Source organism: Rhodococcus sp. SB1D (assembly GCF_048573875.1).
GTDB classification, from domain to species: Bacteria; Actinomycetota; Actinomycetes; order Mycobacteriales; family Mycobacteriaceae; genus Rhodococcus_F; species Rhodococcus_F qingshengii.
This window is the reverse complement of sequence record NZ_JBMAIQ010000003.1, coordinates 395,007-451,814: the sequence shown is the minus strand read 5'-3', so window position 1 is coordinate 451,814 and position 56,808 is coordinate 395,007. Positions and strand designations below refer to the sequence as shown.

Below are 56,808 nucleotides of genomic sequence, written 5' to 3'. Positions count from 1 at the left end.
GTTGGCGTTGGCGTGGCTGGTCACCGTGTGGGCGAGCACCCTGCTGGCCGGACGACGAGTGTGGGACGGCGCTCTCATCGCGTGCTCCCCTTTGGTGATCGTGCACGTGTTCACGAACTTCGATCCTCTGGCGACGGCGTTCGCGGCGGGTGGGTTGTTGGCGTGGGCACGCAAGCGGCCCGTGCTCGCGGGAATCCTGCTCGGCCTGGGCGGCGCCGCAAAGCTCTACCCGCTGCTCCTACTGGGACCGCTCTTGGTCTTGTGTCTGCGCGCGGGCAAGACGAGGGACTGGCTGGTGACCGCTCTCAGCGCGGTCGCGGCATGGCTTGCGATGAACCTGCCCATTGCCGCGCTGTACCCCCATGGTTGGTACGAATTCTTCCGGCTCAACTCCGAACGCGGGGCCGATCCGGATTCGCTCTACAACGTGATCGCGTCGTTCACGTCGTGGAAGGGCCTCGACGGTCCTCTCGCACAGGGTGAGTCGCCGTCGAATCTCAACGCCGTCTCTCTGCTTTTGTTCGTGGCCGTCTGCATCGGTGTCGGATACGTCGCCCTGACGGCGCAGCGTCGTCCGCGAGTTGCGCAGCTGTGCTTCCTGTTGGTGGCGGGCTTCCTGCTCACGAACAAGGTGTGGAGCCCGCAGTATTCTCTGTGGCTGGTGCCGCTGGCCGTGTTGGCCTTGCCGCACCGCAGACTCCTGCTCGCGTGGATGACCATCGACGCCCTGGTCTGGGTTCCACGAATGATGTATTACCTCGGTGTGTCCAACAAGGGGCTGCCCGAGCAGTGGTTCACCGGAACCGTCGTGATCCGGGACATCGCGGTACTCGTTCTATGCGCGCTGGTGCTCCGGCAGATCTACCGGCCGTCGGAGGATCTCGTGCGGTACGGGTTCATCGACGATCCGGCGGGCGGTGTTCTCGATCAAGCACCGGACAAACAACCTGCCTGGCTACCCGGTTGGCTGAAGCCGTCCAAGGCGAAGGAACCGGAACCCGTCACGGTCTGAGGTCACCACTCGTCGAGGGTGGTGTACCCGTCCTGGACCGCGCGGGCAAACAATGCTGCCTTCGTGGGAGCCGGCCGCCCGACGTCGCTGTACTTCGTGCGGATCCGAGTGATGTGTGTGTTGACGGTGCAGACGCGTAGGCCGAGTGTCTCGGCGACCTCGGACTTGGAATCCGAACGTAGCCAGGCAAGAAGTACTTCGATCTCGCGGACGCTCAGCTTCGGCTTGTGCTTGCCGTGCTTGGGGTTGCCGACTCGGGACACGTTTGCCTCGATCTTCGGAGAAATGCCGATTGAAGACATGCGAGTAGCGCCTTTCGACGGAGGGGATGGGCGTCGACTGCCGTATTTGCAGAAGGGCTGCTGGCTCAGGGTGCGACTGAGACGAGTATTTCGATCGAGGTGTCTCAGTGGAACGGGTGCAACTCTCTCGATACAGAGTCCATACAACGGACAAATCCCCTACCTGCTCCGATAGAGTGCGTCGCTATGAACTCGAAGGCAGAAGCCGCTACGCACAATCAGGTCGATCCCGCCCGGATCGAGTCGCGTGGGCAGTTTGCTGAGACGCTCACTGCACTGCGGAACGCAGCCGGACTGACGGTCCGCGAAGCCGTCGAGCGTTCGGGTGGTTTGCACGGAACCGTCAGCGGATGGTTTGCCGGCCAACACCTGCCGACGCCGGCGAGTACCCCGATGTTTTTCGCGCTCCTCGAGGCCTGCGGCGTCGATTCCGAGGATGAGCGGCAGCGCTGGATCAGTGCGGTGCAACGAGTGAGACAGCTGACGGCCAGACGACGCGGCGACGCCACCGTTCCGTATCGAGGTCTCGAGTCGTTCCGGCAAGAGGACGCCGAGTGGTTCTTCGGTCGAGACGAACTCACTGCCAACTTGGTTGAGCGGGTGGCGTCGGCGATACGAGGTGATGGTCGCCGTCAGTTCATGGTGATCGGTGCTTCAGGATCGGGTAAGTCGTCGTTGCTGCGGGCCGGGCTCGCCCCCAAGATCGCCGGGGACGATCCACGGTTCGACGGTTGGCGGGTGGAAACCCTGCAGCCGGGTACGGGAGGAATTCCGTCGTCGATTTCCGACGAACCAACGGTCTTGATCCTCGACCAGTTCGAGGAACTGTGGACGCAGTGCGATGGTGATCGGCGCGAGGAAATACTGCAGACACTCGCGGAACTCGGTGAGAACACCATCGCCGTCATCGGAATGCGCGCCGACTTCTACGGGCTCGCGGCGGAGGAACCGCTTTTGGTGCCGCTGCTCGACGATTCGCCGATGGTGGTCGGGCCGCTGACCGACGAACAATTGCGCGAGGTGATCGTCGAGCCGGCGGTCAAGGCCGGGATGACCGTGCAGAGCGAATTGGTTCAGGTTCTGGTCTCCGAGCTGACACCACGCGGCTCGCGTACGGCGAGCGACCCCGGAGCTTTGCCCTTGCTGTCACACGCACTGTTGGGGACCTGGCAACGGTCGACGCGTAAAACTCTGACCGTCTCCGATTACTACGCCACCGACGGGATTGCCGGAGCCGTCCAGCAAAGCGCGGAGGAAGTGTACGGCGAGCTCACAGAGCGGCAGCAGCAGTTGGCGCGCAGGATCTTCCTCCGGTTGGTCAACGTCGACGAAGTGACGCAGACGCGTCGGCGGGCACCGCGCACCGAACTCTTCCTCGGTGACGACGTCGACGACGTGAATACCGTCATCGACCGGTTCGCCTTACGCCGCCTTCTCACCGTCGACGAGGAGACCGTCGAGGTTTCGCACGAGGTCTTGCTGTCCGCGTGGAGTCGGCTTCGCGATTGGATCGACTCGGACCGCGCCGGTCTGGCGGTGCATCGCCGGTTCACCTACGCGGCGCAGGTGTGGGAAGACAGTGGACGCGACCCCGGCGCGCTGCTCGGACCCGCACGTCTTCATCTGACGGAAGAATGGCTGCGTTCGGGCGAACTCGGGCTCCCACTGGAACCGAGTCGGACCCGCGCCGCCGACCTCAATGCCACCGAGCGGGAGTACCTCGCCGCGAGCATCGAGCATCGTGATCAGCAGGAATTTGCCGATCGCCGACGTACACGCGTGCTACGACGGCTCGTGACTGCGCTGGCAGCCGCGTCGGTGATCGCTCTGGTGTTGGCGGTGGTTGCCACCGTCGCCGGTATCGGCGCCAATCGTCAACGTGTCCAAGCAGATACTGCGCGCGACGAGGCGATGTCGCGTCAGGTGGCCACCGAGTCGATCAGGATGCGTGAGCGGGATCCGTCGCTGGCGTCGCAGCTTGCTCTGGCGGCATTTGCGGTCAACGAAACGACCGAAGCCCGCTCGGCATTGCTGGATGCGTCGGGCGTTCATTCGGCTACTCGCATCATCGGACCGCCCGGCGCGATGAAGGCCCGGATCAACCCAGCTGGAACTGTTGTGGCGGTGGGTGGTTCGGACGGGAAGGTCAGGCTTTATCCGATGGTGGACGGTGTTGCCTCAGCCGTTCCGCAGGCGGAGTTCCTCGGAGTCTCGGAGGGCACGGCCCTCTTTGCCGTCGCCTACAGCCCGGACGGACGGCTCCTTGCGACCGGTGGTGCCGGCGGCGCTGCACTCTGGGATGTGTCGGACCCGAAGAATCCGGTCCGTGGAACACTTCCCGTCGACGGTGAACGCGTAGTGCAGGACATGGAGTTCAGCCCAGACGGAACCAAGCTGGTCGCCGGTACCTCGACGCCCGACGTCCTGCGATGGAACATCGACACCTCCACGAATGCCGTTGCTTTGCCTGCTCTTCCGCATCCAGCTGACGGCATTGTCACCGCTACGTTCAGCCCCGACGGACGTTTCCTCGTGGCGGGCGGGCGTCAAGCGACTCTGCGCGTGTGGGACGTCGCGAAGTGGGGTGAGGAATCGGCGCCGATCTTCGCGACCGAGCCCAACGGCACCACCGTCCACTACCTCGGCGTTGCCTTCAGCCCGGACGGACGTGAGCTCGCGGCGGGAACCACTGGCAGGGAGGTGGTTCGGTGGGACATGAGCGATCCGGCGCGCCCCACTCCCCTGCAGGCACTGACGGGATTTTCCAGCTACGTCAACGAACTCAACTACGGTAAAGATGGAACACGCCTTGCTGCAGGGAGTTCCGACAACTCCGTGCGCGTGTGGGACCCCCGAACCGGGGCATTGATCGAGACACTTCCGGACAGTGGGGCGGTGACCACAGTCGACTACAGCGATGACGGCCGCAATCTGGTCACCGGGGGACTCAACGGTGTGACTCGCGTGTGGGCTCTTCCGGGTCCGGTCTGGGCGGGAGCTCGGGACACGATCTTCACCAGTCCCTTTGCCGCGGACGGCTCGCGTCTGGTGGCCGGCGTCGGTGCCAGGGGTGGCGCGATGTTGGCGTGGAACACCGAGGATCTCGATCGCCCCGCGGTGATGCCGGAGTTGAAACCGCAAGGGGACGACTCTTTCAGCGGTGCGTCGGCGGTGTCGGCAGACGGGAACCTGGCTGTGAGCGGCACCGGCGGCGGCGGTGCATATCTTTGGGACCTGAGTGATCCGGCGTCGCCACGTATCTACGGCGAGCCTGCGGTATATGTGAAGGGCATCGTGGCGGTTGTCGCGCTGAATCCCGCCGGAGATCTGCTGGCGGTGTCCTCGCAGGACGACAACAGTATTGCGTTGGTCGACGTTTCCGACCCGTCGGCTCCGAAACTGTTGTCGTCGACCGATGTCGGCTCCTACCCGCAGATGATGGCCTTTCAGCCAGGTACCGACATCTTGGCGATCGCGAACGCCAAGAACGAAGTGGATCTGTGGGACGTGTCGAACGCAGCGTCGCCCCGGGTGGCGGCGACGGTGGGTGGATTCGAAAGCTACGCATTAGCAGTGTCTTTCAGCGCCGACGGAACGCTGTTGGCCGCTGGAAGTGCGGATCACGGTGTCGCCGTGTGGGACGTACGCACACCGTCGGCACCCGAGGAACTCGCTCGTCTCGTCGGCCCCGAGGGCGCAATCTATTCGATCTCGTTCAACCGCGCCGGTGATCGGCTCGCTGCCGGTGTCGGCGACGGAACCGTCTGGCTCTGGGACATCGAGACTCCCTCGCGGTCAACACGATTTGCGACGCTGTCCGCCTACCCGGGTCGCGTCAACGACGCTCAGTTCGCGGGCGAGAGTGACATGATCGCGGGCAGTGGGTCGGACAAGACCGTTCGCTTGTGGGGAATCGACCCCGACGGCGTCGTTGATCGATTGTGCCGCACCGCAGGATCTCCCATCACGGAAGCCGAATGGGAGCGGTACCTGCCCGGTGTTCCCTATCAGGATCCGTGCGCCGGCTGACGTGGGTCAGTTCATCCAGAACTCGAGCGCCGGTTCCCGACCAAGCTCGCCTCCGCTGCCGGCGATCACCAGTCCGGCGGAGGTGAGCTTGTACGTCACGTCCTTGTTGGTGACGGTGAATCCGTTGCCGGTGGGCGTCGGATCGTCGAGTTCGATGGTGGCGCCGTCGCTCAGCCGTTGACCCTTGTAGTAGTAACGCCCGACTCCGGTTTCGCAGATGACGATTCGTGATCCGGTCGTGACGGCGATGGCGACGGCGGGATTGGTGGAGTTGCAACTGGGGCCGCCGGAGATGAAGCCCTGACGGTTGGTGCCCGAGACGGTCGGCGCTGGTCCGATCGAGGTTGTGACGCGTGGGGGCGTCGTCGTTTTCGGCGCTGTGGTGGGTGCACTCGGCGCCCGAGTCGTGGTCGTGGAGTACGAGTACGGCGTCGTATAGGTGAGACTCCGCGAACTCGCTTCATTGGCGGCGTTGCCGAAAGCGGCGGCGAGCAGCCCGAAGAACGCGATCCACACGATCACGGCCAGGATGCCGAGTGCGGTGAAGATGTAGCCGATGATCAGTCCGGCAAGGGCGAGTCCGTCGCCTTCTTCGCCGGTCCGTTTGATCTGGCCGCGAGCGATGTGCCCGAAGACGATCCCCAACGGCGCGATGAGGAACGCGAAGACGAGGGCGAGTACCGCGAGTGTGTTCGTCGGCCGCCTGCCGTACGGATCGGGCTGCCCGTACGGAGCCGGTTGCCAATTCTGATTGCCCTGGTACCCGTACCCACCCTGATCGCTCATGAGGTGAATCTTGGCATGGACTTCGTCGAAGAGTGCAGGTGATGGCTAGTTTCGGGTACGTGTCTCGAGCTGAGGTGCGATGGTCGGCCAATCGTCGTCGGTCATCGCGAACAGCGCTGTTGTACGCCAACTGCCGTCGACACGGCGTCGGTGCTTGCGCAGCAGGCCCTCGAACTGAGCGCCGAGCTTTGCGATCGCGGCCCTGGATTGATCGTTGAACTCGTCCGTGTGCCACTCGACGCGTACGGCTTCGAGCTGGTCGAAGGCGTGACGAAGCAGGAGCAGCTTCGATTCGGGATTGATCCCGGTTCCCTGAACCGATCGCGACAACCACGTGTATCCGATTGCAAGACTGCGGTTTACCGGGTCGATCTGGTACATGGACGTGGTGCCGACCACGGCGTTCGTCACGATGTTCACCTGCGCAAAGGCGATCCGATTAGGGTCGTCGGTTGCTGCAGCGATGTACTTCTGTGCCTGTTCCCGATCGGTGATGGGCGATGCGGTCCAACGAAAGATCGCCGGGTCGTCGGCAGCAGCGAGCAGAGCGTCGGTGTGCGCGACGCCCAGGGGTTCGAGTCGGACACGATCACCGGTCAGCGTCGGTGATTCGAACCATGATGCAGTCATCAGGCGTGCTCCCGTGAGTGAGTCGGAAGGTTGTTGTCGGAGTTGGCAATCTGATCGGTCCCACCGGCAAGCGGATACCGCAACGGGACTCGCAGGAACAAGAAGAAGAACACGGCGAGCAGGATGACGTGGCCCCACACGCTCGCCTGGACGACGGCCTCGTACTTGCTCGGATCGAGATTCATGTCCAGTTGGTAGAAGTACCGGAAGATGCCGATACCCAACGCTGCGTCGGCGATCAGATAGGCGACGATCCAGAACCACCGGATCTTGAACAGTACGAGGAAAGGCAGGATCCACAGTGTGTACTGCGGTGAATTGACCTTGTGCAGCAACACGAATCCGCACAGCATCGCGGCACTGACTGCAATCCACGGAAAGTAGCCGTCGCGGACGTAGCGGCGCCAACCCAGATACATCGCGAGCGCGAACGACAACAGGATCATCACCGGAGACAGGATGCTCACCAGTGCGTCGTAGTCGGCGTTGAGTTCGCGAACTCCGAAACCGTAGAAGGGGCGCAAACCCCAGAACCACACCGAGTTGGTGGTGATGTCCGCGCTTCGCTTCTCCTGGAAGCTGAACGACGCGCGCCAGCCTTCGTAGGAAATGAGGGCGAACGGCAGGTTGACGAGGACGACGGTGACGATCGCCGCGCCCGCCGTCATCAGCGCTCCACGAACGTCGTAGCGCTTGCCTTCGGTGCCGCGTAGAAGCACGTAGGCCATGAGCGGCAGCACGAACATTCCCGGGTACAGCTTCAAACAGAAACCGATCGCCAGGATGACGGCCGCCAGAACCGCGCGAGTTCGCAGCGGGATCCGCTCGAACGTCATCAGGAAGATCGCGCCGACGCTGGTGGCCACCACCGGGAGCTCCCAGTTGTGGAATGCGTACAGAACCAGGGGCGGAGTCGCCGACCACACGAGCGCGTACGCGCCGCTCATCTTGCCGAGCATCCACGCCGTGAGCAGTCCGAAAGGAGCCAGGATCAGGGCCGAGTGCAGAAGGAAATCGGTGTCGGTGTGTGAGCCGATACCGCCCAGCCACATCAGAATTCCGCTGAGCACCGGGTATTCGACGGTTCCGCCGGTCAGGAATCCTTCGGGCGTTATCCCTCCGGTGACGAAGGGGAACAGATGCTGATCGATACCTCGTCCGAGCCAGAGCAACTGAATGTCGGAGTAGCAGACGTCGATGTTCTTGTTGACGTCGAAGTTCAGGCTTCGTCCGTCGGGCGCGAACGGTGCACCGCCGCATCTGGCCTTGTTGAAATAGCCCAGCGCCATCGTCAGCCCGCACAATCCGACGACCAACGCCAGGATCGACGCCGGGGTCTTGCGGTCTGTTCGCATGATTCTCACCCTAGGGGGCGCAGTGGCTCGCGGGGTGATGCGTCTGCACCACGCGTCGCGCATCGACCCGGTGGTCTTCCCGGAGGGCCGGGACGATTTCCCTGGTCAAGGCCCCTCGTGTAACCTACGAGGGTTGCTGACGCAACGACCCTCCTGCCACGGATAGTCCGTGGCCGTTTTCACTTAGTCCACAGGAGGTGATGAGGTCTTATGCGTCATTACGAATTGATGGTCATCCTTGACCCCAGCCTGGACGAGCGCACTGTCGCTCCTTCACTGGATACGTTCCTCAATGTTGTGCGCCAGCACGGCGGCACGATCGACAAGGTCGATGTCTGGGGTAAGCGTCGTCTCGCCTACGAGATCCTGAAGCATGCTGAAGGTATCTACGCGGTGATCGACATCAACGCCACTCCCGCCACCGTCGCTGAGCTCGATCGTCAGCTCGGTCTGAACGAGTCGGTTCTGCGCACGAAGGTTCTGCGCCACAACAAGTAATTACTGTCGGTAGCGAGCTCTACTCTCGCGCCCAACGGTCTTACATCAATGCAGGAGGAACCACATGGCTGGCGACACCATCATCACCGTCATCGGAAACCTGACGGCTGATCCTGAACTTCGTTTCACCCCGGCGGGTGCCGCGGTTGCAAACTTCACGGTTGCTTCCACGCCCCGCACCTTCGACCGTAATTCCAATGAATGGAAAGACGGCGATGCGCTGTTCATGCGTTGCAACATCTGGCGCGAAGCAGCCGAGAACGTCGCGGAGAGCTTGACCCGTGGTTCACGAGTAATCGTGAGCGGCCGGCTCAAGCAGCGTTCGTACGAAACTCGCGAGGGCGAAAAGCGAACTGTCGTCGAGCTCGAAGTCGATGAAATCGGTCCTTCACTGAAGTACGCCACGGCAAAGGTCAACAAGGCCAACCGTGGTGGCGGCGGTGGAGGCGGCAACTTCGGCGGTTCCTCCGGCGGATCGGGTGGCGGACGTCCGAGCGCTGCACCTTCGGGTGGAGACGATCCTTGGGGCAGTGCGCCTCAGGCTTCGGGCTCCTTCGGTGGTGCGGGCAGCGACGAACCGCCCTTCTGATCCGTACCTGATCAGGAACATCCAGAAAAGAGCAAAGACATGCCGAAGCCGCCCTTGCGCGACAAGGTTATGAAGAAGAAGGTCTGCACCTTCTGCAAAGAGAAGAACACGCAGATCAACTACAAGGACACGACGTTGCTTCGTAAGTACGTCAGCGATCGCGGAAAGATCCGTGCTCGCCGTGTCACCGGCAATTGCGTCCAGCACCAGCGCGACGTTGCCATTGCCGTCAAGAACTCACGTGAGGTAGCACTGCTGCCTTACGCCACCGTGGCTCGCTAAGGAAAGGGAGGAAAGAACATGAAGCTCATCCTCACCGCTGACGTGGACAACCTCGGTGCGCCTGGCGACACCGTGGAGGTCAAGGACGGCTACGGCCGTAACTACCTGCTCCCCCGCGGACTGGCAATCGTCGCCACCCGTGGCGCCGAGAAGCAGGTCGAGGGCATCCGTCGTGCACAGGAAGCGCGCGCTGTGCGCGGCCTGGATCACGCCAAGGAGCTCAAGGCAGCTATCGAGGGCCTCGAGTCCGTAACGCTGACGGTCAAGACCGCCGGTGGCTCGGGCAAGCTCTTCGGTTCGGTTACCGTCGCTGACGTCGCTGCTGCGATCAAGGCTGCCGGTGGACCGGTTGTCGACAAGCGCTCCATCGTGTTGCCGAAGGCTCACATCAAGAACACGGGCAAGCACGCCGTGGTCGTGAACCTGCACCCCGATGTGGTTGCCAAGTTCAACCTGAACGTCGTCGGCGCATAGTCGACTGTTCGTCTCGCCGGGCCCCGCACACTTCGGTGTGCGGGGCCCGACGTTTTGTTTCGGGGTGCGGTGTGCCGCCTGACAGCGTCCCGAATCGGACCTGGGGATAACTCTCACACTGTGATGTTCGACTTGGTGATCAGTGACGAATCGGGCGAGGCAACACGCCCGACACGCCGACGCGCCGACTGTGGAAAAACTATTTTCATCAACAGGCCTGTGAAATTGTGGATAGCCATCTACCTGGTCTTTTGTAGTTACTGAGCAAAGTAGTCCCCAAATGCTCCACAGGCGGTGCACACCGTGGGGCGGGAGTTTCCACAAAGCATCCACAGGTTTATCCACAGTCCGGTTTGTATGCGGACCTACTAGTCCCTAACGTCATCTCGGCGTCTATCTACAGCCCGGCCGAATGCGGCTAGGGGATGTCGGTGGGGGCAGGTACAAATGATGAGGGCGCTGCGGTTTCTGGCAGTGTCGTCGAGTGTTTTACGGGAAGGTCTCGCTTGTGGCTGTTGTAGATGATCGAGGACCTTCCGACTTCTCAGGGCCGGACTACCCGGGCCCTCCCGAGGCCGAGCCCGACCAGGAGTTCGGACGCCAGCCACCTCAGGACATGACTGCCGAGCAGTCGGTGCTCGGCGGCATGCTGCTGAGCAAGGACGCCATCGCTGACGTCCTCGAGGTACTGCGTCCGGGTGACTTCTACCGGCCCGCCCACCAGTCCGTCTACGACGTGATCCTGGACCTCTACAGCCGTGGCGAGCCCGCCGACCCGGTGACGGTCTCCGCCGAGCTCGACCGTCGAGGTGAGCTCCGCCGTATCGGTGGTGCTGCCTACCTGGTGACGCTGACCCAGACAGTGCCCACTGCCGCCAACGCTGCCTTCTATGCCGAGATCGTCGCCGAGAAGTCCGTGCTGCGTCGTCTCGTCGACGCCGGTACTCGCATCGTCCAGTACGGCTACGCCGGCACCGAGGGCCAGGACGTGGCCGAGGTTGTCGACCGCGCGCAGGCCGAGATCTTCGAGGTCACCGAGCGTCGAACCACCGAGGACTTCGTACCCCTCACCGAGCTCCTCCAGCCCACGATGGACGAGATCGACTCCATCGCCAGCCGCGGCGGAATCTCCCTCGGTGTGCCCACCGGATTCAAGGATCTCGACGAGATCACCAACGGCCTTCACGCTGGTCAGATGATTATCGTCGCGGCCCGTCCTGGTGTGGGCAAGGCGCTTGCCCTCGATACTCCCCTCGCGACGCCCAGTGGCTGGACCACGATGGGTGACGTTGCTGTCGGCGATCTGTTGATCGACAACCACGGCAAGCCGACGCGGGTTGTTGCCGCTACCGACGTGATGGTTGACCGTCCTTGCTACGAGGTCGAGTTTTCCGATGGAACAGTGTTGGTGGCCGACGAGCAGCATCAGTGGTTGACGGAGACGCGTGCTTCGCGCCGTTCAGCGCAGAACGCCAAGACAGGTTACAACCGCTATAAGAATCAAAAGACATTCGCCGAGGTCCGAACCACGGCGGAGATCGCATCGACGGTGCGATGCGCAACGGCGGATGGCCGCGTTAATCACTCTGTCGTGAATGCCAAGCCGCTCGACCTACCAACGCAGGATCTCCTTGTCCCGCCCTACACACTTGGCGCTTGGCTAGGTGACGGTTCTACTGCCTGCGCACAATTCACCACTGCTGATCCCGAGATCATCATGTTGATCGAGGCCGAAGGCCTGGTTGCAGTTCCGTCCAAGTCGGCGCATTTGCGCTACAGCCTTAAATTAGCCCCGGAAGATCCCGTCGCTCCGCGCGATTGCGTTGTGTGCGGAAAGAGCTTCGTGCCGTTCACCAGTCAGGTGCGAACGTGCGGTCAATCATGCGGCGGCAAAGCACGTTTCATGTCTGACCCTGTACCTGCGCCAACCTGTTCACACTGTGGTGGACCTTCGATCGGGCTGCGACTGTGCCAGAAGTGCCGCAATGAGTACGGCACGGTTCAAGGACGCCTACGTACGGTCGGTGTTCTGGGCAACAAGCACATCCCTGTCCAGTATCTCCGTGGGTCCGAGGCACAGCGTCGTGCGGTTCTTGCCGGGCTTCTCGACACTGATGGAACTGTGACTGCCGGTGGCTCCGTTCAGTTTTCGGTAACCAACGAGCGCCTCGTCCGCGACGCCCAGGAATTAGTGGTCAGTCTTGGCTATCGCTGCCAAATGAGCACAAAGCGAGTCAACGGTCGCACCGAGGCTTCGTCGACTGCATTCACCTTGACCTTCTCGACTGATGACGAAGTGTTCGGTCTTACGCGGAAAGCGATGCTGCACAAGGAGCGTCGAGCGAGTAAAAGCACTGCGCGCAGCGGATCGCGCTACATTGTCGATGTTCGACCAATTGCGAGTGTTCCGGTTCGCTGCGTCGAGGTCGACAACGCCGACCACATGTACCTGGCCGGTCATTCGATGGTCCCGACGCACAATTCCACGCTCGGAATGGATTTCCTGCGTTCCTGCTCCATCACGCACGGCATGGCCAGCGTCATGTTCTCGTTGGAAATGAGCAAAACCGAGATCGTCATGCGTCTGCTGTCCGCAGAGGCAAAGATCAAGCTCGGCGACATGCGCTCCGGAAAGATGACCGACGACGACTGGACCAAGCTCGCGCGTCGTATGAGTGAGATCAGCGAGGCGCCGCTCTTCATCGACGACTCCCCCAACCTCACCATGATGGAAATCCGCGCAAAAGCGCGACGGCTCAAGCAGAAACACGACATTCGCCTGATCGTCATCGACTACCTCCAGCTGATGAGCTCGGGTAAAAAGGTCGAGTCCCGTCAGCAGGAAGTCTCCGAATTCTCCCGTAGCCTAAAGCTTTTGGCGAAGGAGCTCGAAGTTCCGGTTGTCGCGATCTGTCAGCTCAACCGTGGTCCCGAGCAGCGAACCGACAAGCGTCCCCAGGTCGCCGACCTTCGTGAGTCCGGTTCACTCGAGCAGGACGCCGACATGGTGATTCTGCTGTACCGCCCCGACGCGACCGAGCGAGACGATCCCCGTGGCGGTGAAGCCGACCTGATTCTGGGTAAGCACCGTAACGGCCCGACCGCGACAATCACTGTGGCGCACCAGCTTCACCTGTCCAAGTTTGTGGACATGGCCCGGGGATAGTGGCTGCCGCCATCGCCTGAAGGTGGGACGGATTTCAGATCTTGTGAGATCCTGCTACAAGCACCAATTCGATTCCACTAGTGCAAAATTCGGTTTTTCTACAGGTGGGGTAGTGCTGCAGTGAGGAAGACGGCGCCGAAGGCGATTCCGGCGATGCCGGTGAGGATCCCGACCACGCCGGCGGTGTTGTCGCCCAGATCGCGTCCGGGGGTGTCGGGTCGGCGCGCTGCCAGGGCGGTTCCGATGGCGGCGGCACCGAGGAGGATGCCGAGGCCGAACATCCAGAACGTCAGTATCGAGAGTGCACCGAGCATCAACGCCATGTCGCTGTATTCATCGCTGGTGATAGGACGGTGGTGATCCCACCAATCGGGTGGAGTGTGCGCGCGGGATTCGGTGTTGTCGGTGTTGTCGGATTGTTCGTGCGGGGGGATAGTGGATGCAGTCATGGCAGCTAAAGGGTTCTCGCGCTGATTCTTTCGTGTGGTGGATGTACCGGTGTGCGCCACGGGTGTGCAGTGGGAGATCGAAACGATGGTGGGTGAGGCCCGAGAACCCATCGCGTGTCCTCGGGAGTCACCCCACCATCAAGCGGTGTTCGGGCCAGGCGGATCAGGCTTCGATCTGCACCTGTGTTGTCGATCCGGCGTTATCGGTTCGGGAGGGTGGTCCGGAGGAGACCTCGATCCTCCGCGGTTTCGCCTTCTCTGCGATCGGCAACGTCACCGTCAACACGCCGTTGTCGTACGAGGCCTCGATCTGTTCGGCGTCGATGTCGTCGCTGATGGACAGCTGCCGTTTGTATGTTCCAGCGAAACGCTCACTCGCCAGCCAGCTCACACCCTCTTCGGAGAGGGCGGTGCGGTGCGCGGTCAACGTCAGGGTCGAGCCGTCGATGCGGACGTCCACTGATCCTGGGTCGACGCCCGGAAGATCGGCGTGCAGGACGTATTGGTCCTCGACCTTGTAGAGGTCCATCGGCATGAACCGTGGACTGCGTCCGTTGCCGGTTCCCGCGGCGAGTACGGACTTGGTGATCGCGTCGATGTCGGTGAAAGGATCGAAACGAAGCACAGCAACACACCTCCCATGTCGTGAAAAGAAAGGTCACCGCCACTGTGGCGGTTGACCGAACTTACTGTGCGAGAACATGATAACCACAAGAATTAGCACTCTGCAACCGAGAGTGCCAGAAGCTTTGGGGAAGTGTTCCGGTCCCTGAAGATCGCTGCTTTGCCTGGTCCCGACAAAAGCGGTGGCCGCCTTCGGCCTCGATTCGAAGCGGGCGGCGCGGTACGGCACTTCGTCAGTAGCGGCGGTGCGGCAACGGATCCGCCGGAGCCCCGACTCTGCGTGTGCGAGTCGGGGCGTATGACCGACGTCGGCATTGAGCACACAACACCGATGACCCACTATCCGTGCGAAGTCGACGTTCATGTCGTCCGCACATCTTCAACCATAAACAGTGCGATCGGTATAAATCATGTTCAGTCGCCTTCGATGCCAAGAAGTGACATGGCCGTTTGCATGGCAAGGTGAACATCTTGGTCGTCACGCTAGCGGCGCAGTAGCCGCGGTGCCTGGAAAGGTGGCCCGTGCCTGGTATTTGGTTTGCAGACGTCCGTTCCGAATGCTTTTGCAAAATAGGTCTTTTCCCGATGTTTGCGGGTGGATCGGGCATCGAACATCGCGGGTGCTCGTTCGTCGGAGTCGCTGCGAACGATGTCGGTGTTCGTGCACACACCGAAGTTCGTGCACACACCGAACCGGCTGTAAGGGAGAACACTTCGGCTACCGTCAAAGCTTGCTCATCACAATGGAACTGGGACTTTCGACCCTGTCGTCTACAAGCAGTGCGCAATAACCTTCGTCGGGTCGGGGGCACCCGTTCCGTTCGAGGGGGCAAACAATCGGGCGGGTGTTCGTCAAGGCAAGGCCATATCACCCTCACTGGTCTCCTTGCCGGGCCTTGAGCTGTGCGCGCCCAGAAGTGCTCAGGGCCCGCCCGATGCGGGGATCGAGAAAGTGAAGACGAAAGGTTCTCAGATGAGCCGAAGGAGCGATCGGCGATCGACAAGTTCTGCTCGCCGCCTGGTCACGCGGACTACCGGTGTCAGAGGTTCGGCGTGTAAGCCGAACTCGCTCACGGCAGAAGATCTGAGGGCTGTAATCGAGTCCCTCACTGGAGTTCTCGCTGCTCGAGAATCGAGCGCGGAAACCGCACCTCTCGCCGGAAATCCTCCGTCGTCGACGCCAACTGACAGGCAGTTCTGAATCGCACCGGTATTTTCGCAGCCGGACAGCATATTCGAACTCAGACGCGCTGTCAGCCGGGACGGGTGGTAATCACAGAAGTAGGTGGAAGATGTCGAAGGCGACTGTCCATTGGGCTGTGCCGGGGTTCTTGCGGTCCGGTTCGACCGTGGCGAAAGTTTGCGCCAGCGCTACGCTCAACCCTCCTGCGATCAGCGGCAGTCGTTGCTCTGTCTCCTCTGAGAGGGCCACGTCCAAGGGCGGGCGGGCCGTGAGCTGATCGAGCAGCGGTTGAAGTTCGATCTCCTCGTCGAGTTTTTCGAACCGGTGGATGCTCTCCTGTAATCCCTTGGTGATCGGCAGGTCCCACGGTTCGATCACGTCGCGCAAGTTTGCTTTCGCGGAGGCTTTCCCGATCAGGATCACGTCGTAGATCTTGTCGTCGATGAAATCGGTATAGCGCTTGAGATCGTTCCGGTCGACCTGCAGCCCGGCCGCTGCCCTGAAGAACCGCTGGAATTTCACGGTGCCCATTACTGGCATGTCGTCAGCTCCTTTCGAAGTATTCATGGATTTGGCGTACGGCCATCGCTCCTTCACCGACGGCGGATGCGACTCGTTTCACCGAACCGCGGCGGATGTCGCCCGCCGCGAACAGGCCGGGCAGGCTGGTTTCGAGCGTCCTGGACAGGCCGCCGTTGATTGGCAGGCTGCCGTCCGCTCGTGCGTGGATCGCGTCCACACCGGTGAGGACGAAGCCGTGGTCGTCGAGTGCGATCGCGTCGGCAAGCCACCCTGTGTGCGGTACCGCCCCGATGAAGACGAACAGGGCGCGCACCCGAATCGTGTCCTGGTCGCCGGTGCGATTGTCCTCGACTGCAATTGCTTCGAGGTATTTCTCGCCGTAGACCGCACGAATCTCGGTGTGCCGGTGCACGGTGACCCGCGGATGGTGTTCGATCTGGTCGACCAGGTATCGGGACATGCTCTTCCCGAGGTCATCGCCGCGGATGAGCAGGTGCACCTGTGAGACGTGCTCGGCGAGGAAGACGGCGGCCTGGCCGGCGGAGTTGCCGCCACCGACGATGGCTATCGGGTCGGTGCCGCATATCCGTGCTTCCTGATGCGTTGCGGCGTAGTACACGCTTGTTCCTTCCAGCGCCTCGATCCCCTGAACGGCCAACTTGCGGTACCGCGCCCCGGCGGCGAGCACAACGGCCCGGGCGTGCACCGACCCGCCGTCCGCCAGTCGGAGCACATGGTTCCCGGCCTCGGATCCCAAACCGGTCACTTCTGCCGACACCAGGATGCGGGCGCCGAACTTCCCGGCCTGGAGCACGGCTCGCTCGGCCAATTCGGAGCCGGAGACCCCGGCGGGGAATCCCAGATAATTCTCGATCCGGGATGAGGTACTGGCTTGGCCGCCCGCAGCGATCCGCTCCAACGTCACCGTGTTCAACCCGTCCGAGGCGCCGTACACCGATGCGGCCAGGCCGGCCGGTCCGGCACCCACGACGACGAGGTTGTAGACGTCCTTGGCTGCGTCCGCGACGGGTGCCGGGACAGGAAGCCCGACGACGCGTGCGAGTTCCGCATTCGTCGGATTGCGCAGCACCTTCTCGCCGTGCCAGATCACGACGGGTGTGTCCTCGGGTGCGACGTTCAGGCTGCGTAGCAGCTGCTCCACTCGTTCGTCCTGTTCCAAGTCGAACCACTTGTGGGGCAGACGGTTTCGCATCGCGAACTCACGAAGTCGCAACGTATCCGGGGAGAAGCAGGAGCCGATGATCCGGAATCCGGAGCCGAGCCCGATCAGCAAGTGCCGACGCACAAGGTAGGCGCGCAGGATCAAATCGCTGAGCACGGGATCGTGGGCAATCAGCTCGCGTACCTGCTCGGCCGGGACGACGAGTATCTCGCCGTCCTCGATCGCTTCGGCGGTGAAGAACGCCACCTGACCTTCCAGGAGTCCGAGCTCGCCCAGGAAACGCCCAGGACCGTGCACGCGCAGTATCCGGCGCTCGCCGTCCGCGTCGCCTTCGTCGACGACTGCGATCTTTCCGGAAAGGACGACGACGAAATCGTTGTCAGGCGCGCCTTCTCGGATCAGCACCTCGCCGGCGTGAACCGGTCGACGCGAGCCACCGACCTCGAGCTTCGCGACCTGGTCGTCCGTCAGCCGCGGGAAGGCGCCCTCCTCGTCCGGGGTCTCGTCGTCGACCGGCGGGCTGTACCCGATGGGTGAGGCGCCCTCAGACGAAGTTCTGGTCGACATAACACCACCGCCAATCCTCGCCGGGCTCCATCGACTGGACGATCGGATGCCCGATGGCGTGAGCGTGAGCACTCGCGTGCCTGCCCGGCGAAGAGTCGCAGCAACCGACGTGTCCGCACGTCAGGCACAGCCTCAGATGCACCCACGGGGTGCCGAGGCGAAGACATTCCTCGCAGCCCTGCGGGGTACGGGGCACCACGGCCCGGATCGCGGTTACATGTGGGTCCGCATGGACAGGACTCATGACTTCGCCTCCTCGCCGGCATTTTCCGAGAGCGCCTGATCGAGCCACGTGCGCAGCTGGGGGACCGGAGCTGCGCCCGACTGGCGAGCGAGAACCTCACCCCGGTCCATCACCAGCAGAGTCGGCACGGCGCGGACGGTGAATCGTTCAGCCGTCCGGGGTGCAGCATCGACGTCGACCTTGACCAGCTTGATCTGGCCGACGTGTTCTCTGGCGAGCTGCTCGAGCGCGGGGCTGACCATGCGACACGGGCCGCACCACGTCGCCCACAGATCCACGAGCACAGGCACCGAGGATTTTTCGACGATCTCCGCGAAGTCACCGTCTCCCGCCGCGGCGATCCAGGGCAGCGGCTCGTGGCAGTTGCCGCAGCGAGGTTTTCCTTCCCCTGCTGCCGGGATGTTGTTGGTCTTACCGCAGTTCGGGCACTTCACCTTTTCGGATCCCATGACCAGTTACCTCTTCTCAGGCCGCCGCGAAGGCGGGTTCGGCATACGCGACGGCAAGCTCGCCGCCGTCCACCGTGACGCTGATGGTGCCGTCCGGTTTGATCTCGCCGCGCAACAGTGCACGGCCGATCTTGGTTTCGACCTCGTGTGCGATGTATCGGCGCAGCGGCCGCGCACCGTAGACAGGGTCGAACCCGTGTTCGGCGATCAGTCGGCGTGCCTCCGGCGTGATTTCCAGGTGTATCTGTCTCTCCGACAACCTGTTTCGAAGGTCGGTGAGTTGCAGTTCCACTATGTACTCGATCTGGGGCAGGGTGAGTGGGGAGAACAGCACGATGTCGTCGACCCGGTTGAGGAATTCGGGGCGGAAATGCCCGCGCAGTTCTGCCATCACCCGTTCCCTGGCGTCCGGCTTGATTTCGCCGTCGGCTGTGACCCCGTCGAGGAGATGCTGGGATCCGATGTTGGAGGTCATGATGATCACCGTGTTCCGGAAATCGACTTGCCTCCCTTGAGAATCGGTGATCCGGCCGTCGTCGAGCACCTGCAGCAGGGTATTGAAGACGTCGGCGTGGGCCTTCTCGATCTCGTCGAAGAGCACCACGGAGTACGGCTTACGCCGCACCGCTTCGGTGAGCTGGCCACCTTCGTCGTACCCGACGTATCCGGGAGGTGCACCGATGAGCCGACTCACCGTGTGCCGTTCCTGGTACTCGCTCATATCGAGGCGCACCATGTTGTCTTCACTGTCGAATAGGGCGCTGGCCAATGTCTTTGCAAGCTCGGTCTTTCCGACGCCCGTCGGGCCCAGGAAAATGAACGAACCGATCGGTCGACGAGGATCACGGATACCGGACCTCGCCCGGATCACAGCGTCCGCGACCAGTTGCACCGCCTCGTCCTGACCGACGACCCGCTCGTGCAGGATCTCGTCGAGCTTCAACAACTTCTCCCGCTCACCTTCTTGCAGCCGGGCGACCGGGATACCCGTCCATGCGGCCACGATCTCTGCGATCTCGTCTTCGGTGACCACTTCACGCAGCAACGGATTTCGGCCTTGTCTGGTGGCCAGTTGCTCCTCCGCCGCCTCGAGCCGGCGTTCGAGCTCGGTGATCTCGCCGTATCGCAACTCGGCTGCCCGATTGAGGTCGTAGTTGCGTTCGGCGGCCTCGGCCTCGACGCGCAACCGTTCCAAATCTCCTCGCAGTTCTTGCACCCGCCGGATCGCCTGCCGCTCCGCCTCCCATTGAGCGTGCCGGGCGTCTGCCTCGGCCCGCAGGTCGGCCAGCTCCTTGCGCAATTCTTCGAGGCGCGCTTTGCTGGCCGCGTCCGTTTCCTTGGACAGTGCGGCCTCTTCGATCTCCAGACGGGTCACCTTCCGGGTGAGCTCGTCGAGTTCGGCAGGCATCGAATCGATTTCGGTGCGGAGCCGAGCGCATGCCTCGTCTACGAGATCGATCGCCTTGTCCGGAAGGAAGCGGTCGGTGATATACCGGTGCGAGAGGGTCACGGCGGCCACCAATGCACCGTCTTGAATTTTCACGCCATGGAACACCTCGAGGCGTTCTCGAAGTCCGCGCAGAATCGAGATCGCATCCTCGGCACTGGGCTCGTCGACGAGAACGGTCTGGAATCGACGCTCCAGTGCCGCATCGGATTCGATGTGCTTGCGATACTCGTCGAGAGTGGTGGCACCGATCATGTGCAGTTCGCCGCGTGCGAGCATCGGTTTGAGCATGTTGCCGGCGTCGAGAGACCCCTCGCCGCCGACCGAGCCCGCTCCGACCACGGTATGCAACTCGTCGACGAACAACAGGATGCGCCCCTCGGCAGCCTTCACCTCGGACAGCACGGCCTGCAGTCGCTCCTCGAACTCGCCGCGGTACTTCGCACCGGCCACCAGAGAACCCATGTCGAGCGAGAAGATCGTCTTGTCGCGTAGGCCCTCGGGCACGTCGCCGCGGACGATCCGCTGGGCGAGACCCTCGACAATCGCAGTCTTACCTACACCGGGGTCGCCGATCAGCACCGGGTTGTTCTTCGTTTTCCGGCTCAAGATCTGAGTTACCCTGCGTATCTCGGCATCCCGGCCGATGACCGGATCGAGTTTGCCTGCCCGTCCCTCGGAGACGAGGTCGCGCCCGTACTTCTCCAATGCCTCGTACGCACCCTCCGGGGTTGCCGACGTGACACGCTGATTGCCGCGCACCTTCGTCAGCGCTGTGAGGAAGGCGTCCCGTGTGACCCCGTGACTGGCGAGGACCCGCCCGGCCGCGCTGGCCGATCCTTCCTCGGAGAGGGCCATCACAAGATGCTCCACCGACACGTAGGAATCCTTGAGTCTCTTCGCCTCCCGCTCTGCGGCATCGAGCAGCTTGGCCAGACGCTGGGTGATCATCACCTGACCGGGGGTCGCGCCGGGGCCGCTGACCTTCGGCCTACGCGACAGTTCACGATCCAGATCGGATCGAAGTGCTTCGACATTCGCGCCGGCCTGTTCGAGCAGTCGGGGCACCAACCCATCCTGCTGATCGACCAATGCGAGCAGCAGGTGCTCTCCGTCGACTTCGGTGTGGCCCATTCTGGTCGCAACATTCTGGGCTTCCTGCAAGGCTTCTCGTGACTTTTCGGTCAAGCTGCCGGTGTCCATGAGGATGTCCTCCTTCTGCGGGCCGCTGTTTCGAGTCTTTCGATTCGATCCAGCAGATCGAGCACGAGCCCGATTGCCGAGTAGTTGAGACCCAGACCCGTCCGCAGTCGTTGGATGCGTGCGGCGTGGGTCACTTCGGATGGGTCGAACGACATCTCTCCGCCGGCGTAGCGGTGGGCGTCGAGCAGTCCGAGAGCCACGAGTTTTCGTGCCAGATCCGGGTGCAGGCCAGTACGTTCGGCGAAGGCGTCCGGCGACAATCCGGTACGGCGAACCAATACGTACTGAGTGATCGGCGTTGAGGTGCTCATGTCTCTTTCCTCGGATTGAAGTTCGATTCGGCGCCCAACTGCTCGAACAGTTCGCGTTCACGTGCTGTCGGTTTCGGCGGAACCATCACCTTGATTTCGGCGTAGAGGTTGCCGTTGGCACCGCGCGGATTCGGCATTCCCTCTCCGCGCAGGCGCAGCTTCCTACCAGTCGAAGAGCCAGGCACCACTTTGACTTTCGCCTCTCCGCCCGGTGTGGGAACGACGACTGTCGACCCGAGAACCGCCTCCCATGGCGATACGGGCAGATCGACGTAGATGTCCCGACCCTGCACGCGGAACCGTGAATGCGGTTTGATCCGCACCACGAGGTACAGATCCCCAGGCGGCGCGTCACCGTTGCCTCGGCCTCCTTGCCCGGCCAACCGGATTCGCTGGCCGTCCAGGACGCCGGCTGGAATGTCGACGTCATACTGCCGTCCGTCCAGTCTGAGAGTGCGTTTTCCGCCCTGATAGGCCTCTTCCAGAGCCAGTTCCAGTTCGGCCTCCTGATCGGCGCCGGGAATCGGTCCGAACCCACCGCCTCCGCCGAACATCTGCCCGAAGAGGTCTTCGAAGTCGACGGCACCCTCACCACCGACACCGTGGCCGAAGTGCACCCGTCTCCCGCCACCGCCGTACCCGGCGGCGTTTGCCCGCACCCGTTCGTCGTAATCCTCGGGTACATGCCGGAAGTCGTCACCGAATCGGTCATAGCGTTTCCGGGTGTCCGGGTCGGACAACACCTGATAGGCCTCGTTGACCTCCTTGAACCTGTCCTCCGCAGTGGGATCCTTGTTCACATCGGGGTGGTACTTGCGGGCCAGCTTGCGGTACGCCTGCTGAATTTCGTCGGTGCCGGCGCCCTTCGGTACGCCGAGTACTTCGTAGTAGTCACGGGCCATCGGTGCTCACCCCTCTGGGCGGCTGACGACCACCGCGGCGGGCCGCAACTGTCGCCCGTCCTCTCCATAACCCGGGCGCAAGACCTCGACCACGGTCCCGGACGGAAGGTCGGGTCGGGTTACCACACTGACCACTTCGTGGAGTTCCGGGGAGAACGGCACACCGGCCTCGTCGTGGCGCTCGAAGCCGAGTCGTGAGAGCACCTGTACCGCCTGGTCCCGGATCGCCTTCACACCTTCGACGACGGCCTGCGGATCGCTGCCTGCGTGTGCAAGCGCAAGCTCCAAGTTGTCCAGTATCGGCAGCCACGCCGCCGAAACCTTCGCTACTTCCGCGGCGCGTTCACGGTCCAGATCTTTGGCGTATCGCTTGCGCAGGTTGTCCAGATCTGCGACGGCCCTGCGCCAACGGTCCTCGAGTTGAGACAGCTCGTCTGCCGTCTCGGCGCGATCGGACTCGGTCTTGCTTTGATCCGTGTCGGCGCTGTTGGTAGTCGGCTCAGTCGTCGAATGATCTGCAGACATTTCCATCGTGCGCCTCAGCTTCGATCGAATTCGGCGTCGATCACGTCGCCGTCATCCGACGACGCAGCATCAGCGCCGCCTGCTTGGCCGTCGTCCGACTGGTCCGGCACAAGTCCGTAGAGCAGCTGTTGCAGCTCCGAGGTGAGTGGCTGAACCTCCGCGGGTGAAGCGCCGTCCTGCACGGCCTTTCGGGCGTCGGCAACCAGCATCTCGGCCCGCGCCTTCTCATGCGGCGGGGCACTGTCACCGAGTTCGGCGAGTCGCCGCTCCACTTGATACGCAACCGAATCGAGCCCGTTGCGCGCGTCGACCGCCTTGCGCAGCGCCTCGTCCTCACCCCGGTTCCGTTCGGCCTCCGCCAACATGCGCTCGACCTCACCCTGATCAAGGTTGCCCTGTTCACTGATCGTGATGCTCTGTTCCTTGCCGGTATCCTTGTCGCGAGCGGTGACGTTCAGGATGCCGTTGGCGTCGATGTCGAAAATGACTTCCACCTGGGCCTCGCCACGTGGCGCGGGGCGGATGTCTTCCAGCCGGAACCGGCCCAGCACCCGGTTGTCGGCCGCACGTTCGCGTTCGCCCTGCAACACCACGACGTCCACGGCGGACTGATTGTCTTCCGCCGTGGAGAACACTTCGCTGCGCCGTGCCGGGATCGTCGTGTTCCGCTCGATGATCTTCGTCATCACCCCGCCCTGCGTCTCGACGCCGAGGGACAGTGGGGTGACATCGAGTAACAACACATCGGAAACCTCGCCTTTGAGCACGCCTGCCTGGACTGCGGCTCCGAGGGCAACGACCTCGTCCGGGTTGACGCCCATGTGGGGGTCCTTGCCGCCGGTCAGCCGGCGAACCAGCGCCTGTACAGCCGGGATACGTGTCGAACCGCCGACCAGTATCACTTCGTCGATGTCGTTGGCGGCGACCTTGGCGTCACTCATGGCCTGCTTCACCGGGCCGAGGCACCGTTCCACCAGATCGGCAGTCAAATCATCGAACTTCGATCGCATGATCGTAGTGGTGAGATGTTTGGGACCATTCGCGTCAGCGGTAACGAAAGGCAGGTTTACCTGGGCCTGGGTCACCGAGGACAGCTCAACCTTTGCCTTCTCCGCGGCTTCGAACAGTCGTTGCAACGCCTGCGCATCCTTACGCAGATCGATGTTCTCCGCGCGCTGGAATTCGTCGGCGAGGTAGTCCACCACGCGTCGATCGAAGTCGTCGCCGCCCAAGTGGGAGTCGCCGGCCGTGGAACGAACCTCGACTACCCCCTCTCCGACGTCCAGCAGGCTCACATCGAAGGTTCCGCCGCCGAGGTCGAAGACCAGTACGGTTTCGTGGGTCTGTTTGTCCATGCCGTACGCGAGTGCCGCAGCGGTCGGTTCGTTGATAATCCGCAAAACCTCGAGGCCTGCGATACGGCCGGCGTCCTTGGTGGCGTTTCGTTGCGCGTCGTTGAAGTAGGCAGGAACAGTGATGACCGCTTCCTTCACCTTCTCACCGAGGAACTTGCTCGCGTCGTCGACGAGCTTGCGCAGCACGAGAGCGCTGATCTCCTCTGGTGCGTATTTCTTGCCGCGCACGTCGAAGCGGGCCTCACCGTTGTCACCCGCTACGACGTCGAAGCTGACCGCTTTGGCTTCCTCGGAGATCTCGTCGTAGTGACGTCCGATGAAGCGTTTCGCCGAGTAGATCGTGCCCTTCGGATTCAAGATCGCCTGCCGTCGGGCAAGCTGGCCCACCAGACGCTCACCGTTCTCGGTGAACGCCACCACCGAAGGCGTCGTCCGTGCTCCCTCCACATTGGAGATCACCACCGGCTCGCCGCCTTGCCAGCTTGCGATGACCGAGTTGGTTGTGCCCAAGTCGATGCCTACAGCAGTTGTCATGACTCAATTCCTTTCGATCGGCCCGGCCGTTGAGCAAGTGCGATTCCGCCCGCAACTTCGCTCGATGTCGGCAAGGACTTCGTAGTTCCCTGGTTTTGGCGAGTGGATTGGGTGAAGTCACGGAGACCGAGCAGGGCGCCGATAACGGCGCCCGACACCAATCCGTGGATGGCGGGCGTGAGGCTCGAGAGCGGCCGAGGGTAAGGGTTTCCGCCACTGTGCTTTGACATCACGCCCCTCAGCGTTGATGTTGTGGGGTTCGCCGGGCCTGTGTGTACTGACAGGGCCCGACCGCCGGTCAACCGGTTGAGCTCACGAACCACCCAGCCATGATGAGTCTTTTCGTCCACCTAAAGGGCGTCAACAACATTCGCCTGATGGGCGGGGCGCAACGGGGCAGTGGCGACCACACCTGCCCTTGATCGAAGATGCCCGCCGGAACCCGATCGAAGCGGCCATCGCATGAAACTCCGAGTATCGGCTTCGACACGAAAACTCGAGTGTCGGCCGCTACTGCGGTACGTCCACACTACCGCAGCGCATGCAAAAGGAGAACTCCCTTTGCGAAAGATCGTCACAGTCAGTGAACAGCAGCTCCGTTGAACCCGGACGAGATTCATTGTAGTTCTATCGAATCTCCTTGTGACAGAAAGGTAATGAGCCACTACTGGTCGGTTCCAATTGGTTGCGAGTAGGTGGCGCACACCCGCGTGCTGCACGGTTCAACGTCCCGTTCTGTGGCTGGTCAACAGATCGCTCAGGCGGGAGCTATTGCAATTCAACATGTTTCGGCCACCGTCACTACGGGACTTACGTGGTTCTCGTCTATTCCTGTGCTACATCCTTTGGCAGGATTTCGATCGAGGGGTCGGTTTGCTCTCGCCCCCGTGGTGGCGCAGGTGTGCCAGGTCTGGCCGTGGTTGTGTTCGTCTCGGCTCGGAGCCGCCTCAGGGATGCAGTACGACTTTGGTCCAACCGTCGTCGTGAGCGTCGAAATGCTGGTAGCCGGATTCGGTTTCGCCGAGCGGGCTTGGCCGGCGTCAATTCACCTGACGCGCGGATGAAACAGAGCTCACAGCGCCGCCACGGCCGCCTCGGCGACGGTCTTGTCCTGCTCCCCGGTGCCGCCGCTGACGCCGACAGCGCCCACGACCTGGCCGTTGTGCCGCAGAGGCACACCGCCTGTGAAGATCATGATGTGTCCGCCGTTGGAGGCGTGTATCCCGTAGAACTGCTCGCCCGGGCCCGCGTTGGCCGCGAGGTCCTCGGTCGAGACGTCCAATGCCCGCGCGGTGAACGCCTTGTTGATCGAGATGTCGATGCTGGCGATCCAGGCACCGTCCATTCGCACGTGAGCCACGAGGTTGCCGCCGGCATCGACCACCGCAATGTTCGACGGCGACTCGATCTCGGTGGCTTTGGCCTGTCCTGCGGCGATGACCCGCTGCGCATCGTCGAGGGACACCGAGGTCTGGTTCACGGTCATGACGCACCTGCCCCGAGCTTCGCGAACTGCTCGACGATGGCCTGACGGAACGCAGGAAGGTCGTCGGGCGAGCGGCTCGAGATTAGGTTCCCGTCGATCGCGACCTGTTCGTCTACGACTTCTACTCCTCCGGCCCCGTCGGCAGTCGATATCGCTATCTGCTTGCCCTGCAGTGGCATTGGCATCGTTGTGCTCCTCTCGGTTCTGGCCGTGTCAGGGATGCAGGACGACTTTGGTCCAGCCGTCGTCGCGAGCGTCGAAGTGCTGGTAGCCGGATTCGGCTTCGGCGAGCGGGAGTTCGTGGGAGATGATCCAGGAGGGCTTTGCCCGGTCTTCGTGGATGAGGTCGCGCAGTTGCCGGTTGTAGTGTTTGACGTTCGCTTGTCCGGTGCCGATCTTCTGGCCCTTGAACCAGAATTTGCCCATGTCGAAGGCGATCTTGCCGTTGCGCTCGAGTTCGTCGGGGCCGTTCTGGTCCTGGGGAAGGAAGATGCCGACCACCCCGATGTGGCCGGTGAAGCGCACCGAATCCACGAGCCGGTTCATCGTCATGGCGGCGTCCTCGTGGCCTTGCGGGTCGTGTGCCTGATAGCCGACGCACTCGCACCCCTTGTCTGCGCCTTTCCCGTTGGTTTGCTCGAGGACCTGCTCGACGGGGTCGCCCTTCGAGTCGTCGATGGGGACGACGCCGATCTCTTCGGCCAGGCGTAGCCGGTCGGGGTGGCGGTCGACGATCATCACCTTGCTCGCTCCCTGGATCATCGCCGAATACGCGGCCATCAAACCGACTGGGCCAGCGCCGTAGACCACCATCGAATCGCCGGGTTGCATGTCGGCCAGGCGGGTGCAATGCCATCCGGTGGGAAAGATGTCCGACAGCATCACGTAGTCGGTTTCCTTGTCCTGGGCATCCTCGGGCAGTCGCAGACAGTTGAAGTCGCCGAACGGCACTCGCAGATATTCCGCCTGTCCGCCCCAGAACGGGCCCATCCCCGCGAAACCGAATGCAGCGCCGGCCATCTTCGGATCGGGGTGCACCGTCAGGCAGAATGCAGTCAACCCTTCCTCGCAGTTTCGGCAGAAGCCGCAGCCGATGTTGAACGGCAAGCACACTCGATCCCCTGGCGATACTTTGACCACTGCATTGCCGACTTCGGCGACGATGCCCAAGTTTTCGTGACCGAGGACCATTCCGGGCTCCAGATCGGTGCGGCCTTCGTACATGTGTAGATCCGACCCGCAGATGTTGGTGCTCGTGATCTTCACCAGCACATCTGTCGGATTCTCGATCCGCGCATCGGGCACGTCCTTGACGTGGACCTCTCGAGGCCCGTCGTATACTAGCGCTTTCATCGCGGCACTCCCTTGTCTTGTAGCTGCGGCTTTCCGGTTGATCTCGTCGGCCGCAGGCGTCCACGCGTGAGCGACCGACCGAATGAATCGTGCTGTTCGGGGAAGGTCCACGGGGCGCAGAAGTGAAGACCGCACCAAAATGTCGGCGCACCAACATTTTTCCTGCCATCGACGCAACTGCGGCTGCATCCAGGCATCGCATTCCCTCACCATGGAGTCTCCTCCTTCGGCTCCACGATCGCTAGGGGGTTGGGATCGGTTTCCTCGAACGGTGGGTTTGGGTACCTTCCATTAACCGATGGATGGTGTGATGCTTGACAGTGTTCACCACCTCGAAGAGGAGATCCGATATGGCCACCAAGGCGCTGCTGGTCCGACTTGAAGCGAAGCCCGGCAAGGAAGAAGCGGTCGAGGAATTCCTCCGATCGGCACTGCCGCTCGTCGAGCAGGAGCCCGGCACGAAACCCTGGTTCGCGGTGCGGTTCGGGCCCTCGTCGTTCGGCATCATCGACGCATTCCCGGACCAAGCTGCCCGCGAGACACATCTCAATGGTCCGGTCGGCAAGGCCCTCGGCGAACGCGCCGACGAACTCTTCGCTGCGCCGCCCGAAATCAGCTACCTCGACGTTCTCGCTGAAAAAGTCTGAACAACCGACTGGAAAATGTCTTGTCGATGGCGGTCACATTCGGTTGTGAATACAGTTGTGCCACAGCCATACCCGAATCACGGTAGCTTTGCCGGCGTGCGCGGCTGTGGCGTACTGTCCGTCGCTCGCTTCCGCCCAGGTATCGGTAGATCACGAGCAGGGCACTCAGTCGAGCCAACTCGCTACCCGTGTAGGAAGAGCATTTCAAACTCGTTTCATTGCAAAGTGTTTCGAGTTTGAGGTGACCTGCCTGGAGTGAAGTAGGACTCCTTGTTCTTGGAGGAGGGCTTAGTGGAGCACCACGGATCATCGAGCAAGGACGATTGGTGCTAGTCCTGTTGGAAAGATGGTCATAGACGATGGCAAAGGTGAGGTCGGATGGATTCACCATCACCGTGCGCCGGTCACCGACCTGGGGTAGCACGTTACCTTTGGGTGCCTCGCAGTCAGCGTCGAACGTGTCCAAACCCGGGCCGCTGATACGGACGGTCAGTTCGGCGGTGTCTTGGCCCTCGTTGAGGTCCCGGATGCGGTTGACGGCGAAAATTTCTGCAGTCGCTGCAATACCGACGGCCCGGAATCGCTTTCCTCCCAGCGCCATCCATAGGTACTGACTGCAAGCCCGATTCCGATCGGGAAGGTGAAGACTCCCCACTACACGGCCGGTCGATCGAGTACGTCATCATCCCGGCGGCGAAACCGATGAGTTCGACCTGCCGCGGTTTGTCCGTGTTCTTGTTGGACAAACCGACACCCTAAGTGAGGGGGTGGTTTTCGGGTGGCTGTTTCAGGATTGAAAAGCGGTGATGCCGCGTCCCCGTGTGGTTGGCGTCGGAGCGGTGTGAGCCCGGATTGCCGTGGACTGAATATTGTTGCAGTCGTTAGCTGTTCGCCGTTTGATGCGATCTTGTTGTGTGCGGTTTTGTTGGTTGCCGACCATATCATGTTGCCGTTGTTGCAAAGCGCCAGTAGGTGTTTGTTGGCATCAACGACGGCTGAGGTTGGAAACGACATGGACGATCTCCGCTGGCAAATTATGTAAGGGGTGGTGGGTGCCCCTTGGAGCGCTCGGAATGCTCGTGGGAAGTCGCGGCCACACCTGTTGCCACAGAACCATGGCGATAGGTCACCTGTCGGGTCGGTGCCTGGTGCTGGAAAGGTTCGAACCTAGTCAACAGTTTCCGTCGGCAGTCACTCCCGGTCGTCGACACACTGGTGAATCCTGACGCCCCGTGCCTCGTTCGTAGCTCCGTTGCTAACGGTTTCATCCCGTCGAGTCCAGGGAGAGGGGCAGTGTTGACCGACTGCTGGTGGATTGTTCTCAGCTGTCGAAAAGGCCATCTTTGCCCGGAATTTCAGCGCCAACTGTCGCGTAGTTTTTCGAAAGTCGCAGGTTGATCTGACAAATAGATCGGAATCTACAGCCGCCATCGCCTGAAGGTGGGACAAGAATCGGTCATGGTGGGATTCGGGGCGAGCACCAGCGATTATGTCGATGTTGGGCGGCTGCCGAGCGGTTACGGTGTTTGTCGAATCAGTCTCGGAGCCCGACGATCATCCGGCCACGAAAAGTGCGGCCGTAGCGAGAATCGCAACAGAAAGGATGGGTACGCGGCGACTGTCACGCTGGACTCCGTTTCCTCGGTTCCGCGAGAATTGCCAGGACAACCGGCTCTCAGAATTCACTCTGAGCCACGAGATGCCTGTTTTCGATACCCTCCGCCAGAGAGTGAGCCCGGGAACGCGCGTTGGTGAGCAGCGCTCTGCGGGGCGGCAAACTGAAGGGGCGTCAGCACCAGCTCATACGAGAAGACGTACATCCCTTGCGATTTTAGAGACCGGCCAGCCATAAACCGAAGTTTCATCAGGTCGATCATCACGAGTAACACTCAGTACCAGCATCTTTCGAACGCACCCAGCTCGACGATTCCGGTGTCACTGCAAAGCCGAGAGAACCGTGTCGACCCGCCCACGGAGTGGGCCGTCAAGCTCGACAACTACCAGGGAGTCACACACCTGCATCGGATCGGCGTACACCAAATCCAGCAACGCGTCGTTCACCGCGCGCTGCAGCTCCGGCATCCCCACCGCAGGCAACTTCTGCACTGTTTCGACGGTAATCGGCACCACAACCAGCACGTCGAGAGTACGTAGCGCGGACCTCACAATCGCCGCCTCGACTTCTGCCTCCGGATCGACACCACACGCCGACAAGTACGCCAGGAAGTCGAGCGGCGTGCGATCGAATACAACACCAGAAGAAGGTGTAGTCAGCAATCGCAGTGAACGACGAAGCTGCGCACGGTAGTCATCAGCCGAGGGTGGAAACTCGAACTCGCGCCCCTCCTCTTCGAGCACGAAATACGGTTCATCGACCCGAATGTGTCCCGCGAGGCGGCCACACAACTCGTCGACCAGCGTGCTCTTGCCGGTCCCGTGCGGGCCGGATACTCCAATACGCATTAGTGGGGCCCTCTCGAAGAAAGTTGCGGAACTACTTGTCAGTTGAGCACCCGTCGACCGCCGGCTCGATACCGACCCCTGGATGCCCCGACCCGTCGACAATTCTCGTTGCACCTCGGTCGAGTCGTACTGAGGGTATCGAGGTGAGATCGGATCACCGTGGTGATCTGCTCGGAGTCGGTGGGCATCTTCGACGACTGCCTGCCCTCGGTAGTGGGATCTGCTGAACTGATCGTGCATCCCGAGAGCAGCAGTGCTGCAAGGGCTCCGCCGAGGAGGATCGATTCCACCGATCGCCGGCGGTAGTGGTTTATGGGTGGATTCACCGAAACTCCTTTATTCGTGAACATGTTGCGCCCGGAAAGTCATCCAGCCGGCGGCCAGAAGACAAACGCGGCGGACAGCAGAGCAAGGCTGAGGACCGCGGTGGCATTGGCGGTGCGAACAAAGACGTACTGCTCCGCATCCTCTGCGCCGAGACACAGCGGGGTCAGCTGCAAGGCCAGCGACAACATCCCGGTACCGAGCGCGCCGAGGGCGAACAATTGTCGAGAATCCATCAGCGGTATCCAATCCCGTTGCAGTCCAAAGGAACAACGAGCCGGTCACATGCGCGAACGTAGACTCGGCGAGAGTTCTCCGCACCAGCGGCCGAACTCCTGAACCGAGGATGCAGTCGAGAAGCTGCAGGGGGAGATTTCAGCATCTGGTGAGGACTCCCCGGCAAAATGCGACACAAAACGTCGCTACTTCAGGTGGTTGGGCCGAATCGCAATCCGCGGAGCAGTCGGTGGTAGGAGAAGCGGTCGTCCCAAATGCGAAGCAGGCCGTTTGCGAATGTGTAGTGGCCGTCTACGTCGAGGTGCATGGCAAACCATCCGATGCGGATGATCTCTCGTCGCCGGGAGGACACGGTGTTGTGGTCGGTGGTCATCGTGAGCACTTCCACGACCTCGTACCTGGTGATCAGGCGAGAGACGATCGTGAGCGCCAGTTCGACGCGTTTGCTTCCACGCACGCTGGGCAGGCCGGTATTGCGCCATTCGATGTCGGGATCGACGAGTGCGCGCACGGCATCGGCGTCCATTTCTTCCAGTGCGATCAGCAGGTCCACCACCCGCGATGTCAGTTGATCGTCGTTCAACAGGTACTCCGGTTGTCTGGAATTGTGTTTTCTCATCGGTGGATTCATGTGGTGACCGTCAGGCAGGGACTGTTGCTCCGCGAAACGCACAGGAGCATCTTGCCGGCGGCGCGCTCGGCTGGGCTCAACGAATTGTCACGATGATCGACGTCGCCGTCGCTGACGTGGACCATGCAGGTGCCGCAGAAGCCCTGACGACATGAATAGGGGGCTTTCGGGTTCACACGCAGCACCGCGTCCAGTGCGGTCTGGTCGGCGGCGACATCGATGACCTGACCGGTGCGAGCCAGTTGGATGCGGAAGGGTCGTCCATCGACGACCGGTGCGGCGGAGAAGCGTTCGGCGTGCACTTCCACACCGGGCTCGTTGCGCACACTAGCTGTGATCAGGTCCAGCATCGGGACCGGACCGCAACAGTAGATCGCGTCGCCGCTGCGGACATTCGGCGGGAGAAGATCATTCGCTGCGGGTAGGCCGTATTCGTCGTCGGTGCGGATGGTGACCCGATCACCAAACGGCGACAATTCCTCGAGGAACGGTAGTGTGCGGCGCTCGCGACCGACGTACATCAGCGACCAATCCAGGCCCATGCGCTCCGCCTCGCGGACCATCGGCAGTATCGGTGTGATGCCGATGCCACCCGCCACGAAGTGAACGCGCTTCGCGCGCTCGATTCGCCCGGGTTCGACGAACCCGAATGCGTTGCGTGGACCGCGAACGCCGACGACGGTACCGACTGGCAACTCGTCGTGGACCTCGTTCGATCCGCCGCCACCATCAGGAATCCGGCGTACCGCGATCCGGTAGCAGCGTCGATCGGCGGGATCGCCGCACAGCGAGTACTGACGTACCCGTCCCGAGGGCAGGTACAGGTCGAGGTGTGCCCCGGGATACCACCGTTCGAGGTCGCTGCCGTCAGGTGCTCGCAGTTCGAGACTGACCACGTCGTTGTCGGTGGCCACCGTCGTGCGCTCCGACACCGTGAGCGTTGTCTTGTACTCGTCGATCCGGTTTTCCGGTGGCTCGTCGCGATGAATCAAGACCGCCAACTTGACCTGCGTGGAGACCAGGACATCCAGAATGCGCAGAATCGAGTCGCGGCGCTTGCCGCGACGTAGGTCGACCGGGATCTCGCGGGGGGCCGGCCACCGCTGTGTGAGTTCGGGCGCGTTGGGTGTCATGTGTTGACCCGCTTGGCCGCTGGCGATTGCGCGACGTAGGCGAGGGCCTGGGCGGTGGACCCCACACTGTCGGGGTGAAATCCCGGCACGAACGTCGACACACCGCTCCAGAACCATTTCGATACACCAGGCACCAGTCCGCGGCGTCCGGCGCGGACGAATTCCAGTAGCAATCGTGGATAACCGATGTTCGGCGTGTTGGGGTCGTTGCGACTCAGATACATCGCAGCACGGAGCAACCACCCCAAAAAGATTGGCCACGTGATGATCATGGAGATACAGCGGCGAAAGTAGCCGACTCCGAAGCACGTGGCGACCTCGTGTGCCACGGCACGATGCTCGACCTCTTCGGCCCCATGCCACCGATAGAGGTCAAGCATCTGCGGATCCGCGCCGAATTTCTCCAAGTCCGCGTTCAACGCCCAGTCGCCCACGAACGCGAACATATGCTCCGAAGACGCGCAAATCCCGAGACGCTCGATCAGACGCTGCCGGATGGCCCGCGGATCGGGGTCGTCACCGACGCCCAAAGTTCTACGGAAGAAATACTGCATCTGGCGGTTGAACGTGGCCGGGTCGATCCCGTGCCGTGTGAACACCTGATTCATGACCTCGTCATGCGCCTCTGCGTGCAGCAGTTCTTGACCCATGAAACCGAGCATGTCCTCGCGAAGCTTCTCGTCGTGCACGTCCGGGAGGGCCTGCTCGAAGGCCTGGATCATCATCCGTTCGCCCTCCGGGATGACGAGGTTCATCGAGCTGAGGAGGTATGAGGCGATCGGCTCGTTCGGCAACCACACCAAAGGCGCTTTCTCCCAGTCGAAATCGACTCGCCGCGGACGGATCGCTACCCGGCCGGGCGGTGCGATCGGACTCTGTGTCAGTCCACTCGTAATTCGCATGACCACTCCTCATTCATAAGTACGCAGCAGTACTTATGAATGAGCATGGCGATCTACCCTTGGCTTGTCAACACCGGACTACGAAGGGTTGGACGAGAGATCCAGTACCCGTTCAAGGAAGGACATGATCGGCGCATGAAGATTCATGTACGAATTCGACCCGTCAACCACCTGGCGGTAGAACAACTCGTTGCAACCGCCGATCGCCGCGAGAAACACTTCACGCCCCGGGGCTTCTGAAGACTTGGACGAGTAGCCGACGAGCAATGCATCGGCGAGCAGTTCCACGTACTCGTTGCGCTTCGCCACCCCGGCCGGGCCGGCCACAGGTAGGTCCACCACCCAGGCTCGCACGAACTCCGGTTCGGACGAACACGTCTCGAGATACTTCTCGATGACAGCCGAAAGCTGTTCGTGTAGAGATAAATTGGCGGTCGAGCTTTGTGTCGAGGTGATGTTGGAGACGATCACCTCGATGCCGGCGTCGATCGCCGCGATCAAGCACGCTTCTTTGCTCTCGAACTGCTTGTAGAAAGCTTGACGAGACACCCTGGCACGCCCGACGACATCGGCGATCGTGGTCGAGGCGATCCCCTTCTCCGCCGTCGACGAGATCACCGCACGCAGAATGCGATCGCGTTGCGCGTCTTGGACCTCGTCCACAGCCAGTCGGCCGCGGCCACGCGGCAACCCGGGGAGGTCACGATCGAACGATCCAGCCAGCCTGCGCATACCGAAATCGTAGCCCGCCTGGCGCCATCGGTTCTCTCGCTCACCACGTCTGTGGACCAACAGCCATGCGAGTGGACCGATGTCGAGTGGAATTGCCCCCGAGGCGCTCTGAGGCAATCTCCCATCGCGACACGGTTGCGTCCAGTTCGTCGTTTCTCCGTGGTGGGGCTGCTCCCTGTGACGAGTCCAGCCGTGGTGCGGCGGAGGGCATCGAAAAGCCTCCTGCATCGACGAAGGCCGTCCGCTGTATTGCATGGTCGTGGAGTGTTGCCTCGTGGAGTGTGAGCACGGGTGTGACACAAGCGTTCAGGCCGTCGAAGACCTCGACCCAGGCGTCGCGATCGTGTGTGGCGAAGGTTCTGCCGAAGCGTTCGGACAAGTCGTCCCAGGTCGATTGGTCCCAGCGATTCGGCAATGAGGCGGGATCCAATCCGAGTCCGAACACGAAGCGGTCGTAGTACACGTCTTCGAGGGCCCCTACCGCCATGTACCTGTGGTCTGCGCACTCGTACGCGCGGTAGAACGGGGCAGATCCGTCGAGGAGGTTGGTTCCACGACGGGCTGACCAGCGGCCGGCATGCTGCCACGATCGGACGAGCGCAGTCAACGAACTGGCGCCGTCGACCATCGCTGTATCCACCACCTGGCCTCGGCCAGTGCGTTCTCTTTCGTGCAGCGCGGCAAGTACTCCTACGAGCAGGAACATCGATCCGCCGCCGAAGTTCCCGACGTAGTTCAGCGGCGGTGACGGCGGCCCGGAAGCCGGTCCGAGCTGTTCGAGCGCGCCCGAAAGCGCAAGGTAGTTCAGGTCGTGCCCGGCTTCTCGGGCCATCGGTCCCTTCTGGCCCCAGCCACTCATTCGGCCGTAGATCAGCCCCGGATTGTCCTGCAGGCAGATCTCGGAGCCCAGGCCGAGCTTCTCCATCGTGCCGGGCCGAGAGCCCTCCATCAGGACGTCCGCTCGGCCGATCAGCCTGCGCACCTTGGCGAGATCTTCGGTCTTGGTCAGATCTGCAGTGAGTTCGGTCCGCCCTCGGAGCATCCCCGCATTCGCATCGTCGATTCCGTCATCTGCTCCCATCGAGATGGGGCGCACGATGCGCACGACATCGGCGCCAAGATCTGCCAACATCAGACCGGCGTGCAGTAGCGGCCCTATGGCCTCCATTTCAATGACCCGGATACCCGACAGCGGCCCGCCGTGCACTCCGCCGGTGGCTTCGTCCTGCATGATCACCCTCGCGCGGTCGGAGTCGGGACCGACTCGGAGCGTGCCGGCTCGGTACGAAAATCTGCCGGGTCGACTCGGTAGGTCATGGCCCAGTAGTCGTTGATCCGCCACGGAAGGACCGACACGACGCGACCGTCCGGGTTTCGGTACCAGTTCTCCATTGCCGGATGGGTCCAGACCATCTGTGCGTGCTGTCTGTCGACGGCCTCGTTGTATCGATCGTTGACCTCGGCCCGGCACTCCATCGCGCCGAGGTTTTCCGATTGCATCAACTTCAAGGCATCCATGATGTAGCGGACCTGACATTCCAGGATCGTGATGAAGCTCCCCCCATGTCCCAGGCCGGTGTTCGGTCCGGTCATGACGAAGAAATTGGGGAAGTCAGGAACTGTGATTCCCAGGTAGGCGCGCGCGTCGTGCTCGCCCCAGATTTCTCCGGTGGACCGGCCGGATCGACCGACGATGTCCATCGGGTAAAGAACGCGCACACTGTGGAAACCCGTCGCCATGACAATGACGTCCAGCTGGTGCTCGACGCCGTTCGTGTCGACGAGTCCAGAAGGTGTCAGGGCGTCGACTCCGTGGGGCACCAGTGTGACGTCGGGCTTACGAAGCATCGTGAACCAGCCATTGTCCAGCAGCATTCGCTTACCAAAGGGCGGATAGTCCGGAAGAGATGCCTCGATCAGATCTGTTCGATCACCCAGCTGATCGCGGAGATAGCGTTCGTAGAACTTGCGATGACCATGGTTGGTCGCATTGATCGAGGCGCTCGGCTCTGGCCAGTCGGGGTCGACCTGGAGGGACGAGTACACCTTGTCGTTGAAGATCCACGACAGACGCGCCCGGTACCACTCGCGATAGCCGGGGATGTTGTCCATCAGCCAGTGGACGCCGTCGTCGATGGTCGTGAAGTAGTCGTCGTTCGGTGCGATCCACTGTGGTGAGCGCTGGAAGATCGTCAGCGATCCGACACGATCCGCGATGGCCGGGCCGATCTGCATAGCACTGGCTCCGGTACCGACGATGCCCACTCGCTTTCCGCGGAGCGACTCGGGATCGTCGAGCTCGTTCGGCCACTCGGCGGAGTGGAAGAGGCGACCACGGAAGGTCTCGATTCCCGGTAGATGCGGGATCTTGGGACGATTGAGCAGACCGACCGCGCTGATCAGGATGGGAGCCTCGAGGGTCTCCGGCGCCTCACCTGGTCGCTGGACGGACACACGCCAACTCTGTTTCGACTCCTCGAACTCGGCGCGCGTCACCTCATGGCGGAAGCGGACATTGCGCCGGATGTCGTTGGCCTCCGCAAAGTCCTCGAGATATCCCTGAACCTCGTCGCGCTTGCCGAAGTGGGTCGACCAGTTACGAGGGAACGACGAGATCGAGTAAAGGTGGCTCGGTGTATCAACTCCGGCGCCCGGATAGCGGTTCTCCCACCATGATCCGCCGACGTCGTCGTTCTTCTCCAGGATCACGTGAGGGATTCCAGCGCGGGTGAGCTCGACGGAGGCCAGCATCCCCGCGATGCCGGCTCCGATCACGATGGCGTGGAGTCGCTCGTCGCACTTGGTGGTGGCAGGCTTGATCTGCGGACCATTGACTATCTCCGCCATCATCGGCGCGAAGTCCGGCGGCACGGTCTCGCTGCAGGTGAAGTTGAGGATTCGCTCGACTTCCGAGCTGTCCAGCGTCCGCCGGGACGGCTCGTCCAGCGTCCACCAGCGTTCCACTGCGTCCATCAACGCGCTCCGGATTTCGGACTGAACTTCCTCCGGAAGTCCTCCCGTGGAGTTGTCATCCATGCCCCGACTGCGCGTGGGTTGATAGCGGGGTGCCACCCACCGCTCATCGGCGGTCAGCTCCAGCAACACGGCGAGCATGGTCGGAACGTTGCCCCGTAACACCGCCGAACGCAGGTGGTCACGGTCCAGGTCAGTGACGATAGTCATGTCATGCAGGCTAACAGCCGTTAGCGACACAACCAAGTGTGATTTCGATATTCCCATTGTTGCTTGGAAACTCTGCTTGACCCGCGTGGATGCCGATGACAGTATGAGCCACATCATACTAACCGCGGTAAGCATTCAGGAAGTTGAGGAACCATGGATCTGTCGACAAGTGTCGAATCGGATGCCACTGATGTGCGACGGAGTTCAGGTCCGCTTGTCCGATCCCTCACAGCGACCCAGTCGTCACCGCTAGGGCGAGCGACGTTGGGCGACCAGCTACGCCGCCACTCGCAGAGTCGATACTCGAAGCCGGCGATCGTGTCGTATGCCCCAGGTGGTCGACGCACCGTGACCACCTACGGTGCGCTCAATCAGGATGCCAACCGGGCATCCCATATGTTCCTCGGACTCGGTGTTTCCCGCGGTGACCGGGTCGCCGTGATGGCCCGCAATCGCGTGGAGTCGATCGTCGCCTACTACGGTGCTCTCAAAATAGGGGCGGTGTACTCCGGCATCAATGTCCTTTTCGGACCGAACGAAGTGGCTCAACAGATCGGGCACCTCGAGCCCGCGGTTGTGGTCGTGGCCGCGGAATTCCTGCCGGTACTGGAAGAAGCGCTGGCGGGACTCGGTACCCGCCCCGAAATCATTGTTCTCGACAGCACGGACGAGTTCGGCGGCCACTGCTTCGATCAACTCCTCGAGTCCTCGTCGCCGACAGAGCCGGATTGCGATGTCGACGAGCACGATCTCGCAATGATCGTGTACACCAGTGGAACCGAGGCGGCTCCGAAGGGCGTCATGCTGCCGCATCGCAACTACCTGGTCTCCACCGCACCTGCGTACACATGGGGACTGCGATGCCTGGACGATGACGTCTGGCTCTACGTCATGCCATTCCACACTATTGCCGGAATCGGCTCCCTGACCTCGCTCCTGCTATTGGGAGCGACGCTCGTGCTCCCGGCCAGCCTCGCGCCTGCCGACGCTTTGCACATGATCAAAGCGGAGCAGATCACCGTCCTGGCTCAAACCCCGACCTTCTTCATCTCGCTCGCAGATCATCCTGACTTCGGTCCTGAGACTGTCGGGACCATCCAGCGCTGCCTGACCTATGGAGGTCAGGTCTCGCCGCGAACGGTGGACGCATGGCACCACGCGGCGCCCGCATCGGTGTGGGGCACCTACTGGGGTCAGTCCGAGTTGACGCAGTTGGGCTCCGTCGGCTGGTTCAAGCGACTCGAGGACATTCCCGATCAGGATCCGACCTGGATCGGCAAGCCTGTAGGCCATCTCGAGGTCAAGGTGGTCGATGCCGACGGAAATGAAGCAGAGCGAGGTGAACTCCTCTGTCGCACGCCGTCGGTGATGCTGGGTTACTACAAGGATCCCGAGAAGACCGCCGCTGTCCTCGACGGTGGTTGGGTCCACACCGGCGACATCGTACGTCGCGATTCGGAGGGCAATATGTTCTTCCTCGATCGCAGCAAGGACATGATCAAGACGGGCGGCTACAACGTGTCCTCGCAGGAGGTCGAGCGCGTACTACAAGCCCACCCCGAGGTGTCGCGCGCCGCCGTCGTGGGACTTCCGGACGAATACTGGTCCGAGGCGGTCACAGGCTTCGTCATCGTCATAGACGGCAGCGACCTCACCGGCCAGGAGTTGCGAGACCACTGCAAGACCGTGCTCGCAGGCTATAAGGTTCCAAAGGCGATCAAGATTGTGGATGAGCTGCCCACGGACCCTCAGGGGAAGCTGCTCAAGAGAGAACTACGCCGCCTGTATGCAAAGGACTGAAACGCTGAACATCGATCCTGCCAGCAGCGCGACACCCGGATCCGGTCGACCACGGCTTGAAGGGCTCCCAAGCAGACGTGACGACATACTGGCCGCGGCGGCCGAATACTTCGCTGATCAGGGCTACCACTCGGCAGGCATGCGTGGCATCGCAGATTCGGTGGGAATCAAGGGCGCGAGCCTCTACAACCACTTCACCTCGAAAGAGGAGATCCTCTACGCGATCGCGCTCAAGATGACCCGGGACCCGGTCGAGGAGCATCTACTTGTCCTCGACGAGACTGGAACTCCGGTCGAGCGACTCACCTCGCTGATCGATGTTCATCTGCGGTATTTGGCGATGAACAGGGTCGAGCATCTGGTAAGCCTACGAGAGATCTCGGCGCTTACCGACGAACACCGTATGAGGGTGCTCGAGTACCGCAAGTACTACCAGAGGCGTGTGCGCGATGTGATTGCTGCCGGGGTCCGCGCCGGAGAGTTCGAGATCGCCGACCCACAGCGTGCGGCTGTTGCGGTGCTCGACCTCATGAATGGTGTGAGCTGGTGGCTCCGGGACGACCACGATATCGAGGCGCTGGTGGCAACCTACGTGGACTACATCGTCGTCGGAATTCTCCGTCACCGTCCCGGAACGCAAAGTGGTACCGGCGGTACGTCCAGCCGACGGTGACGCCCGTTCAGCCCGAAAACAGGTGATCCCCCTCCATCCGACGTGGAGGGGGATCACCTGTTTTCGGGCTCGATCAGAGTGCCCGCCGCAACAAAGGAACCAACGCGTCAGGATTCGCGATGGGGTTCGGGTTGGTCCCGCACCAGATGTCCTTGAACGTGTACGTAGCCAGGCTGGGGAGGTCGTTGTCGGTCAGCCCGACCTCTCCCAGCGATCTCGGCATGCCGAGTCGCCGGATCAGCGAGTCCGCCAACTCGTGTGCCGGCGTTTGCGGCGCACCCAAGGACGAACTGATCAGCGCCTGGCGATGCTCGTTGACCTCGCGGTTGTACTCGAGCGCGAAAGGCGCCATGACGCAGGAGGTGTACCCGTGTGGGACGTTGAACGAACCGCCGAGTGCATGCCCGACGGCATGGCTGACGCCCATGTCGAGGCCTGCGACGATCGCGACCATTGACGACCACGCACCGACCTGGCACATCAGACGGGCATCCACGTCGTCGGTGTCTTCCTTCACTCGGACGAGTCCCTCGGAGAGCAGTCGTATGGCATTCATCGCCATCCCGTCGTAGTACCCGTTCGATTCGAGCGAGCCCAAGGTCTCGAAGGCGTGGTCCAGTGCGCGAACCCCGGTCGACAGCCACAGCCACTCCGGCGTGTGCAGCGTGAGTGCAGGATCGAGGATGACAGCCTTCGGGGTCATCGCCGGATGCAAGTAACCCTCTTTGACGTTGCTCTTCTCATCCGTCGACCCGGCCAACGCGTTGAACTCACCTCCCGCCAGGGTCGTGGGCGCCACCACTACCGGGATCTTCGGGGCGGAGAAGGCGGGGGCGGTCACCGATGTGTCGGGATTGACCTGCAGGTGGTAGGCGTCCATTTGCGATGCCTCGCGAACTCCGTGCTCCAGAGTGATTGCAAGGATCTTCGCCAGGTCCGTCGCCGATCCGCCGCCCACGCACAACAGCATGTCCGGATCGGCGTCGGCAGCAACTCGGGTGGCAGCAATGACGTCTTCGCGCGGTACGTGGGGTCGAACCGCATCGAACAGTCCCACGAATCGATCACCCAGTGCCTCGATCACCCGAGCGATCTCGTCTGTCTGCGAGTTGAGCGTCCCGCTACATACGACGAAGACTCGGTTCGCCCCGAGCAACTCTGCTTCCTGGGCCGCGGCCTCCGCGACCGGAGCGCCAATGCGGACTCTCTCCATGGACGGCAGAGAGACAAGTGATGACTGCACGGCAATACCATCTTTCTTTCTTGATCCTCAATCCACCACGACGTCGTCAAGAGCGCTCAGCTCTCGCTCGGTCTGTTCAGGAGTGGGATAGAGCGTGGATCCGGCGCTGGGAAATGTCTCGCACCCCGTCGCAGGCTAACAGTGGTTACCCTATAGGAGATTTGTGGCGCACGCCACAATCGTTTGTCTTTTGGCCAGCGGAACCAGAGGGCGAGGTTAGTCCGTGGGCGTCAATACTGACTTGATCTGCAGTTTTTCAGAAATCCTCATGGCTCTCGGCGGCGCGCCGTTGCATCTCCAGTGGAGGGCGAGAATCGGTTACGGTGGATTCGATCCCCAAAAGGTCGAATTACCTAACCACCGATTGCCTAATTTCGGGAACAGCTGCGTGATGACGCCTGGGTTGAGTACTGGGGCTGTAGCCATCACTGGCACTCTGGTGACGGACGCCGAATCCAGTGCGCACCCTTCCCGGCACTCAGGTGAATGGTGTCGGCGGCGCGACATGCATCGACTTCGCCGTGGAGAAGCGCCTCGACCTTTCCTTGGTCGGAACAGCGGCACTGAGGTGAACAATTATCGCGAGGTATGCCGCGGGTTGATCCAGCTGCAAAGGGAGTTGGCATATCGGGGACGAAGGTTTCTTCTTCCGAGATTCACTCCGCCGAAGCTGACCATTGCAGTCGGTCCGGCAAAGTTAGTCGAGACCCTCGGCTTCTGCTGGGGCTTCGAGACTGGGCATACCCACGGTAAATCCGCTGCCGCCGCACGACGCGAACTGTTTCTTCGACTGGATGGACCGTCAGCTAGAGGACATGATTTTCGGGGTTCGATTACGTGCGTATCGAAAGGAGGTGCTGCGTTGTCTGCGTGAGCAAGGGGGCACCGAAGAGGAGAGCACGATGATGTTGCGTCACTTCGGTTCTGAGAGCGCGGTGCCACATCGGCAACCACCCTTCTGCTTGCCGCGCCACCCTCGCCGGAGGCTCTGGTCGTGTCACTCGCCCTCGATCAATGGATCTTCCAGTTCGAGAAGCGCGACCTCGTCCGGATTCAAGTTTTCGTTCGGATCCACGGATCGGGTCAACCGGTCGTTTGGACCCAATTCGTCTGGCGCCTGGATGATCTGAAGACCTCGTGCCAAGATCTCGACTCGTCCACGGTTCTCGTTGCTCGTGAGATCTGCTGCGAAAGCAGCAGCTACGGCGTCGCGTGCCAGAGCCTCCGCCAGGTCCCAATCATGGATGTAATCCTCGACCGAAAGGTTCGCTTCTCGCCGGCTCAGCGCGGCCGAAGTGCATCCTTGAAAGTAGAGAGCGACCAACTCCTGAGCGCCGTCCCACTCCGCCTCCAGGCCGAGGGCTACCGCGTTCTCCCGCAACGCGGATCGAAGGTCGAGCGCGTCAGCTGCTCTCATCGGGGGTGACGCGCGCACCTTGCTCACGTACTCCTCGAACCCGATCACGGCGACAGTCCCGACGACATCGATTACTGCGGGCCAATTCGGCCCCAGATGGCTGGCGAGGTCGACGTCCGTGATGGTTGTCGACTCGATGTGCCGGACAAGCGAATCGAGCGAACGATCTGCGTCGTCGTAGAGTCCATCTCGTTGCGCCTGACGAAGCCACTCCGCTTCTGCGACTATCGCATCTCCGGGAATCGAACCGGCGTTCTCGAAAGCTTCATCAATGGATAGCTCAGTACCGACAGCGACTTGGGGCCCCCAAGCCGCTCCGTTGACTCGCAAGAGCTGCGCAGCAGTCTGTACCACGTTCGTCAAACGAACCGACGCGTCAGAAGAGCGACGCAACGTAGCTGCATCGGGCCTCGACGGGATGGGTTCACACGCTGGATTGTGCCGTCCACGTTCCGCTTTCGTGATGGTCTCTTCGATATTCGCAGAGGATGGGCGTGCAGCGAAGATCTTCGATACACCGATAGCACCAGCAGTAGCCACAGCGATGATCAATCCCGCTGCAACGAATTTCGCCCTCCGGGTCGGTACCGCATGCATGCTCTTGATTCCCCTTCGGTGTGCCCCGGACGATGCGAGCGAAATATCGGATTCTATCGCGAACGCTATCGGGCTCGTGGGACTTCAGTATTCGGTCAAGCGCAAGATTGTTGCGGGGATCGTAGCGCCATAGGGACTAGGTGCCTTGAAAGGGTTGTGAGACGACTTCGACGATCGCACAGTCGGGACGGGCGCGCCGGGCTCTCGTCCTTGCTGTATGCAGTCGAAGCCAAGAAATGTCGGGGGACGTAATGGGGGGAGCTGCTGTGGGCCGACGGTGATGTTTTGGTAGCCCCATGGCCACAACGTCGAGTAGATCGTGTTCGGTGCCGATCGAAATCCTTGCGGTCGTCACTCTGATGACCCCAAGCAATTCGGAGTACACCTCCTTTCCTCGTCCTGGCGTCAATGATCGTCGGGATGCACCCGAAACGATCGAACGGCGATGACAAGCCGCGAGGCGATCGCGAAGAGCTCACCGTCACCGCACGACGCATCGAGGACGAGGTATCGGCGGCATGCGGGTCGACGAGCGCAACGGCAGGGGTCATGCGCGAAGGACTGGCCGACTGTAGCGCTCAGCGGGTTCGGACGTAGTCAGGCGCTGACCGGGTCCAGGAGGCCGGTAAGCCGTCCGGCAATCAGTGCTTCGGACTCTGCGACAATACGTTCCACCAATTCACCCACTGTGGGGATGTCGTGAATCAATCCTTGCACAGTGCCAGCCGTCCAGATGCCAGCCTCCTGGTCGCCGCTGTCGAACACCGCTCGGCCCCGCGCACCGGCCACAAGATGTCGAACGTCTTCGAATTTGCCACCACTGGAAAGGATTTCGACAACTTCTTGGCTGATGCTGTTGCGTGCTACCCGTGCGGTATTGCGTAGTGACCTGAAAATCAGTTCCGTGTCGACCTCCGAGGCAGCGACTATCGCCTCTTTGATGTTGCGGTGAATCGGAGACTCCTCGGTGCACATGAACCGTGTACCCATGTTGATGCCGTCGGCGCCGAGCGCGAGGGCCGCCACTAATCCTCGCCCATCGGCAAATCCACCGGACGCGATCATGGGAATGCTGATCCGCTCTGCTGCTGCAGCGATGAGGACGAGACCCGGTACGTCGTCTTCCCCTGGATGCCCGGCACATTCGAACCCGTCGATGCTGATGCCGTCGACACCGAGGGCCTGGGCTTTGACCGCGTGGCGGACGCTGGTGCACTTGTGGAGAACCTTGATGCCTGCGCCGTGAAAGTGCGGCAGATGGGGCGCGGGAGACGATCCAGCTGTCTCGACGACTTTCACTCCGCAGTCGATTATCACGTTGCGATACTCATCGTAGGGCGGAGGTGTGATCGTCGGGAGGATTGTGAGGTTGACCCCGAAAGGTTGATCGGTGAGCTCGCGCGTTCGGGATATTTCTCGGGCAAGATCGTCAGGTGTCGGCTGTGTCAGGGCAGTGAGCATGCCGAGCGCGCCGGCGTGTGCAACTGCCGCTACGAGTTCTGCTCTCCCCACCCATTGCATGCCGCCCTGCACGATTGGGTGGCGAACTCCGAATGTCTCGGTAAATGCGGTGGTCAGCACTGGACATCTCCTCGATGGTGCATGGCTATCTGTTTGTCAGTTGCGTTGGTGCAAAGTCAATTTCGACCCGAACGGCGCATTCAGCTCGTCGATGTTGTCCACTCGTTCAAGGCCGGAACCTGTGAAAGTTCAGTTCGTGCCATCGGAGGTTCGGCGCGATAGGGCATGGCAGGCGTCAAATACTGTTCGCCATGTTCGTTGGTGCCGGGGATGAAGGTACGGTTCGCAATCACATCGTCGGCGCAAATTACCTGGTCGTAGTCACGCACAACTGCGGCAACCACTCCGGCCGCAGTGAGATGCTCTACCGCTTCCGCGGCGCTACGGTGGCACAGCTGCTTCTCGATCGTGGCGACGAGGTCAACACGGTTTTCCACGCGCAGAGCGTTGGTGGTGAACCGCGGGTCGTCGGCCAACTCGGGTAGGTCGATCGCCTTGCACAGTTCGATCCAGGCTTGCGGTTGGTATCCGCTGATCACCAGCTCGCCGTCGGCGGCGCGAAAGACGTCTGCTGCCGGTGCGACGCTTGGTTGTCCGTTCCCTTTGCGACTCATGGGCTTTCCGGATACCTGCCACTCGATCCAGTTGGCGGTCTGCAAGTGGATTGCGACGTCCAGCAGGGAAACTCGGACGGACGATCCTTTGCCGGTGCGTTCGCGCCGCAGTAGCGCTGCCAGTACCGCTTGAGCGACAACGTAGCTCGTTGCATGATCTATGACCGGTGCGCCCACACGTTGTGGCGGGCTATCCGCCTCACCCGTCACCGACATCAGTCCGCTCTCTGCTTGCGCAGCGATGTCGAGCCCCGCGCGGGTGGCGGACGGGCCTTCCGCCCCGTACCCGCTCACCGAGACGGCGATGATTTCCGGTCGCAGGCGTTGGAGTTCGGTAGAGGAGAATCCCAATCGATCGAGGGTTCCCGGGCGAAGATTGTGCAGCAAGATGTCGCTCGATGCGATCAGATCCCGAGCTCGCTGCAGATCGGCGGAGTCTTTGAGGTCGAGGCAGATTGAACGCTTTCCACGGTTGTACCCGTAGAAGATGCCGCGCGCGTAGTCGGCGTCGATTTGTCGGGCCGGTTCACCGCCGGGGGGCTCGAGCTTGATGACCTCCGCACCGAGGTCGGACAACTGCTGCCCGGCGCTGGGTATTGCGATCAGCTGACCGATCTCCACTACTCGGACACCTGCCAACGGCAGGTCTACTTCGTCGGTCATCGAATGATCTCCACATGAGGCGAAGTGACATCCTCAGCGGGCTCCAGGCAGCGCGCCAACAGAATTCCTTCGGTGTGGTTGCAGGGGTTCAGTCGGTTTCTGTCACCTTCTGCTCCCCCGATTCGGATCGTCACCGTTCCATCGTCATTGCGTTCGAAGTGTGCGTCGTTGAGGTTGACGGTGTGGTCGCGGTACTCGAAGGACTCGAACCAGTGGTTGTACAGCATCACTCCGAAGTAGGTGCAGTCCGGGAGAGTGAATGTAATATCCACGGCAGTAGCGTCTTTCAGTGACCACCAGCCGGCAACGTATTGGTTGGAGCTGGTGCCGTAGAAGTCTCCCCACCCTCGCTGCTCCGAGGTCACGCGAATCTCGTTGGGAGACTGACTGAGTGTTTCGATGAGCTGAAGACTGCGTCGAAGGCTCACGTCCATGCCACGAGCAAGTTTCGTGAGGCGCTGGGTCAGCCACGCCGTGTCGAGATCGGGGCGTGCACCAGGCGGCGGACCGAGGCGCTCGATGTGGAGAACAGGATCGATCTCCGTGTTACGCGTCTTGTGATACACACGCACTACTACGTCGAAGCAGCGCTCATCCAGCCGAATGCCGCTGCGCCCCTCCAGCTCTTGTGCGACGAAGATCTCGAAGTTGCCGTCCGCGTCACACACCTTGTCGTCGATGACGATGTTGTCGGCGACCCGGTCGGTCCCAGACGCGCCGACACGATTGGCGAGAACGGCGACGTACGGCACTGTGCCACGGTTACCGTGAATACGGTATGTCTCGTTGGGGTCGATCATCGCAGTCCAGTAGTCGACGTCGATGCCGTCTCCCCAGAACTTTCGCATCGGTGACATCAGGGTGAAGAGTTCAGGCCGGAGTACGTCTTGGCGCTCGATGTTCATCTCGGCGAGGTATCCGAACAGACGAAGTGCGTGCCGTACACCTTCGGCGCTGTCCAGCGGCGATCCGGTAGCGGCAGCGGTCGAACCGAATGTCGCAAGGCTGTCGGTGACTGCAGACCAAGCCTCGGTGAGCTGCCGGCGATCGTGCTGGGATTCGGATTGTGTTGACTGGTCAGCGAGTTGTGTCATCTTTTCTTCTCTCTCGTGGTAGACGAACTGGATTGTGTATGGGAGGCGTTGGTCAGCAGAGGGGGTCGAAAGGGACGTCTGCGTCGGACTTGCCCGAGGTCTGGTTGTTCACCCATGCGACGTTCTGGGTCCATCGGTCGGCTGAAATCTCGACCGGCCAGAGGGTCTTCTGCGAAGCCCACACCTGGTTGGCTTTGTCAGCAGGAACATTCATTCGCTCGGTGAGAAGTTGAGCTCCTGCTTGCTCGTTCGCGGGATCGGCTATCCACCCTGCTGCGGCCTCGAGCGCAGCACACACGGGGGCAGCAGCATCGGATTCAGCGAATGTGGCTGTCGTGACGAGCACCGTGCCCAGGCCGTATGAACTCACGCCGTCAGAGCCCACCGGGTCTACTTCTGTAATCGCCGTCATCGGAATTCCTTGAGCATCGAATACGGCCTGGCTGGCAGCGGTGAGAACGGCGGCATCTATGTCGCCCTTTCGTGCGAGTGGTATCTGACTCGCGGTAGGTGCCGCTGCGATGAATTGCACCGTGGAGGCGTCGATGTTTCTCTCTGCGAGAAGCTGATTGACGAATTGCTCGGCCGCGCCGCCACGTGACGGTATGGCGATCCGCTTGCCGGGCAAATCCTCGATGGTGGTGATGCCGCTGTCTTTCGTCACGGCGATCGCAAGATCGATCGACCCGTAGGGGGACAGTGGCCGCAGACTCTGCCCTTGCTCTATGGCCGGCACGACGGTTCCGGGTGCACCGACCGCGAGATCGGTTGTGCCGCCGATGAGACCGCTGATGAGTTCGGGCCCGTTCTTTCCGTCGATGAGCTCGACGTGGAGGCCTTCCTTGTCGAACATTCCTTGTTGGACAGCGACGTAGACAGGCAGGGACAAAGCACTCGCAGGGTAGACCCCGATGGCGACGCTACCGTCGTTCGGACGCCCTCCCCCTCCACACGCGGAAAGCAGTAGGGCCGCTGCAATGACTGTGCCGACAAAAGGTCGAAGTTTCATGGAATTCCTGTTCCTTGATGGCTGGGCGCATCAGAAATCAAGCTGAGTTGGCTGGGCACATCAGTAATCAAGCTGAGTTGGCTGGGCACATCAGTGGTCGAGCTGACCACGCAGCCGGTTGAAGATTTCGATGTATCGAGGTTCGGCGGTGAGGGTTTCGAGTTCGCGGGGGCGTTCGATGTCAATGCTGACGTCGTCGATCACCCGGCCGGCCCCGAGCAGCAGAACGCGGTCGGAGAGACAGATGGCTTCGCCGAGGTCGTGGGTTACGAAGATGACCGTCCGGCCTACCTGGGATTGCCAAAGCTCGAGGAATTCTCGCTGTACTTCGACTCGGGTTTGCGCATCGAGGGCGGCAAAGGGTTCGTCCATCAACAAGATGTCCGGATCCAGTGCCCACGTTCGGGCCAACGCGACACGCTGGCGCATCCCTTGGGAGAGTTGCCAAGTCCACAGCCGTGACGCCTCGGACATTTGAACGGCCGCAAGCCAGCGCTCTGATTGAGTTCGTCTCTCCGCCTTGGGTACTCCCCTCAATTCGAGACCGTACTCCACGTTCTTCTGCGCTGTTCGCCACGGGAACAGCGCATCTCGGGCCATCATGAAGCCCATCCGAGAACGAGCGTCGAATGGTGTTGTGCCGAGGACCTCAGTCTTCCCTTCTGTTGCGTCCACCAATCCAGCGAGGGCGTTGAGCAGAGTGGTCTTTCCGCAACCGCTCCTGCCGACCAAGCTCACGAACTGTCCGCGAGGGATGGTGAGGTCGAGATTGTCGACCACAGTTTTCGTCGACCCGTCGGGCGAGGGGAAGGATATCGTCAGTCCGTCGAGTTGTACGGCGGGTGTAATCACGTTGGTATCCATGATGATTCCTGTCATCGTCGAGCCGGCGGCTGCCACCGAAGGAGGTAGCGCTCGGCGAAGTTCATGACCTGGTTGAGGACGACTGCGACGATTGCGAGAAGTATGAGGATCGCGTAGACCGCTTCCATCCGGAACTGGGCCGAGTAGATCGACACAAGCTGGCCCAGCCCGTCCCGTGACGAGATCAGTTCCGAACCGACAACGCCAAGTAGCGAATAGATCAGCCCCAACCGAAGACCGGCAAAAATGCCAGGTGTTGCGACGGGGAGGAGGATGTGCCAGAACACCTGTGTCTTACTGGCATTCAGGACAGTGGATAGTCGGAGCCATTCGTCGTCCACCGACTTCACACCGGCTCGTGCACTCGAGCAGACGATGAAGAAGACGAGTGTGAACGCGAGAGCGACCTTCGCCGTCATCGTGATCCCGAAGATGACGATAAGCAGAGGCGCCAGCGCAAGACGTGGCATGGCATTCGCCGCATCCAGGAACGGACTCATGATGCGTTCGAGGGTCGGAAGCAGTCCGAGAGAGAGTCCGACCGCCACCCCGACTGCGCTGGCGAGGATCCACGCGATCACGACGGCAGTCATCGTGGCACGCAAGTTCGACGAAATCTCGCCCGACTGCACCGCTGCGGTGAAGTAGGCCCAGGCCTCGCCTGGCGTTTTGGCCAGAACTGGCTCGATCCAACCTTGCGATGCGACGAGCTGCCACGCTCCGAGTAGGACCAGAAGCAGCGCGACCTGGGCCAGTCGTACCCCGATGGTGAGTCGCGTACCGGATCGACGCTGTCGAGCGGGCTTCGGCTCAGAGCGTGCCCGCCTCGCAGAACGGGGTGACGTAGCACCGGATGGCGAACTTGCGGTGATGGTTTCGGTCATTTCGGCGCCTCCTCCGTGGTGCTCGCAGGCGGCGATAGGTGCTCGACAAAAGCAGACGGGTGCCTCTGGTCGAAGCTCCCCGGGTTGTTGCTCACTGCGTTCATATGTGAAGCAGATCACGGGATTCTTCTTCCCGTCTACGCCACATTCGAGAGGTATGCCATAGGGTTTCCCTATGCCTGACGGGCGCAAAATCGGGCGCGCGCGAGGACTGCCACGAGAAGGGAACCCCGAATGGACCGGCGTCATCTGGAATACTTTCTCGCCCTTGCTGATCGGGGCAGCATTTCCGCTGCGGCTCGCGGACTGGGGGTCAGCCAGCCGACAATCTCGGAGGCTCTCGCCAGAATGGAGAAAGAGTGCGGCCTGACGCTCGTCCGCCGTGGCTCGCGGGGAGTCACCCTGACCGACGCTGGACGCGATCTCACAGGTCCGGCGGCCCAAGTACTTCGGGCATACCGGGATTTGGATCACGCTTTGCATCCATTGAACGTGGTGCAGCGGGGTCGGCTGACGGTCGTGTGTCCGCGAACACTGGCGCGTGATCCAGCGGCCACGGCCCTGGGTGCGTTCAAAAGCAAATTTCCGAACGTTGCGGTGACGATGCTCAGCAATGACACCGACGGAATCGGAACGGTGGTCGCCTCGGGTCAGGCTGATATCGGCCTCGGGGTGGACGAGGTGTTCGACGAGGGCGTTGAACGTATCCTTCTCGGCCGGCAACAAATCGTTGCGCTGGTGCCGGCCGCACGAAGTGAAGGCGAGGGGGCAGCGGCGTTGACGGATCTGTTGCGAATCGGATTGATCACCAGCCCGCGTGACGATGTCACTCGGCGACTGTTGGCGGAACGCCTGGGCGAAGGCACTGTGGACGAGGCGGTGGTTGCGGAGACTATCTCTGTGGCTTCGATGATCCCACTTGTACGCGCGGGAGTCGGCGTCGCTTTCCTTCCCGAATCTGTCGCCGATACAGTCGGAGAAGGTGTGGTGCTGTGTCGTACTCGGCCCCCTCTCACTCGTGATATCTGGATGTTCCACGGTTCGACGCCATCGCCTGCGGCACAAGCGTTTATCGAGACGACCAGCCGATTACGTGACGAAGGTGGAATGGGGAACGCCGGATGAGCAAGTTCGGAGAGTCCGCCACCCCGCGAATCGATCCGCGGCAGCTACAAGACTTCCTTGCCGTCGTCGAACACGGCAGTATCACGGCGGCAGCGGCAAATCAGTTCACGGGAACATCGAGCGTCTCTCAATCAATTGCGCGGCTCGAAAGACGCGTCGGAGGACGGCTTTTCAATCGAGGCCGGACCGGCGCGACGCTGACTGCGCGCGGACGGAATCTCATCGATCCAGCACGCGAAGCGCTGGCCGCGCTCGACCGATTAGTGGTCGAGCGCGAGTTCTTACTGTCAGCAGTCCCCCACCTCAGTGTTGCCACGACAGCGAGCCTTGCGGACGATCCCGCAGCGGTACTGCTCGGAGCGCTGCGCACGGAGGTGCCGAACCTGAGGATCACCATCTCGGATCCGCCTGGGTCGTCCGTGGCCGATGCGATTCACCCGGTCATGGCAGGCACCGCTGACGTGGCAATAATGGAGTCGCTGCCCACCGGTGTTCCCGGGACGCGCACGGTGCGCCTTCCGGACCACAAGTTGCGGCTCGTCTGCCCGCCCGGTACCCCGCCACCGGTGGACGGGGTATTCATCGGCGAAGATCTCATGCGCATCGGCTTGGTTGTCGCACCACGGTTCGAAACTTCCGATGTCTATCGCCATCTGCGGTCGATCGAACCGCGAATCGACCACGCATTCGTGATGAGGTCACAGCACCGCGATGCCTTCGCGGATTTCGCGTACGAAGGGATCGGTGCTGTCATCCTCGAACTCTCCAGTGCCGAGCGAGCATCCGAACGCGGGTGCACTGTGGGCGAGATATTCGAACTGCCCCCACGGAAGATCGCAGCCGTGGCAAGGGACGGCCCGAACACGCAGATCGTCGAACATTTCCTACGGCTGTGTGCCGAGCAATCCGCGCGGAAGCCGTAGGCCGAGGCGATCTCGACCTTGCGCTCTGGGTATTCGCGTCGCCCGGGCACCCACCGAGAACGATGATTTTGTCCACAGACACAACACTTCTGGGATAGTCCGTTTCCTGAAACAAAGCCGACGGGTTGCCTTCCCGTGAATATGTAATACACGTCACTCCGGATCAACTTCGAAAGGTTGACTTTCATGCGAAAGTCTGTGAAACATTTCGTGAATGCTGCAGCGGCGGTTGCGTTGTGCGCGACGCTAGGACTCACGGGCGCAACCGGAACAGCGGCTGCCGATGCGCCCGGCATCCCGAGCGTCGGGCACGATTGGGCGAGTGCAGGGCCGTACACGCCGAACGTCTCGATCGGGCTGGTGCACACTCTGTACTACCCGCGCCAGCTCGGCGCGCGCGGCGAGAAGCACCCTGTTGTGATCTGGGGGAACGGGACCGGTGTGCTCCCCGGTGCGTACACCTCTTTGCTGCGCCACTACGCCAGCCACGGATTCATCGTGGTCGCCGCCAATACCCCGGCAAGCAATTTCGCCATCACCATGCGGTCGGGAATCGACCTCATCGCGGACAAAGCGGCCAGCCCGTCGAGCGTCTTCTTCGGCAAAGTCGACCTGGAACATATTGGTGCGGTGGGGCACTCGCAGGGCGGGTCTGCGGCGATCAACGCGGCGATCGACGACCGCGTCGACACCGCCGTCGCGATCCAACCAGGCCCGCTCAATGATGTCGATCTCATCGACGAGCCCGTTCTCTATCTGGCCGGCCAGGCCGACGCAATCGTTTGGCCGGCGATCGTGCGGGCGATGTACGAGGACGCAGACCACGTGCCTGCCGAGTATCTGGAACTGCGCGGCGCCACGCACTTCGGTACGGCGATCAACGGCGGCGATATGCGCGGGCCGAGCACGGCGTGGCTGCGGTACTGGCTACTCGACGATCCGAACGCTCGCACCGAGTTCTTCGGAGCGAGCTGTGGATACTGCACTGACACCCAGCAGTTCTCCGACTTCGACCGCAACGATCTGGCCCGGCAGATCCCGGGCTGACGGTAAGTCGGGAGTCGAAGACGAACGACCTGTCTGTTCAGATCGGCGGAGTTGCGAAGCTCAAATGACGACGTAGCCGTACATTCGTTCGCCCTGAGCCACAGCTCTGGTCGCTAGTTCGACGAAGGCGGTCAGGAACGGCACTGAGTCCTCCGACGGTTCACTGGTCTCGTCGATCGCCCAGGCGGCCGCAGCGGCCGCGACGCCTTCTGCGTTCAATTCCGCTAGTGCATCACGCAATTCGTCGGTAACCGTGAGCACGAGGGTGTCGCCGTCGTCGCTCATCGCGACGAGTTTCCCGCAGCGTGGACCTTTTGCAACTTCGTCGTAGGGGCGAGCGGTGAGGGCTGCTTCCAGTCGGCCGAGCGCGACAACTGGATCGACGCCTTTCGCCTGCAGAACTGGAGTCCCACTCGCAGCCAACTGGATCCGCGGGCGAGAAGCTGCGTTCGCCTCCATCACCTCTGGTTCCAAGTCGACGAGTCCCTCGAGGGCAGAGGTGGCATGCTCATCCGTGCGCGCGGTGAAGTAGTCGGTGATCGCAGACATGGCGCGATCATCTCACACACGATGCATCTCAATGCCCCGGACTCCTTCCGCGACTTACTGATCGACGTCAGGAGGGACAGGTGTGTGCTTCCTCGATCGCTTTCGCGAAAGCGCGAAGTCGTGGGCTTTCGAGATCGGTACGCCACACGAGACCCAAAGCAGATTCGGGTAATCCGTTGATCGGTACGAATGTGATGTCCGAGCGCTGGCTGTATGCAGCGGTTGCAGCGCAGAGGATGAGGCCGACCTGACTGAATGCGACCTGCGACAGGCCTTCCTGAACGGTGCTCGCCCCACCCTGCGTGGGAATCGTGGCTCCGCCCGGCGTCGTGCTCGGGGAATTCACACGCTGCCAATAGTCGGGGGCGGGGCCGGTGATGGGTACGAGACAGATCTGCGCCAGCTGCTCGGCGTCGATCACGCCCAGTTCGCTGAACGGGTGATGGACTGAGATGGCGAGGGTCTGGGGCTGTCGAGAAAAGACGAGCCCGGTTGTCAGTTCCGGCTCATCTACGGGGAGAAGGGCCACTGCCGCATCGATTCGCCCGGCGAGTACATCACTGAACGGATCACCCAGGGGTAATTCTTTGATGGTCACGCATGTTTGCGGATGTTGTATCTCGAAACGAGAGACAGCAGCCGCGATCGAATCGTAAATTGCTCCTTGGAAACCCACCCGAAACGGCGTCGGCGTGTTGCGTGCTCTCGATTGAGCGTCCTCGATTACTCCGACGAGCGCCCGATGGGCGGGAGCCAACGACGCAAGAAATTCGGCGCCGAACTCAGTCAGGTGAACGCGGCGACTGGTCCGCGCTACCAGGCTGGTGCCGATACGACGCTCCAATGCGCTGATCAGCTGACTCACTCGGCTCTGGGAGATGAACAGCCGCTCGCCGGTGCGACCGAAGTGCAGTTCTTCAGCGAGAACGAGGAAGCACTCGATCTCACGCATCGGGGGCTCCGACATTTTCACTCCGACCCTGGACTCATTCGACTACTCCATAATGGCTCATCGATGAATTGAGCTAATGGTTGGATGAGCGATTCGCCGTTGATCCTTGGGCGTGCGGGAGCTTCTCTGGTTACATGCCACATTCCGCGCCCGGGCAGAACAGCCCCGCGCCCACGTCCTCAACCCACGCACACGCCATCGAGAACCACTGGGCTGCGGTCGCCCTGATCGCAGCGTCCACCTTCATCGTTGTCGCGGCAGAGATGATGCCGGTAGGGCTACTCACCCCGATCGGTGCTGACCTGGCGGAAAGCGAAGGGACCATCGGGCTCTCACTGGCCATTACCGGATTGGTGGCAGCGGCCACTGCCCCGTTTGTGCCCATCGTGACCCGGCGCTTCGATCGTCGGTCGACGCTCATCGTCTTGATGCTGTTAGTCGCAGCGGCGAACGCCCTCACGGCCCTTGCTCCGAGCTTCGTTGTCCTCGCTGTGGCTCGCGTCCTTCTAGGCGTGAGCATGGGTGGAGTCTGGGCGCTCGCCGCAAGCCTGGCTCCCAGGTTGGTGGAGACCAGATCCGTCGGGTTGGCGACCACGATCATCTTCAGCGGAATCGCTGTTGCCTCAGTTCTCGGTGTCCCTGCTGGGACGTATATCGGGGCAGTCGCCGGATGGAGCGTGGCGTTCTGGACTCTCAGCTGCGCCGCGACGCTGATCGCGCTCGCCATGATCGCTGTCCTACCCACGATGCCAGCTGATCGGGCCTTGTCGCTCGGGAGTCTCGTGGCGGCCTTTCGGAACCCAGGAGTCCGGGTCGGATTCGCGATTACCGCGCTCATCGTCACCGCTCATTTCGCGGCGTACACCTATGTGCGTCCGGGGCTGGAGTTCTTCGCGGGGTTGAACGCTTCGCAGGTCGGCACAATGCTCTTGATCTACGGTGCATTCGGTGTCGTCGGCAACTTCATCGCCGGGCCGTCCGCTGCAAAGTCCCCGAAGGCGGTGGTCGTCAGCCTCAGCGTGGGAGTAGCGATCACCCTTGCCCTGTTCCCGATCTCGGCTACCACCTTGATCACAGCTGCTCTGCTCATGGCGGCTTGGGGCCTCTTCTACGGTGGTGTATCGGTGAGTACTCAAACATGGATCGCACAAGCCGCTCCCGTTCACCGAGAGGCCGCTGCGGCTCTGTGGGTTGCAGTCTTCAATGCAAGCATCGCCCTCGGCGCGTTCGCGGGTGGACGCATTCATGACCACTCCGGTTCCGAAACGGTCTTCTGGACAGCCGCGGGAATCGCCACTCTCGCAATGCTGCTCGCCACATTCCGCAATCCCGTCGCGGCAAAGCGCGAACTGACAACCTAGCCGCCTACACAAAACCTTCATAGAGGCAGGACCACAGATATGCGCCAGACACCCGTTTCAACCTTCATGGATGTGACCGAGATGCTCGAACGCTACCGGGATAAATCGCTGTCTCCGGTGGAGGTACTCGAGTCCACCATCGAACGTATCGAGGCGCTCAACCCGACCTTGAATGCAGTGGGACACACTTTCTTCGATGCGGCACGGGCGCAAGCGAAGTCAGCGGAACGCCACTACGCCCGCGGCTCGGATGTCAGCCTTCCGCTCGCCGGTGTTCCCGTTGTGGTGAAAGAGGATGAACCGGTGCAAGGACAACCTTGGACTCAAGGGTCCAAGGTCTATGAGGATGTGATCGCCACTCACACTTCCACTTTCGTGCAGCGAATCATCGACGCCGGTGCCATCGTCCACGCGCGATCGACGGCACCCGAATTCTCCTCGTCCGCGTTCACGCAGTCCGAGTTGTGGGGCGTCACTCGCAATCCGTGGAACACGAAATACTCCTCCGGCGGGTCTTCCGGTGGATCGGCAGTCGCACTTGCCACCGGTATGACGCACTTGGCTACCGGTTCCGATGTTGCAGGTTCGATCCGAACTCCGTCGTCACTCAACGGAATTGTCGGGTTCAAGCCACCGCATGGCCGTGTCCCCGTTGATCCGCCCTTCAATCTCGATCGCTACTGCCACTGCGGTCCGATGGCGCGCACCGTAAGTGATTGCCTCACAATGCAGTCGGTCATCGCGGGACCGACCTCCACTG

Annotated in this window: 52 protein-coding genes and 1 pseudogene (2 of these 53 running past the window's edge); 16 read left to right on the top strand and 37 right to left on the bottom strand. The window is 61.7% G+C overall.

Features of this window, described 5'->3' with window-relative positions; genetic code table 11:
- Nucleotides 1-1,012 carry the 3' portion of a glycosyltransferase family 87 protein gene (locus ACN50D_RS10905; RefSeq protein ID WP_211921775.1) on the top strand. 566 nt of this gene lie to the left of the window's left edge, so only the last 1,012 of its 1,578 coding nucleotides appear in the window; its start codon lies beyond the left edge, outside the window; its stop codon occupies nucleotides 1,010-1,012.
- Between the two features lie 2 nt (nucleotides 1,013-1,014).
- Here ACN50D_RS10905 and ACN50D_RS10900 read toward each other — a convergent pair whose 3' ends face one another.
- Nucleotides 1,015-1,314 (bottom strand): helix-turn-helix transcriptional regulator, encoded by a 300-nt coding sequence (locus tag ACN50D_RS10900; protein ID WP_003941253.1) that lies wholly within the window; start codon nucleotides 1,312-1,314, stop codon nucleotides 1,015-1,017.
- A 186-nt stretch (nucleotides 1,315-1,500) separates the two neighbouring features.
- Between ACN50D_RS10900 and ACN50D_RS10895 the strand changes: the two genes are divergently transcribed.
- Nucleotides 1,501-5,343, top strand: a complete 3,843-nt coding sequence (locus ACN50D_RS10895) for a helix-turn-helix domain-containing protein (RefSeq protein ID WP_211921773.1) — start codon at nucleotides 1,501-1,503, stop codon at nucleotides 5,341-5,343.
- A gap of 6 nt (nucleotides 5,344-5,349) precedes the next feature.
- On the opposite strand, the gene ACN50D_RS10890 is transcribed toward ACN50D_RS10895, so the two are convergent.
- The 3 genes from ACN50D_RS10890 to ACN50D_RS10880 are packed head-to-tail and all read right to left on the bottom strand — an operon-like array spanning nucleotide 5,350 to nucleotide 8,114.
- Nucleotides 5,350-6,129 (bottom strand): DUF4190 domain-containing protein, encoded by a 780-nt coding sequence (locus ACN50D_RS10890; RefSeq protein WP_165638503.1) that lies wholly within the window; start codon nucleotides 6,127-6,129, stop codon nucleotides 5,350-5,352.
- Between the two features lie 45 nt (nucleotides 6,130-6,174).
- Nucleotides 6,175-6,759: a GNAT family N-acetyltransferase gene (locus ACN50D_RS10885; protein WP_030537128.1), complete on the bottom strand. Its 585-nt coding sequence runs from the start codon at nucleotides 6,757-6,759 to the stop codon at nucleotides 6,175-6,177.
- A complete protein-coding gene (locus tag ACN50D_RS10880; RefSeq protein ID WP_007735530.1) occupies nucleotides 6,759-8,114 on the bottom strand; it encodes a glycosyltransferase family 87 protein in 1,356 nt (451 codons plus the stop codon). Before ACN50D_RS10880 ends, ACN50D_RS10885 begins: the two co-directional genes overlap by 1 nt.
- A 210-nt stretch (nucleotides 8,115-8,324) precedes the next feature.
- Between ACN50D_RS10880 and rpsF the strand changes: the two genes are divergently transcribed.
- The 5 genes from rpsF (at nucleotide 8,325) to dnaB (ending at nucleotide 13,123) form a co-directional block, all read left to right on the top strand.
- On the top strand, nucleotides 8,325-8,612 hold the full coding sequence (rpsF, locus tag ACN50D_RS10875) for a 30S ribosomal protein S6 (protein ID WP_003941237.1): 288 nt from the start codon (nucleotides 8,325-8,327) through the stop codon (nucleotides 8,610-8,612).
- A gap of 64 nt (nucleotides 8,613-8,676) precedes the next feature.
- Nucleotides 8,677-9,201, top strand: a complete 525-nt coding sequence (locus ACN50D_RS10870; RefSeq protein ID WP_003941248.1) for a single-stranded DNA-binding protein — start codon at nucleotides 8,677-8,679, stop codon at nucleotides 9,199-9,201.
- A gap of 39 nt (nucleotides 9,202-9,240) precedes the next feature.
- Nucleotides 9,241-9,483 (top strand): 30S ribosomal protein S18, encoded by a 243-nt coding sequence (rpsR, locus tag ACN50D_RS10865; protein ID WP_003941245.1) that lies wholly within the window; start codon nucleotides 9,241-9,243, stop codon nucleotides 9,481-9,483.
- 18 nt (nucleotides 9,484-9,501) lie between these two features.
- Nucleotides 9,502-9,957, top strand: a complete 456-nt coding sequence (rplI, locus tag ACN50D_RS10860) for a 50S ribosomal protein L9 (protein ID WP_007735531.1) — start codon at nucleotides 9,502-9,504, stop codon at nucleotides 9,955-9,957.
- Between the two features lie 508 nt (nucleotides 9,958-10,465).
- Nucleotides 10,466-13,123, top strand: coding sequence for a replicative DNA helicase (gene dnaB, locus ACN50D_RS10855; protein ID WP_277402434.1), 2,658 nt, complete (start codon nucleotides 10,466-10,468; stop codon nucleotides 13,121-13,123).
- 98 nt (nucleotides 13,124-13,221) lie between these two features.
- On the opposite strand, the gene ACN50D_RS10850 is transcribed toward dnaB, so the two are convergent.
- The 14 genes and pseudogenes from ACN50D_RS10850 to ACN50D_RS10785 form a co-directional block, all read right to left on the bottom strand.
- Complete coding sequence (locus tag ACN50D_RS10850; protein ID WP_039973505.1) at nucleotides 13,222-13,572, bottom strand: hypothetical protein; 351 nt, start codon at nucleotides 13,570-13,572, stop codon at nucleotides 13,222-13,224.
- A 163-nt stretch (nucleotides 13,573-13,735) separates the two neighbouring features.
- The gene (locus ACN50D_RS10845) at nucleotides 13,736-14,197 is read right to left on the bottom strand and encodes an Hsp20/alpha crystallin family protein (protein WP_042448063.1); all 462 of its coding nucleotides are present in this window, start codon (nucleotides 14,195-14,197) and stop codon (nucleotides 13,736-13,738) included.
- A gap of 1,272 nt (nucleotides 14,198-15,469) precedes the next feature.
- Complete coding sequence (locus ACN50D_RS10840; protein WP_024487875.1) at nucleotides 15,470-15,910, bottom strand: DUF1931 family protein; 441 nt, start codon at nucleotides 15,908-15,910, stop codon at nucleotides 15,470-15,472.
- Nucleotides 15,911-15,923: 13 nt separating this feature from the next.
- Nucleotides 15,924-17,651: an FAD-dependent oxidoreductase gene (locus ACN50D_RS10835; RefSeq protein WP_211921771.1), complete on the bottom strand. Its 1,728-nt coding sequence runs from the start codon at nucleotides 17,649-17,651 to the stop codon at nucleotides 15,924-15,926.
- Nucleotides 17,629-17,895 carry a UBP-type zinc finger domain-containing protein gene (locus ACN50D_RS10830; protein ID WP_007735548.1) on the bottom strand — a complete coding sequence of 89 codons (267 nt, stop codon included), beginning with the start codon at nucleotides 17,893-17,895 and terminating at the stop codon, nucleotides 17,629-17,631. Before ACN50D_RS10830 ends, ACN50D_RS10835 begins: the two co-directional genes overlap by 23 nt.
- Nucleotides 17,892-18,344: a thioredoxin gene (gene trxA / locus ACN50D_RS10825; protein ID WP_136471087.1), complete on the bottom strand. Its 453-nt coding sequence runs from the start codon at nucleotides 18,342-18,344 to the stop codon at nucleotides 17,892-17,894. The genes ACN50D_RS10830 and trxA overlap by 4 nt, the downstream gene beginning before the upstream one ends.
- A gap of 16 nt (nucleotides 18,345-18,360) precedes the next feature.
- Nucleotides 18,361-20,994: an ATP-dependent chaperone ClpB gene (gene clpB, locus ACN50D_RS10820; protein ID WP_054188357.1), complete on the bottom strand. Its 2,634-nt coding sequence runs from the start codon at nucleotides 20,992-20,994 to the stop codon at nucleotides 18,361-18,363.
- A complete protein-coding gene (locus ACN50D_RS10815; RefSeq protein ID WP_020971358.1) occupies nucleotides 20,976-21,305 on the bottom strand; it encodes a chaperone modulator CbpM in 330 nt (109 codons plus the stop codon). Before ACN50D_RS10815 ends, clpB begins: the two co-directional genes overlap by 19 nt.
- The gene (locus ACN50D_RS10810) at nucleotides 21,302-22,207 is read right to left on the bottom strand and encodes a DnaJ C-terminal domain-containing protein (RefSeq protein WP_058227787.1); all 906 of its coding nucleotides are present in this window, start codon (nucleotides 22,205-22,207) and stop codon (nucleotides 21,302-21,304) included. Before ACN50D_RS10810 ends, ACN50D_RS10815 begins: the two co-directional genes overlap by 4 nt.
- A 6-nt stretch (nucleotides 22,208-22,213) precedes the next feature.
- On the bottom strand, nucleotides 22,214-22,738 hold the full coding sequence (locus ACN50D_RS10805) for a nucleotide exchange factor GrpE (protein WP_007735553.1): 525 nt from the start codon (nucleotides 22,736-22,738) through the stop codon (nucleotides 22,214-22,216).
- Between the two features lie 8 nt (nucleotides 22,739-22,746).
- The gene (gene dnaK / locus ACN50D_RS10800) at nucleotides 22,747-24,621 is read right to left on the bottom strand and encodes a molecular chaperone DnaK (RefSeq protein WP_007735554.1); all 1,875 of its coding nucleotides are present in this window, start codon (nucleotides 24,619-24,621) and stop codon (nucleotides 22,747-22,749) included.
- Between the two features lie 1,072 nt (nucleotides 24,622-25,693).
- Nucleotides 25,694-26,107: a GlcG/HbpS family heme-binding protein gene (locus ACN50D_RS10795; protein ID WP_007735555.1), complete on the bottom strand. Its 414-nt coding sequence runs from the start codon at nucleotides 26,105-26,107 to the stop codon at nucleotides 25,694-25,696.
- Nucleotides 26,104-26,235 (bottom strand): annotated as a pseudogene (locus tag ACN50D_RS10790) (DJ-1/PfpI family protein); the annotation flags it as partial. The gene ACN50D_RS10795 and the pseudogene ACN50D_RS10790, both read right to left, overlap by 4 nt.
- Nucleotides 26,236-26,320: 85 nt before the next feature.
- Nucleotides 26,321-27,460 carry a glutathione-independent formaldehyde dehydrogenase gene (locus ACN50D_RS10785; RefSeq protein WP_024487877.1) on the bottom strand — a complete coding sequence of 380 codons (1,140 nt, stop codon included), beginning with the start codon at nucleotides 27,458-27,460 and terminating at the stop codon, nucleotides 26,321-26,323.
- Between the two features lie 350 nt (nucleotides 27,461-27,810).
- Here ACN50D_RS10785 and ACN50D_RS10780 point away from each other — a divergent pair, with 350 nt between their 5' ends.
- A complete protein-coding gene (locus ACN50D_RS10780) occupies nucleotides 27,811-28,107 on the top strand; it encodes a putative quinol monooxygenase (RefSeq protein WP_020971354.1) in 297 nt (98 codons plus the stop codon).
- Nucleotides 28,108-30,042: 1,935 nt separating this feature from the next.
- Here the strand turns inward: ACN50D_RS10780 and ACN50D_RS10775 are convergent.
- From ACN50D_RS10775 to ACN50D_RS10735, 9 genes are all read right to left on the bottom strand, one after another.
- Nucleotides 30,043-30,570, bottom strand: a complete 528-nt coding sequence (locus tag ACN50D_RS10775; RefSeq protein ID WP_042922064.1) for an AAA family ATPase — start codon at nucleotides 30,568-30,570, stop codon at nucleotides 30,043-30,045.
- Nucleotides 30,571-30,608: 38 nt separating this feature from the next.
- Entirely contained in the window at nucleotides 30,609-30,896 is a 288-nt protein-coding gene (locus ACN50D_RS10770) for a hypothetical protein (RefSeq protein ID WP_204855199.1), read from the bottom strand.
- Between the two features lie 39 nt (nucleotides 30,897-30,935).
- Nucleotides 30,936-31,130, bottom strand: a complete 195-nt coding sequence (locus ACN50D_RS10765) for a hypothetical protein (RefSeq protein ID WP_125052412.1) — start codon at nucleotides 31,128-31,130, stop codon at nucleotides 30,936-30,938.
- A gap of 191 nt (nucleotides 31,131-31,321) precedes the next feature.
- Entirely contained in the window at nucleotides 31,322-31,750 is a 429-nt protein-coding gene (locus ACN50D_RS10760; protein WP_230359279.1) for a limonene-1,2-epoxide hydrolase family protein, read from the bottom strand.
- 8 nt (nucleotides 31,751-31,758) lie between these two features.
- Nucleotides 31,759-32,895: a PDR/VanB family oxidoreductase gene (locus ACN50D_RS10755; RefSeq protein ID WP_064445145.1), complete on the bottom strand. Its 1,137-nt coding sequence runs from the start codon at nucleotides 32,893-32,895 to the stop codon at nucleotides 31,759-31,761.
- The gene (locus ACN50D_RS10750) at nucleotides 32,892-33,797 is read right to left on the bottom strand and encodes a metal-dependent hydrolase (RefSeq protein WP_211921769.1); all 906 of its coding nucleotides are present in this window, start codon (nucleotides 33,795-33,797) and stop codon (nucleotides 32,892-32,894) included. Before ACN50D_RS10750 ends, ACN50D_RS10755 begins: the two co-directional genes overlap by 4 nt.
- Nucleotides 33,798-33,875: 78 nt before the next feature.
- Complete coding sequence (locus ACN50D_RS10745; protein WP_020971347.1) at nucleotides 33,876-34,529, bottom strand: TetR/AcrR family transcriptional regulator; 654 nt, start codon at nucleotides 34,527-34,529, stop codon at nucleotides 33,876-33,878.
- 40 nt (nucleotides 34,530-34,569) lie between these two features.
- Nucleotides 34,570-35,760, bottom strand: a complete 1,191-nt coding sequence (locus ACN50D_RS10740; protein ID WP_158170701.1) for a CaiB/BaiF CoA transferase family protein — start codon at nucleotides 35,758-35,760, stop codon at nucleotides 34,570-34,572.
- A 2-nt stretch (nucleotides 35,761-35,762) separates the two neighbouring features.
- Entirely contained in the window at nucleotides 35,763-37,712 is a 1,950-nt protein-coding gene (locus tag ACN50D_RS10735; RefSeq protein ID WP_211921768.1) for a flavin-containing monooxygenase, read from the bottom strand.
- Nucleotides 37,713-37,865: 153 nt separating this feature from the next.
- Between ACN50D_RS10735 and ACN50D_RS10730 the strand changes: the two genes are divergently transcribed.
- Nucleotides 37,866-39,512: a class I adenylate-forming enzyme family protein gene (locus tag ACN50D_RS10730; protein WP_231917422.1), complete on the top strand. Its 1,647-nt coding sequence runs from the start codon at nucleotides 37,866-37,868 to the stop codon at nucleotides 39,510-39,512.
- Complete coding sequence (locus tag ACN50D_RS10725; protein ID WP_211921766.1) at nucleotides 39,499-40,185, top strand: TetR/AcrR family transcriptional regulator; 687 nt, start codon at nucleotides 39,499-39,501, stop codon at nucleotides 40,183-40,185. The genes ACN50D_RS10730 and ACN50D_RS10725 overlap by 14 nt, the downstream gene beginning before the upstream one ends.
- Nucleotides 40,186-40,258: 73 nt before the next feature.
- On the opposite strand, the gene ACN50D_RS10720 is transcribed toward ACN50D_RS10725, so the two are convergent.
- Complete coding sequence (locus ACN50D_RS10720) at nucleotides 40,259-41,428, bottom strand: iron-containing alcohol dehydrogenase (RefSeq protein ID WP_211921764.1); 1,170 nt, start codon at nucleotides 41,426-41,428, stop codon at nucleotides 40,259-40,261.
- Between the two features lie 997 nt (nucleotides 41,429-42,425).
- A complete protein-coding gene (locus tag ACN50D_RS10715; protein WP_211921762.1) occupies nucleotides 42,426-43,442 on the bottom strand; it encodes a hypothetical protein in 1,017 nt (338 codons plus the stop codon).
- A gap of 420 nt (nucleotides 43,443-43,862) precedes the next feature.
- Between ACN50D_RS10715 and ACN50D_RS10710 the strand changes: the two genes are divergently transcribed.
- Nucleotides 43,863-44,039: a hypothetical protein gene (locus ACN50D_RS10710; protein WP_156511704.1), complete on the top strand. Its 177-nt coding sequence runs from the start codon at nucleotides 43,863-43,865 to the stop codon at nucleotides 44,037-44,039.
- On the opposite strand, the gene ACN50D_RS10705 is transcribed toward ACN50D_RS10710, so the two are convergent.
- The 6 genes from ACN50D_RS10705 to ACN50D_RS10680 form a co-directional block, all read right to left on the bottom strand.
- Complete coding sequence (locus ACN50D_RS10705; protein WP_211921760.1) at nucleotides 44,040-45,023, bottom strand: NAD(P)H-dependent flavin oxidoreductase; 984 nt, start codon at nucleotides 45,021-45,023, stop codon at nucleotides 44,040-44,042. It lies immediately after the preceding gene.
- Nucleotides 45,024-45,103: 80 nt separating this feature from the next.
- Nucleotides 45,104-46,240 (bottom strand): CaiB/BaiF CoA transferase family protein, encoded by a 1,137-nt coding sequence (locus tag ACN50D_RS10700; protein ID WP_211921758.1) that lies wholly within the window; start codon nucleotides 46,238-46,240, stop codon nucleotides 45,104-45,106.
- Nucleotides 46,237-47,334, bottom strand: coding sequence for a hypothetical protein (locus ACN50D_RS10695; RefSeq protein ID WP_030537153.1), 1,098 nt, complete (start codon nucleotides 47,332-47,334; stop codon nucleotides 46,237-46,239). Before ACN50D_RS10695 ends, ACN50D_RS10700 begins: the two co-directional genes overlap by 4 nt.
- A 52-nt stretch (nucleotides 47,335-47,386) precedes the next feature.
- The gene (locus tag ACN50D_RS10690; RefSeq protein ID WP_030537154.1) at nucleotides 47,387-48,343 is read right to left on the bottom strand and encodes an ABC transporter substrate-binding protein; all 957 of its coding nucleotides are present in this window, start codon (nucleotides 48,341-48,343) and stop codon (nucleotides 47,387-47,389) included.
- 90 nt (nucleotides 48,344-48,433) lie between these two features.
- Entirely contained in the window at nucleotides 48,434-49,207 is a 774-nt protein-coding gene (locus tag ACN50D_RS10685) for an ABC transporter ATP-binding protein (protein ID WP_042448237.1), read from the bottom strand.
- An 11-nt stretch (nucleotides 49,208-49,218) separates the two neighbouring features.
- Entirely contained in the window at nucleotides 49,219-50,091 is an 873-nt protein-coding gene (locus tag ACN50D_RS10680) for an ABC transporter permease (protein ID WP_029256682.1), read from the bottom strand.
- Between the two features lie 234 nt (nucleotides 50,092-50,325).
- Here ACN50D_RS10680 and ACN50D_RS10675 point away from each other — a divergent pair, with 234 nt between their 5' ends.
- From ACN50D_RS10675 to ACN50D_RS10665, 3 genes are all read left to right on the top strand, one after another.
- Nucleotides 50,326-51,216, top strand: coding sequence for a LysR family transcriptional regulator (locus ACN50D_RS10675; protein ID WP_019746013.1), 891 nt, complete (start codon nucleotides 50,326-50,328; stop codon nucleotides 51,214-51,216).
- Nucleotides 51,213-52,139: a LysR family transcriptional regulator gene (locus ACN50D_RS10670; RefSeq protein ID WP_042922962.1), complete on the top strand. Its 927-nt coding sequence runs from the start codon at nucleotides 51,213-51,215 to the stop codon at nucleotides 52,137-52,139. Before ACN50D_RS10675 ends, ACN50D_RS10670 begins: the two co-directional genes overlap by 4 nt.
- Nucleotides 52,140-52,325: 186 nt before the next feature.
- Nucleotides 52,326-53,186, top strand: a complete 861-nt coding sequence (locus tag ACN50D_RS10665; protein WP_042922960.1) for an alpha/beta hydrolase family protein — start codon at nucleotides 52,326-52,328, stop codon at nucleotides 53,184-53,186.
- 60 nt (nucleotides 53,187-53,246) lie between these two features.
- On the opposite strand, the gene ACN50D_RS10660 is transcribed toward ACN50D_RS10665, so the two are convergent.
- Nucleotides 53,247-53,735, bottom strand: a complete 489-nt coding sequence (locus ACN50D_RS10660) for a hypothetical protein (RefSeq protein WP_030537159.1) — start codon at nucleotides 53,733-53,735, stop codon at nucleotides 53,247-53,249.
- Between the two features lie 67 nt (nucleotides 53,736-53,802).
- Nucleotides 53,803-54,702, bottom strand: a complete 900-nt coding sequence (locus ACN50D_RS10655) for a LysR family transcriptional regulator (RefSeq protein ID WP_211921756.1) — start codon at nucleotides 54,700-54,702, stop codon at nucleotides 53,803-53,805.
- A 119-nt stretch (nucleotides 54,703-54,821) separates the two neighbouring features.
- Here ACN50D_RS10655 and ACN50D_RS10650 point away from each other — a divergent pair, with 119 nt between their 5' ends.
- Nucleotides 54,822-56,048: an MFS transporter gene (locus ACN50D_RS10650; RefSeq protein WP_211921754.1), complete on the top strand. Its 1,227-nt coding sequence runs from the start codon at nucleotides 54,822-54,824 to the stop codon at nucleotides 56,046-56,048.
- A gap of 39 nt (nucleotides 56,049-56,087) precedes the next feature.
- A protein-coding gene (locus tag ACN50D_RS10645; protein ID WP_211921752.1) for an amidase crosses the window boundary here: on the top strand, nucleotides 56,088-56,808 show its 5' end (the start). 740 nt of this gene lie beyond the right edge of the window; 721 of the gene's 1,461 nt are visible here — the first part of the coding sequence; its start codon is at nucleotides 56,088-56,090; its stop codon lies beyond the right edge, outside the window.

Excerpts from the sequence above, each read along its gene's own strand:
- ACN50D_RS10900 (WP_003941253.1), bottom strand. The coding sequence starts at position 1,314 with ATGTCTTCAATCGGCATTTCTCCGAAGATCGAGGCAAACGTGTCCCGA.
- ACN50D_RS10895 (WP_211921773.1), top strand. The coding sequence starts at position 1,501 with ATGAACTCGAAGGCAGAAGCCGCTACGCACAATCAGGTCGATCCCGCC.
- ACN50D_RS10890 (WP_165638503.1), bottom strand. The coding sequence starts at position 6,129 with ATGAGCGATCAGGGTGGGTACGGGTACCAGGGCAATCAGAATTGGCAA.
- ACN50D_RS10885 (WP_030537128.1), bottom strand. The coding sequence starts at position 6,759 with ATGACTGCATCATGGTTCGAATCACCGACGCTGACCGGTGATCGTGTC.
- ACN50D_RS10880 (WP_007735530.1), bottom strand. The coding sequence starts at position 8,114 with ATGCGAACAGACCGCAAGACCCCGGCGTCGATCCTGGCGTTGGTCGTC.
- rpsF (WP_003941237.1), top strand. The coding sequence starts at position 8,325 with ATGCGTCATTACGAATTGATGGTCATCCTTGACCCCAGCCTGGACGAG.
- ACN50D_RS10870 (WP_003941248.1), top strand. The coding sequence starts at position 8,677 with ATGGCTGGCGACACCATCATCACCGTCATCGGAAACCTGACGGCTGAT.
- rpsR (WP_003941245.1), top strand. The coding sequence starts at position 9,241 with ATGCCGAAGCCGCCCTTGCGCGACAAGGTTATGAAGAAGAAGGTCTGC.
- rplI (WP_007735531.1), top strand. The coding sequence starts at position 9,502 with ATGAAGCTCATCCTCACCGCTGACGTGGACAACCTCGGTGCGCCTGGC.
- ACN50D_RS10850 (WP_039973505.1), bottom strand. The coding sequence starts at position 13,572 with ATGACTGCATCCACTATCCCCCCGCACGAACAATCCGACAACACCGAC.
- ACN50D_RS10840 (WP_024487875.1), bottom strand. The coding sequence starts at position 15,910 with ATGGGCACCGTGAAATTCCAGCGGTTCTTCAGGGCAGCGGCCGGGCTG.
- ACN50D_RS10835 (WP_211921771.1), bottom strand. The coding sequence starts at position 17,651 with ATGTCGACCAGAACTTCGTCTGAGGGCGCCTCACCCATCGGGTACAGC.
- ACN50D_RS10830 (WP_007735548.1), bottom strand. The coding sequence starts at position 17,895 with ATGAGTCCTGTCCATGCGGACCCACATGTAACCGCGATCCGGGCCGTG.
- trxA (WP_136471087.1), bottom strand. The coding sequence starts at position 18,344 with ATGGGATCCGAAAAGGTGAAGTGCCCGAACTGCGGTAAGACCAACAAC.
- clpB (WP_054188357.1), bottom strand. The coding sequence starts at position 20,994 with ATGGACACCGGCAGCTTGACCGAAAAGTCACGAGAAGCCTTGCAGGAA.
- ACN50D_RS10815 (WP_020971358.1), bottom strand. The coding sequence starts at position 21,305 with ATGAGCACCTCAACGCCGATCACTCAGTACGTATTGGTTCGCCGTACC.
- ACN50D_RS10810 (WP_058227787.1), bottom strand. The coding sequence starts at position 22,207 with ATGGCCCGTGACTACTACGAAGTACTCGGCGTACCGAAGGGCGCCGGC.
- ACN50D_RS10805 (WP_007735553.1), bottom strand. The coding sequence starts at position 22,738 with ATGGAAATGTCTGCAGATCATTCGACGACTGAGCCGACTACCAACAGC.
- dnaK (WP_007735554.1), bottom strand. The coding sequence starts at position 24,621 with ATGACAACTGCTGTAGGCATCGACTTGGGCACAACCAACTCGGTCATC.
- ACN50D_RS10795 (WP_007735555.1), bottom strand. The coding sequence starts at position 26,107 with ATGACCGTGAACCAGACCTCGGTGTCCCTCGACGATGCGCAGCGGGTC.
- ACN50D_RS10785 (WP_024487877.1), bottom strand. The coding sequence starts at position 27,460 with ATGAAAGCGCTAGTATACGACGGGCCTCGAGAGGTCCACGTCAAGGAC.
- ACN50D_RS10780 (WP_020971354.1), top strand. The coding sequence starts at position 27,811 with ATGGCCACCAAGGCGCTGCTGGTCCGACTTGAAGCGAAGCCCGGCAAG.
- ACN50D_RS10775 (WP_042922064.1), bottom strand. The coding sequence starts at position 30,570 with ATGCGTATTGGAGTATCCGGCCCGCACGGGACCGGCAAGAGCACGCTG.
- ACN50D_RS10765 (WP_125052412.1), bottom strand. The coding sequence starts at position 31,130 with ATGGATTCTCGACAATTGTTCGCCCTCGGCGCGCTCGGTACCGGGATG.
- ACN50D_RS10760 (WP_230359279.1), bottom strand. The coding sequence starts at position 31,750 with ATGAGAAAACACAATTCCAGACAACCGGAGTACCTGTTGAACGACGAT.
- ACN50D_RS10755 (WP_064445145.1), bottom strand. The coding sequence starts at position 32,895 with ATGACACCCAACGCGCCCGAACTCACACAGCGGTGGCCGGCCCCCCGC.
- ACN50D_RS10750 (WP_211921769.1), bottom strand. The coding sequence starts at position 33,797 with ATGCGAATTACGAGTGGACTGACACAGAGTCCGATCGCACCGCCCGGC.
- ACN50D_RS10745 (WP_020971347.1), bottom strand. The coding sequence starts at position 34,529 with ATGCGCAGGCTGGCTGGATCGTTCGATCGTGACCTCCCCGGGTTGCCG.
- ACN50D_RS10740 (WP_158170701.1), bottom strand. The coding sequence starts at position 35,760 with ATGCAGGACGAAGCCACCGGCGGAGTGCACGGCGGGCCGCTGTCGGGT.
- ACN50D_RS10735 (WP_211921768.1), bottom strand. The coding sequence starts at position 37,712 with ATGACTATCGTCACTGACCTGGACCGTGACCACCTGCGTTCGGCGGTG.
- ACN50D_RS10730 (WP_231917422.1), top strand. The coding sequence starts at position 37,866 with ATGGATCTGTCGACAAGTGTCGAATCGGATGCCACTGATGTGCGACGG.
- ACN50D_RS10725 (WP_211921766.1), top strand. The coding sequence starts at position 39,499 with ATGCAAAGGACTGAAACGCTGAACATCGATCCTGCCAGCAGCGCGACA.
- ACN50D_RS10715 (WP_211921762.1), bottom strand. The coding sequence starts at position 43,442 with ATGCATGCGGTACCGACCCGGAGGGCGAAATTCGTTGCAGCGGGATTG.
- ACN50D_RS10710 (WP_156511704.1), top strand. The coding sequence starts at position 43,863 with ATGCACCCGAAACGATCGAACGGCGATGACAAGCCGCGAGGCGATCGC.
- ACN50D_RS10700 (WP_211921758.1), bottom strand. The coding sequence starts at position 46,240 with ATGACCGACGAAGTAGACCTGCCGTTGGCAGGTGTCCGAGTAGTGGAG.
- ACN50D_RS10695 (WP_030537153.1), bottom strand. The coding sequence starts at position 47,334 with ATGACACAACTCGCTGACCAGTCAACACAATCCGAATCCCAGCACGAT.
- ACN50D_RS10690 (WP_030537154.1), bottom strand. The coding sequence starts at position 48,343 with ATGAAACTTCGACCTTTTGTCGGCACAGTCATTGCAGCGGCCCTACTG.
- ACN50D_RS10685 (WP_042448237.1), bottom strand. The coding sequence starts at position 49,207 with ATGGATACCAACGTGATTACACCCGCCGTACAACTCGACGGACTGACG.
- ACN50D_RS10680 (WP_029256682.1), bottom strand. The coding sequence starts at position 50,091 with ATGACCGAAACCATCACCGCAAGTTCGCCATCCGGTGCTACGTCACCC.
- ACN50D_RS10675 (WP_019746013.1), top strand. The coding sequence starts at position 50,326 with ATGGACCGGCGTCATCTGGAATACTTTCTCGCCCTTGCTGATCGGGGC.
- ACN50D_RS10670 (WP_042922962.1), top strand. The coding sequence starts at position 51,213 with ATGAGCAAGTTCGGAGAGTCCGCCACCCCGCGAATCGATCCGCGGCAG.
- ACN50D_RS10665 (WP_042922960.1), top strand. The coding sequence starts at position 52,326 with ATGCGAAAGTCTGTGAAACATTTCGTGAATGCTGCAGCGGCGGTTGCG.
- ACN50D_RS10660 (WP_030537159.1), bottom strand. The coding sequence starts at position 53,735 with ATGTCTGCGATCACCGACTACTTCACCGCGCGCACGGATGAGCATGCC.
- ACN50D_RS10655 (WP_211921756.1), bottom strand. The coding sequence starts at position 54,702 with ATGTCGGAGCCCCCGATGCGTGAGATCGAGTGCTTCCTCGTTCTCGCT.
- ACN50D_RS10650 (WP_211921754.1), top strand. The coding sequence starts at position 54,822 with ATGCCACATTCCGCGCCCGGGCAGAACAGCCCCGCGCCCACGTCCTCA.